Origin of the sequence: Leucobacter sp. OH1287, assembly GCF_003859945.1 — a bacterium.
Classification (GTDB): domain Bacteria; phylum Actinomycetota; class Actinomycetes; order Actinomycetales; family Microbacteriaceae; genus Canibacter.
The window spans coordinates 57672-115342 of record NZ_RQYM01000001.1; the positions used below are offsets into that span (position 1 = coordinate 57672).

Sequence of the window (57671 nt, forward strand, 5' to 3'; positions counted from 1 at the left end):
CCAGCTCGGTCAGGGCATGGAGAAGGCGCGCAACTTCCTGAAAACCAACGAGGCTGTTGCAACCGAGATTGAGCAGAAGATTCTGATCAAACTAGGAATCATCGCAGACCCAGACGCCTCCGCAGACGACACCGCTGCCGCCGACCAAGCTGCTGCGACAGACGCTCCAGCGGTTAAGGTTGCTGCATAGCGATGGCTGTGAGGTTCACACCGAGCGATCCGGTCAAAACAAGCGTGCCGGATCGCTCGAACCTCGCCGAGGTAATAGACCTGCGAAGCAGGCTACTAGACCAGGGTGAAACACAGCAGCCGGCCGTGACTAGACAGGCAAAAATCCTAGAGCTAAAAACAGCGCTTGAAACCCCAAAGTTGGGCGCTGATAAAACGGCAACCAATTCAGCCGGAGAAGATCCTGTGGACAGCGATGCCGCGCAACAAGAAGTGCTCAGCGCAGCAAAGAAAGCCCTCGCGAAAAAACAACTGTCGTCGGCAGAACTGGAAAAGACACTAACCGCAAAAGAGTTTGATCCGGATCTCATTGCAACGGTTATCGCAGAGTTTGAGACAAGAAACTACCTAAACGACGCCGACCTTGCGAAGCGGTTGAGTGAAAAGCTGCGGAGCCAAAAAGGGTACAGCAGAGCACAGATCAGCCAGAAACTGCGGGCTAGGCTGCTGCCCCCAGCGGTAATCGCCGAGGTGACAGAACAGCTTGACCAGCAGGACGAAACAGAGCTGCTGGTGAAAGCGGCCAGCGACCGTGCAGCGAAACTAAAACAGTTAGACTACCAGACAGCTGAACGACGACTGCTCTCATACCTCGCAAGACGAGGCTGGTCAGGCCAGCAGGTATACGAAACAGTAAAACAGGCGCTTGCAGAAGCAGGCATCACCACCAGCGGTGAAACGCGCGGCAGCTCGCGGGTAAAAACCACCGGCAGCTCGAGGGCAAAAGCCAACGGCAGAACCCCCAGGTTTCGTTAGGCGCAGCCATGACATCAGCAACCAACACAATAGCTGACACAGCATCTGCGTTGCGCGGCAGCAACAAAACACCCGGAGAGTTTCTCGCAGAGAAAGCAATCACCAGGGCAAAGGCGAGATTCGTTGAAAGCGCCCAGGCGCAGGCTAGCGTGCAGCAGCAGATAGCAAACAACAACCGGCTGATAGTGATAGTCGGAGCAACCGGAACCGGAAAAAGCGCCCTCGCAATAAACCTGGCAAAACTGCTTCGCGAGTACGGCAAGAACGCGGAGATAATCAGCTGCGACGCCTCACAGCTCTACCGCGGAATGGACATTGCAACAGCGAAACTGAGCAGCGAAGAACTCCGGGAGGTGCCCCACCACCTGATCGACGTGCTCGACGTCACAGCAGAAGCAAGCGTTGCCGCATATCAGCAACAGGCAAGAGAGATAATCCGAGAACTACAGGCAAACAACACCGTTCCCATCCTCGTCGGAGGCAGCGGACTATACGTAAACTCGACGGTGTTTGAGATGCAGCTCGGGCAGACGGATCCGCAGCTGAGAACAGAGCTGGAAAATCTGTTTAATAGCGGTGGAATTACCGCACTGTGTGAACGATTAAAGCGCACAGACCCAGCTGCCGAGGCTGCTATTGACACCCTCAATCCACGCCGAGTAATCAGAGCAATTGAGGTTAAAGAACTAACTGGCGAATCAATCACTGCGCAGCTGCCGAGCGCACCGAAACCGGTTTTTGACCAGGTTATTTTCGGGGTGCACGAGGAGCGTGAAACACTCGTTAAACGATTAGATGAGCGAGTTGAAGAGTTTTGGCGGCGAGGATTACTGACCGAGGCAGCGAAACTGCTTGAGCAGGGGATCCAGCAGTCAAAAACCGCGAGTCGTGCAATCGGGTACGCTCAGGCAGTCCGGCAGCTCGCCGGAGAAATAACAGAGCGGGAGGCGATCGCTGAAACACAACAGCTGACGCGCAGATACTCCCGAAAACAGGTGAGTTGGTTTAAGCGACTGCCCGCTGTAACATGGATAACTACCGCGCAAAGCCAGCAGCGTCAGACACAGTTGGCACTGCTAGACACCTGGTTGCGCCAAGGCGAATGAGAGCACAATGACCCAGCTAGACTTTAAAAAAGGACACGGCACCGGAAACGATTTTGTGCTGCTCACAGACCCCGAGAACAGCAACCCGCTGACCGCGAAACAGATCGCGTGGCTGTGTAACCGGCACACAGGAATCGGCGCAGACGGACTAATCAGAGCAGTCCGCACAAAACACCACCCCGACACCGCAGAGATCGCGGCAGAATATCCCGAAGCAGAGTGGTTCATGGACTACTACAACGCCGATGGATCCATCGCAGAAATGTGCGGAAACGGAGTGCGAGTTTACGTGCACTACCTGATAACCGAGGGACTCATCACGCCACAAGACAGACGAGAAACCCTTGCGATAGCAACCAGAGCTGGCGTAAAAGACGTGCTCGTCGGCGCAGCAGGCTACAGTGTTGACCTCGGCAGGTGGAAACTAGCGGGCGGCCGCAGCGTAGTCGCCCAGGGAATAGACGGCAGCGCAGAAACAGTTGAAATCGACCTCGGTAACCCGCACAGTGTCGCAAAACTCGACAATCCACAGCAGCTAGAGACACTAAACCTCAATGAAACACCGAAGCTAACACCTGAACCAGCAACGGGCAGTAACATCGAGTTCGTTGTCGCGGAGGATCCGCTCATCAACGACGGAGTCGGCCAGATCAGAATGCGTGTACATGAGCGCGGAGTAGGGGAAACCCTCTCCTGCGGAACCGGCGCGGTTGCGGCAGCCCTCGCATACCGTCACATCGGCGGCGCAGAAATGCCACACAACTGGCGAGTCACCGTCCCCGGCGGCACACTCGGCGTGCGCATGTTCCCAACCGAAGAGGGAGAACACGTCTCACTCAGCGGACCAGCCACAATCGTTTACAGCGGCACCGTCGAGGTACCCGCCGTGTAAAAGACAGAGCCCTCTCGGCTAAGCGGTTCTTAACACCCGGATAACGTGAAAGCCCTTATCCCGCGCGAAACGGCTGACCTGAAAACCGTCAGTGAACGACTCAGCAAGCCACCGCTCAAACGATTCAGCGCCAAGCTTCTTCGCGACAACCAAGAACGCTGAACCGCCAACCGAAAGCCTCGGCAGCCAGGTGAGCATCAGCTCGTGCAGCACCTTTTTGCCAACCCTGATCGGTGGATTAGAGCGGATCTCAGCAAAACTCAGATCGGTGGGAACCTGATCCGCGAAACAGGCAGTGACATTATTGAGTCCGAGCAGATCAGCGTTCTGGCGGGTTAGAGAAAGAGCCCGCTCATTCACGTCAACACCCCAAACACGCAAGTCCCGAGAACGGAGCGCAGCATCCAGTGAGATAGTGCCCCAGCCGCAGCCGATATCCAAAAGATCACCGGTCGCGGGGGGATCAGGCAGGTGTTTCAGAAGCACGGCGGTGCCGCGATCCACCCCGGAGCCGCTAAACACGCCACCAGCAACCAGCACCTCGGCCGCTTGGCCGCCGAGGGTAACGCTCAGACGCTTCGACTCAGACGGGGAAGAAGGCGAGGCAGAAAAATAATGATCACTCACCCCATAAGCCTACTAAAAACCGGCGGATGAGTTGAAAAACCAAGCACACTCACAAAAACGAAAATAGTAGAATTGGAGAACAGATGGAAGAATACACAAAAAACAGCGAAGCGGCCGACGAGACGGTAGACGAGACAGTAGACGAAACAACCGAACTTCTGCAGAAGATTAAGCAGCGGCAGGGCGGCGGAGCCCACGTGATCCGCGACGGGAAGGCGCAGGCGCTCGGCGACGAGGTCTATGACGAGCTCGGCGAGCAGGACGTTGATATTGCGCTGGAGCGTGAGGAGCGAGCCGGAATGCGGCGAGTTCCCGGCCTGTCAACCGAGCTTGAAGACATTAGCGAGGTTGAATACCGCCAGCTGCAGCTAGAAAATGTAGTGCTGATCGGAGTTTACACACAGGGGTCGCTGGTTGATGCGGAGAATTCGCTGCGGGAGCTCGCGGCGCTGGTTGAGACCGCCGGTGCGAAGGTGCTGGACGGTTTGCTGCAGCGGCGACCCCACCCGGATCCAGCAACCTACATCGGTCGGGGTAAAACCGCTGAGCTGCGAGACCTGGTTATGGCGCTCGGGGCTGACACGGTTGTTGCCGACTCGGAGCTTGCACCGAGCCAGCGACGAGCGCTGGAGGACGCGGTGAAGGTTAAAGTGATTGACCGGACGGCGGTGATCCTCGATATTTTCAGCCAGCACGCGAAAAGCCGCGAGGGTAAAGCCCAGGTTGAACTGGCGCAGCTCGAATACCTGCTGCCGCGTCTGCGCGGTTGGGGTCACTCAATGTCCCGGCAGGCGGGTGGTCAGGTTGGATCCGGCGGTGCCGGTATGGGATCGCGCGGCCCCGGTGAAACAAAGATCGAACTTGATCGCAGACGCATTAACAACCGCATGGCGAAGCTGCGGCGGGAGATTGCCGCGATGGCGCCCGCGCGTGAAACCAAGCGCGCAAACCGGAAACGCGGCGCTGTTCCGACGGTCGCGATTGTCGGATACACCAACGCCGGCAAATCGAGCCTGCTAAACCACCTAACCGGTGCGGGACTGCTCGTGCAAAACCAGCTGTTTGCGACCCTCGACACAACCGTTCGGGCGGCGCAGAGCGCTGACGGCAGACAGTTCACCTACGTTGACACGGTCGGGTTCGTGAGAAGCCTGCCGCACCAGCTCGTTGAGGCGTTTAGATCCACCTTCGAGGAGGCCGCTGCGAGCGATGTTATTTTGCACGTTGTTGACGGATCCCACCCCGACCCCGCATCGCAGTTGAAGGTTGTGCGCGAGGTGCTCGGTGAGGTTGAGGCGCAGCATATCCCCGAGATTGTTGTGTTTAATAAGGCGGATCTAATCACCGACAATCAACGCCTGGTACTGATGGGGCTTGCTCCGGGCTGCGTGTTCGTCTCCGCCAAAACGGGTGAGGGAATCAGCCAGTTGCGCGCCATCGTTGATGCTGCACTGCCGAGTCTGGGGGCGGAGGTGACCGCGGTTATCCCGTTTGATCGGGGAGATTTGGTTACTGAGCTGCACGAGCGCAACCGGGTGAAAACGGTTGAGTATCTGCCGGAGGGAACCCGGATTACGGCTGACGTGTGTGAGGCAACGCTCGCAAAACTCACCGACTATACAATCGAAACCAGTGAATAGTTTAAGGGTGATACGCCATGGCAGCACGGCAGCGGGTCTGCCTGCGCGGTGAGCTGCTGTGGCGGGCAAACCGGGCTGTTGCCGCGTAATAATCCGCAACAATGTGGCGCTGAAACACGAAACAATATATCTTCTTCTAGTAACCAATTTTGAGAGGACTTAAATGTCAGCACTAATTTCAGGAACAATTCTTGGATACCCGAGGCTTGGCCGTCGCCGTGAACTGAAGCGCGCGATCGAGGCTTTCTGGGCGGGCAAGATTGACGAGGCAGAGCTTCGTAACACCGCTAAAGAGCTGCGCGCCGCCACACGGGAGCACATTAAGGCTGAGGGCCTGACCGCTGACAGCAGCGTGCCCGAGAGCTTCAGCTGGTACGACCAGGTGCTTGACGCAGCCCTCCTGGTTGGCGCAACCTCTCCGCGCTTCGCTGACGTTTCCGGTACCTGGCTAGAGAAGTACTTCGCGCTGGCTCGCGGCACCGACAAGCTGCAGCCGCTCGAGATGACCAAGTGGTTTGACACCAACTACCACTACAGCGTGCCAGAGATCACCCTCGATACCCCGTTCAAGGCTGACTCCTCTGAGCTTGTGAAGCAGCTCGGCGAGGCGAAAGAGCAGGGCATTGTCACCCGTCCAGTAATCGTTGGACCGGTTACTTTCCTGGCGCTTGCAAAAGCCGCTGAGGGTGAAAAAGCCTGTTTCGAGCCGCTCAACAGGCTCGACGAACTTGTTGATGTTTACGCGCAGATCCTCGGCGAGCTGGCGGCAGCGGGTGCTCAGTGGGTGCAGCTCGATGAGCCGGCGCTGGTGAGTGATTCACTGCGCCTGCCAAAGAGCGAGCTGCTCGAGTTCGCGGCTAAGGCTTATGAGCGCCTCGGCGGTCTGACCGCTCGTCCACAGATCCTGCTGACAACCCCTTACGGCGACTCAAGCTACGCGCTGCCGAAGCTCGCAACCCTCCCGGTTGAGGCTGTGCAGGTGGATCTGGTGCGCGGCAAACTCCCTGAGCTTGACGCTGAGCTGGTTAAGAACTTCGAGGGCAAGCAGCTGCTCGCGGGTGTTGTTGACGGCCGTAACATCTGGCGCACCGACCTGCGTGCTGCGTTTGAGACTCTTGAGCGGATCCGTGAGGCGGGCATCAGCGTTGCTCCGGCGACCGGTGTTAGCCTGCAGCACGTTCCTCATGATGTGCGCGAGGAGACCAAGCTGGATGAGCGCCTGCGCTCATGGCTGGCGTTTGCGGACCAGAAGATTGCACAGATTGTTGTGCTGAGCCGTGGTCTTGCCGAGGGTGGTGAGGCTATTGAGGCTGAGCTCGCGGAGAATGACGCGATCCTCGCCGACCGCGCAGCAGCTCCGGGCGTGAAGGTTGACGCTGTCCGCCAGCGTGTAGCCGCTGTTACCGCAGCGGATCGCAACCGTTCCGCTGAGCAGCAGCGCCGTGACGCACAGGAAGCGCTCGGGATCCCGAACCTCGCAACCACCACAATTGGATCATTCCCGCAGACCGGCGAGATCCGCAAGGCGCGTGCCGCTTTCAACCGCGGTGAGATCGACCAGGCCGCATACGACGAGTTCCTGCGCGCCGAGATTAAGAGCGTTATCGACCTGCAGAACGAGATCGGCATTGACGTGCTCGTGCACGGTGAGGCCGAGCGTAACGACATGGTGCAGTACTTTGCCGAGAACCTTGACGGTTTCGCTGTCACCGAGCACGGCTGGGTGCAGTCATACGGCACCCGCGCAACCCGCCCATCAATCCTGTGGGGTGATGTTACCCGCCAGGCACCGATCACCGTTGAGTGGTCAAAGTACGCGCAGTCACTGACCGACAAGTTTGTGAAGGGTATGCTCACCGGCCCGGTAACCATTCTCGCCTGGTCATTCGTGCGTGACGATCAGCCGCTTGCCGATACCGCCGAGCAGGTTGCTTTGGCGCTGCGCGATGAGATTGCGGATCTCGCTGCCGCTGGTATTAAGATCATCCAGGTTGATGAGCCTGCGCTGCGTGAGCTGCTGCCGCTCGAAAAAGAGAAGCAGCCTAGCTACCTTGAGTGGTCAGTTGGTGCGTTCCGTCTCGCAACCGCTGGTGCGGCGGATGATGTGCAGATCCACACCCACCTGTGCTACAGCGAGTTCGGTGAGATCATTGACGCGGTTAACGGACTGGACGCTGACGTGACCAGCATCGAGGCCGCCCGAAGCCGCATGGACGTTGTTGAGCCACTCGGTGATGCCGGATACTCTCGCGGTATCGGCCCGGGTGTTTACGACATCCACACAACCCGCATCCCAAGCCAGGAAGAGATTGCTGAGCTGCTGCGGATCGCGGTTGCTAGGATCCCGGCAAAACAGCTGTGGGTAAACCCTGACTGTGGCCTCAAAACCCGTGGATACAACGAGACTATTGAGAGCCTCAAGAACCTGGTTGCCGCCGCTCAGGAAGTGCGGGCGGAAAACTAAATGTCAACCAGACTCGGTTGGTTTGAGTTAGAGTCTGGGCAGCTGCCAACAGAACCTGTTGGGTCGCTGCCCAGGCCGGCTCGGCTGCAGCACGCTGTGTTAGCGCAGCTCGCTGGCAGCATTGACGAGGCGGATCTGCAGCAGGAATACGACGCCGCTGTAAAAGACACCGTTGATCGTTTTGTTGCAACCGGGTCACCGATTATCACCGACGGCGAGCAGCGCCGCAACAGTTTTGCGAGCTACCCGGTTGCGCCGGGCACCGCAACCGCCAGTGAGGTGTTCGCGGTTTACGCTGACGGGCATCACAGGCTAGTTCCCAAGCTGACAACCAGTCAGCGGTTCAGTTACGCCAGTTATGCGGGCAGTGACGTTGAGTATGTGCGAAAACTCACCGACCTGCCAGTGAAAGAGGCGGTTGTCTCCCCGGCGATGCTGTCGCTGATGTATCCCGACAGCGGCCTTGACGGCTACTCTAAGGCCGAGTTTGAGGAGGATGTTATCGCCGGCAGTGCGGCGGACATTATCTCCTGTTTTGCGGCGGGAGCCAGCCGGGTACACGTTGACTTTACCGAGGGCAGGCTCGCGCTCAACCCTAACTCGCAGGTTGCCTGGGCTGGCACGGCCGCGCTGCACGGTTTTATTGAGCTGCTAAACAGGGTGCTGGACGCGATTCCTGAGCAGTATCGCCCGTTCGTTGGGGTGCACACCTGCCCTGGCAATGACCTCGACAGCTCCCACAGTCGCGACGTTGACTACGCGAAACTGCTGCCGGAACTCTTCCAGATTGAGGCGGGTTATTTCCTGGTGCAGGCTGCGGGGGAGGAGGACCCGGATCGGGTTGCGAACCTGGTCGGGCAGCAGCTGAAACAGCTTGGTGGGGCCAGGCAGCCGCGGATCCTGCTGGGCGTCACCAACCCCACCTCACCGCGTCTCGAAACCGCTGAGGAGATCGCAGACCAGCTCGTTAAGGCGTCACGCTTTATTCCCGCTGAGCTGCTCGGATCCACCGATGACTGTGGTTTTTCGCCCTACCTGGTGGACAGTAAACCGCGGCACGGATCCCCGGATTTTGCCCGGGATGTGGCGTTTGCGAAGATCGCGGCCCGGGTGCAGGGAACCGCAATCGCTTCCGAAACGCTGCTCGGTTAGTGTGTGCGAGGATAGCTTTCGCGAAGATAAATCTGCGAGGATAGTTTAGGATGTCAGCTTCAGATCTTTTAGTCGCTTCAGCACCCACCAAAACAAGGTTTAGTTTTGAGGTGTTTCCGCCGCGCTCCAATCAGGCGGCGCTCGCTCTCGGCGCTGTCATTCAGCACCTGGCTGCGACCCGGCCGGAGTTTATTTCGGTCACCTACGGCGCCAACGGCTCACACCGGGAGGCGACGCTTGACCTGCTGAAACACATCCGAAAACACACGGATGTGCTGCCGATGGCGCACCTGACAACCGTTGCAACCCCGCGGGAGCAACTTGAGGCGGTTATTCAGGGTTTGATGGACGCTGGGATCCACGACTTTTTGGCGTTGCGCGGTGACAATCCTCGGGGCATGGACGAGGCGGATCCGCTGCTGCAGGACTCGCTGAGCTCGCTCGAACTGATTAATCTGCTCAGCGCGGCGCGTGCTAGTCGGCCCGCTTTTACGAGTGTCGGCAGAACCGCGGTTGCGGTGTATCCAACCGGTCACCCGCAGAGTCGCTCCCTGGAGGCGGATATTGACTGGCTTTTGCAGAAGGAGCAGGCGGGTGCTTCGCTCGCGATAACCCAGCTGTTCTTCTATGCGGAGGAGTATCTGGAGTTTGTTGCGGCCGCTCGCGCAGGCGGTGTGAAACTGCCGATTCTGCCGGGTGTTATGCCGGTTTCTACCAGTCAGCAGCTGCGGAAGGTTGCTGAGCTTGCCGGCCAGCAGGCGCCCACCGAGCTGGAGCGCGCAATGGACAGCGCCGGCGGTTTCGCGCCGGAGCTCGGCGTTGAGTACGCGATTAAACTGTGCCGGGAGCTGCTGGCAGGCGGGGCTCCGTCACTGCACCTCTACACCTTTAACAAGCACGAGCAGGTTACCGCCGTGCTGCGTGAGCTAGAGCTGATCTAGCGCAGAGCTAAACGGACCTGAGGACCGCGATAACCTTGCCAACGATTGTTGCGTGGTTGCCCGGGATCGGCTCGTAGACCGGGTTTTGCGGTAGCAGCCACACCTGACCGCCGGTTTTCTTGAAGGTTTTAACGGTTGCCTCGTCGTCGATAATCGCGGCAACGATCTCGCCGTTCTCCGCGGTGTTTTGCTGTTTTACAACAACGTAGTCGCCGTCGCAGATGGCGGCATCAACCATCGAGTCGCCAACCACTCGGAGCATAAAGATTGCCCCCTCTCCAACCAGTGCACGGGGGAGCGGCATAACATCCTCCACGTGTTGCTCAGCGGTGATTGGCACACCCGCTGCGATCTGGCCGACGAGCGGCACAAGCGTCGCCGACTCGAACTGCGACTCGGGAGAAGCGCTCTGGTGGCTGTATTCCGGATCGATTTCGGTTCCCGCGAACTCGCTGGGGACGCGGAGCACGTCAATGTCGCGGCTCTTACCGGTTCCCTTGCGAATATAGCCCATTTTGTCTAAACGGGTGAGCTGGTAGTCAACGCTGGACAGTGAGGACAGGCCGCAGGCGTCACCGATTTCACGCAGTGTTGGTGGTTTACCGCGCATGCAGGACTCAGCAATGAACTTGATGACTTGCAGCTGTTTAGGTTTTAGTTCGTGCGCTGTCATTTAACGTGTTCCCTGCTGTTAAGGCCGGTTTGTGGGTTTTGCCGACTTGCGGACGGGTGGACGGTGTACAGGTGGTTTCTAGATCAGACGGGTGGGTTCTAGATCAGCGGTGAGCGGGTTTTGGTCGTGTGAAACCGCGTTGGTAACAAAACGTCCGTAGCTCACTGTTGAATTTGATTGTTAGTAAAAATCTACTAACTAACGCCCCGCAGGTAAAACAAGCGAGGGCGTGTCGGAAATTTATTTGGAAGATAGTTTCGATTTTTCCAGAAATGTGTGTATAGTAGAAGCTATCTTCGATAAAAATGTTCGATAGTTATCTTCGAGAGGTAGGAGTTGTTGTGGTTAAGACAAAGACTGACGTTTCAGTAAACACGGCTGATTACGCTGGCGCTGCAGCACCTTACGCAGCTGCCCCAGCTGTTGCGATAGCAGACGGCGCTACGCCGTCTATCCGGCTGACAGTGCGCGGCAGGGTTGTGCTGACCGCCCTGTTGGTTACACTGCTCGCCTCCGTTGGGTTCGGTGTTTCCAACGCCTTCGCCGGTTCAGCGCAGGCAGACACTGATCTTAAAGCAGGGGTTAATAACTTTGGGTACATTGTGCCGCTGGAGGGGGACAGCCTCTGGTCTGTTGCCCAGCTGCTTGACCCAAACGCTGACCCGCGCGATATTGTGCAGGAGATTGTGGAGCTCAACCAGCTCTCAGACTCAGCGCTCAAGCTTTATGAGCCAATCGCTGTTCCACTGCGTTACGCGGATCGTCCGGGTGTGCAGTCAGCCGCGGAGGTAGGCCTGTAGGGCATACGCCAAACACTCTGCCGCTGAAACACGCGGGTATTAAAAACCAGAGCAAGCGGGTAAAATTGTTTTATGGTTACCCTGAGTGATTTACCGCTGCGGCAGAGCCTTAAAGGCCAACAGCCCTACGGTGCCCCCCAACTTACTGTTCCGGTTGCGCTTAACGTCAATGAAAACACACACGGCATCCCGGACGAGGTTAAAACCGAGATAGTTGAATCCCTGTCGAAAGCGGTAGCCCAATCAAACCGCTACCCAGACAGAGAGTTTACGGAGCTGCGAGAGTCTCTCGCCTCCTACCTGAGTAACACAACCGGCGAATCGCTTAATCCTGAGCAGATCTGGGCGGCAAACGGCTCTAACGAGGTTCTGCAGCACATCCTGCAGGCGTTCGGCGGGCCAGGCAGATCACTCCTCAGCTTCACGCCAACCTATTCAATGTATCCGCTGCTGGCGGGAGGCACAGACACAGAGTGGGTGCCAATCCCGAGACTTGAAAACTACACACTAACACCAGAGTATGTCGCAGAGACGCTAAAGAAACACAACCCAGCGGTCGCTATTCTCTGCGCACCAAACAACCCAACCGGCACATCACAGTCACTCGACGTTGTAAAAGCAGCATACGACGCTTTTGACGGTATCTTAATCGTCGACGAAGCATACATAGAGTTTGAAGAGGAACCAGTAAGTGCCGTGTCACTGCTGGCTGGCAGACACCGGCTAGCTGTTTCACGCACCATGAGTAAGGCATTCGCTTTCGCCGGGGTGCGACTCGGGTACCTGGTAGCTGACCCAGCACTGATTGACGCGCTGCGGCTGGTTAGACTGCCATACCACCTGTCGCTGCTAACCCAGGTAGCTGCTGTTGCCGCGCTAAAGAACTACCCGTTGATGCTGCAGAGTGTTAAGTCTATTACCCAGCAGCGGATCAGGCTCGCCCAGGCGCTCACAGATCTCGGCTACACCGTTAACCAGAGCGGAGCAAACTTCCTGCTCGTTGGTGGCTTCGCTGACGCAGACAGCGTGTTCGACAGCCTGCTAGAACAGGGAATCCTGATCCGCAAATTTAATATCCCTGGTCACTTGCGTATTACCGCGGGAACCGAGACAGAAACAACCGCGGTAATAGAGGCAATAACCAACCTCACACCGAACCATAGCGGGCAGAGTAACTAGCCGGTGAAATCGGCAAAACAGGTTAGACAGTTAAACCGCTAAGAATTATTGGAGAGAAAATGAGCAACGCAAGAACCGCCAAAGCGGTCAGAGAAACAAGCGAATCCCGGATCGAGATTGAACTCAACCTCGACGGCACAGGCAAAGCCGACATCGACACGGGTGTGCCATTCTTCGACCATATGCTGAACGCCTTCGCAAAACACTCGCTCACCGACCTGACGCTGAAAGCGCGAGGTGACGTTCACATTGATGTGCACCACACCGTTGAAGACACCGGTATCCTGCTCGGGACGCTCGTGCTCGAAGCACTCGGAGACAAACGATCAATCGCGCGCTACGGCGATGCGGCAGTGCCGCTTGATGAGGCACTGGCCTCAGCGGTTGTTGACATTTCCGGGCGTCCATACCTTGTGCACAGCGGTGAACCAGCCGGGTTTGAATACCACCTAATCGGCGGCCACTTCACCGGTTCAATGGTGCGGCACTTCTTCGAGGCGTTCATCCTAAACGCTCGCCTCACCGCGCACATAACACTGCTTGCGGGGCGGGATCCACACCACATTGCTGAAGCAGAGTTTAAGGCACTGGCGCGCGCATTCCGCGCTGCGAAAGCCAAAGATGCCGCGGTAGACGGGGTTCCCTCAACGAAGGGAAAACTGTAAACGTGGCAGCAGACTTAGCAGCAGACACAGAACAGACAGCGCAGCAGGAAAACGCCGTGCAGGCGACAGCAGGCCAGCAACCGAGAGTTGTTGTGCTCGACTACGGTTCCGGAAACGTGCACAGCGTCTACAAGGCGCTGGCCGCAACCGGCGCAGAGGTGACGCTCACCGCTGACCGTGAGGAGGCACTTGTCGCTGACGGATTGGTTGTCCCGGGTGTTGGGGCATTTGACTCGGTTATGCGGCAGCTAGAGGCGGTGTCTGGCGCGGAGATTATTGCGGAGCGGTTAGCCGCAAACAAACCCGTTATCGGATTCTGTGTGGGGCTGCAGATCCTGTTCAGCAACGGCTACGAACGCGGTCACAAAACCCCCGGGCTTAACATTCTTGCCGGTGACGTCCGTGCGCTACCCGCCGAAAGGCTGCCGCACATGGGGTGGAACACCGTCACCGCACCCGTAAGCAGTAAGCTGTTTGCCGGTGTTGCTGACGAACGCTTCTACTTTGTGCACAGCAACGCCGTCACCACAGAACCGGCGGGCGCAAACGCTGAGGTGCTCACAACCTGGGCGGAATACGGCGGAGCTCGTTTCGTCGCCGCGGTTGAAGCGGGTCCGCTCGCGGCAACACAGTTCCACCCCGAAAAATCGGGGGAGGCGGGTCTGAAACTGCTCGCCAACTGGGTGCGAACGCTCAGGCCGCAAAACTAACTGCGCACCCGCGGAAGCAACGCGAGAAACCACCCGCAGCAACCAAAAGCTAAACAAATCAATTCGTTAAACCAAAACCGAAGGAACACCGTGACTCAACTGACAACCTCACCCAAGCTAGAGCTTCTGCCCGCGGTAGACATCGCTGACGGCCAGGCTGTGCGACTGGTTAACGGCGCGGCGGGCAGCGAAACCAGTTACGGCAGCCCGGTTGATGCGGCGCTCGACTGGATTCGGCAGGGTGCTGAGTGGATCCACCTGGTTGATCTCGATGCGGCGTTTGGGCGCGGTGACAACAAGCAGGTGCTGAAAGCGGTTATGAAAGAGACCGGTGGCATCAACATTGAGCTGTCTGGTGGAATCAGAGACACTGCTAGCCTAGAGGCGGCGCTGGAGCTCGGAGCAAAGCGCGTAAACCTGGGAACGGCGGCGCTTGAGGATCCAGACTGGACCGCCGAGGTGATTGCCGAATACGGCGATAAAATCGCGGTCGGGCTCGATGTGAAGGGCGAAACCCTCGCCGCGCGCGGCTGGACCAGCGAGGGCGGCAACCTCTGGGATGTGCTTGAGCGGCTTGAGGACGCTGGCTGCTCCCGGTATGTTGTCACCGATGTTGCCAAAGACGGCACGCTGAAGGGTCCAAACCTGGAACTGCTGCGCCGCGTTACAGAAAAAACCGCGAGGCCGGTTGTTGCCTCCGGCGGTGTTGCAACCCTCGACGATATTGCGGCGCTGCGTGACCTCGTCCCGCACGGGGTTGAGGGCGCGATCGTCGGCAAGGCGCTCTACAGCGGCAACTTTACGCTCAGTGAGGCACTCGATGTTGCGGGATACTAACCATCGCCTCGCCCGTTGCGGCACCGGAAAACAAGGCCCAATCCGTCTTCAGACCGCGCTCCACGGCGATCCACGAGGCAAGGGTTAGAGCGGCAGAGGGGGCATCTATGATTCGCAAACTTCCGTCAACAGGTGACCGTCCACAGCACTCAAAAACGCCCACGGGGTTACCCGAGGGGATTTTTGCGGGCGGATCCGCCGACTCAGCAGGCACACCCTGGGCGGGGCGCACCTTCAACCATCACGAAACCGCCTTCGCGGACGACGACGGCACAACCCCCGAAAGCTACCAGCTCGCTGTTACCGAGATGCGAGACATCGCCGAACAGTATCAGCGTGCGATCGCGGAGGGTGACGTCAACAGCGCCTATCAGCACCTGCGGCAGCTCGCCGAGGCACACAAACGCGCCGTTAGCGCATTCGCGGAGGTGCGGGTGCTGGTGCCGCTCGTCGCCGTCGGCGGTGACTTCGGAACCACCCCGACCGGGAAAATCGTTGAAAAAACACAGGAGCTGTCAATCGTCACGGTGAAAGCTCCCGACGGCAGAGAAATACTGCCGGTTTTCACCTCAACAACTGCGATGGCCGCGTGGGATCCAACCGCGAGGCCGATTCCAGTGCCGGCGCCGCAGGCGGTTATTGCCGCGGGGCAGGAGGGAACCGAGCTGATCGTTGTCGATCCGGGCACCGAAGAAACCGAGCTTGTGATCAGACGCAACCAGCTGGCACCGATTGCGATGCGCCAAATCCAATATCCGGCCTGGTACAGTGACGAGATTCAACAGCAACTGCGTGAGGCCTTTACCCAGGACAGCGCAATCACCGGCCTAGAACTGCTGCCGGGAGACCCACAACTGCGGATGCGATCCCCGGAGATTGAAGCGGTTGTGACAATCAAACGCGGCTACAGCAGCGAAGAGCTACAGCGGATCATCGCGGCAGCCCAGGAACGCTGGACAGCCGTGCCAGAACTGGTTGAGGCAATCGACTCAATGCGGATCCGGGTAATCGCCGCCGACTAGCCAGGTCTGCCGTCTAGCAGAATACAGCTGGCCGAGCTCGCCTAGTCAAGCCGGTCGAGCCAAGCTGAGCCTAGCCCGTCAAATCCGGCGGATTTGGCCAGGGGAATAAACCTAGATAACCGAGCCGGTCCACTTCTCGCCAGGGCCCGCGCCAGGAGCGTCAGGGAACTTAGAAGCCTCGCGGAAAGCCAGCTGCACACTGCGCAGGCCGTCACGCAGGGAGCGAGCGTGAACATCGCTGATCTCGGGAGCGCCGGCGGTGATCAGCCCGGCGAGAGCGTTAATCAGCTTCCGCGCCTCGTCAAGATCCGTCTCCTCCTCAGGATTATCGGCGAGGCCGCACTTAACAGCTGCTGCGCTGAGCAGGTGCACCGCCGCGGTGGTGATAATTTCAACGGCGGGAACATCCGCAATATCTCTTGTCGCCTCAGCAAGGGTTTCGTCAGTCATAGAGACAATTGTAGGCTAACCCGCCCGGGTTACTGGTCTTTTAGCAAGGTTTCATGATAGACTTTTTAGTGGCTCTCAGAAAACTGAGACAGAAGCGGATCATCTCCCACCCTGTATGCGAGCTTATCGCTGCCGGGTAGTTGGCACTCCGTCGCTTACGCGATAGCTTGAGGGTGCAGAGTTATTTTATTCTAAAATGCTCTAGTGTTCGTTTCTTGTGTTCACATACTGTGTGAGCTGCCATAACCCCTTAGAACAGAGGAGCATATAATCAGCGAACCACGCACGAACGAACGAATCCGCGTCCCTGAGGTGCGTCTGGTTGGTCCAGGCGGTGAACAGGTTGGTGTTGTGTCGGTTGCTACGGCACTGCGTCTTGCTCAGGAGGCAGATCTAGATCTCGTCGAGGTTGCTCCGAATTCGAAGCCACCGGTTGCCAAAATCATGGATTATGGCAAATACAAATACGAGGCTGCGCAAAAGGCTAAGGAGGCACGGCGTAATCAGGCAAACACCGTGCTGAAAGAGGTGCGTTTCCGTCTCAAGATTGATACCCACGATTACGAGACAAAAAAGAAGCGCGCTATCGGCTTTTTGTCTGCGGGTGACAAGGTTAAAGCAATGATCTTGTTCCGCGGCCGTGAGCAGTCACGTCCAGAAATGGGCGTGCAGCTGCTGCAGCAGTTCGCTCAAGACATTGCCGAGTACGGCACGATTGAGTCACGGCCACGTATTGACGGTCGCAATATGGTTATGGTTGTTGCACCGGTTAAAAACAAGTCAGAGGCCCGGGCTGCTCAGAACGCCCGTCGCGCTGAAGAAAAAGCTAATCGACGTGAGGCTCGCGCCAACAAAAACGCCGATAAGTCAGCCGAATAGGTCAAATGAACTGGGTTGGGCACAGCCCAACTAAAACTGAAACAAGGAGAATCATGCCAAAGCAGAAAACCCACTCGGGTGCCAAAAAACGCTTCCGCGTTACCGGCAGTGGCAAACTGATGAAGCAGCAAGCAGGTATGCGCCACAACCTCGAGGTTAAGGCTTCAAAGCGCAAGCGTCGTCTGAACGCAGACCAGGTACTTGCAAAGGGCGATATTAAACAAGCAAAGAAGATGCTGGGTCTGTAACCCGAGCTGGATTTTAGGCATAAGGATTAGAAAATGGCACGAGTAAAAAGGGCTGTTAACGCCCACAAGAAGCGTCGCGTTATTCTTGAGCGCGCATCCGGCTACCGCGGTCAGCGTTCACGCCTCTACCGCAAAGCTAAAGAGCAGCTGCTGCACTCACACGTGTACAGCTTCAACGACCGTCGCAAGAACAAGGGCAACTTCCGTCGCCTCTGGATTCAGCGTATCAACGCTGGTGCACGCGCAAACGGTCTGACCTACAACCGTTTCATCCAGGGTCTCGGCCTTGCAGGTGTTGAGGTTGACCGTCGCATGCTCTCAGAGCTGGCAACCAACGATCCACAGGCGTTTGCCGCTCTGGTTGAGGTTGCTAAGCAGGCACTGCCAGCTGACACCTCAGCTCCAAAAGCTGCCTAAGCTCACTAACTAGCGGCAGCGGCCAGACAACGGCCAGGCGACAGCTACAACAAAACCACCGGGGGACTCAAACAGTCCACCCGGTGGTTTTCGTTTACCCGACAACCAAGCCCTTAAACTCCCAGACTCACCGCCTGGGAGCGGGCCCAGCGGCAGGGTTTATTTTGGTTGGGTTGTGATCTCCTCGGTCCTCGTGAACTCTGCCTCGATCTCCTCATTGTGACTGTGCGTGAACATGCTCACAACAACCATCGTCAGCATTGAAACCAGGAACGCCGGCAGCAGCTCGTAGAGACCAGTGTTCATCGCCTTCCAAATAAACACGGTTGCGGATCCGGTCACCATACCAGCCAGGGCACCCCAGCGTGTTAGTCTCCGCCAGTAGAGGCTGAGCAGAACGAGCGGGCCAAAGGCGGCTCCGAATCCAGCCCAGGCAAAAGCAACAAGCTGCAGAATACTGTCGTTGCGCTGCAGCGCCAGAATCAGGGCGATAACAGACACAACAAGCACACCCAGTTTGCCAAACAGCAGCAGCACCTTATCGCTCGGCGGTGTTTTCTTCACAACCAGGAAGATATCCTCAACGATTGCCGAAGCACACACGATCAACTGACTGGACATGGTCGACATAACCGCAGCCAAAACCGCGGCCAGCACAAAACCAGCAATCAGCGGGTGGAAGAGGATCTGTGCAAGCTGCAGCACAACAACCTCGGGATTCTCCAGCGGCGACTGCTTGCTGGCATCAAAGTACGCGATCCCGACAAAGCCAGCAACAACCGCGAAGAACAGTGACAAACCGGTCCAGGTGACACCGATCCGCCTGGCCACCTTTGCATCGTGTGAGCTGCGCAGCGCCATATAGCGGACCAGGATGTGCGGCTGTCCAAAATAGCCAAGTCCCCAGGCGAGGGAGGAGACAATCACTAGCAGGGTGCCGCCAACACCGGCTCCCCAACCCGCAAACAGGTCGAAGCGTTCAGGTGCGATCTCGTTAATCCCGTTGAGCGTTTCCGCCGGTCCGCCCAAAACTCCGGCGGCGACAATGGGCACAAAGATGAGGCCTGCGAGCAGCATCAACCCCTGCACAACATCGGTGAAGGTGGCGCCGAGGAAGCCGCCAAAGAGGGTGTAGGTGATTGTGACACCAGAGACCAGCAGCGCGCCAACCGTGTAGTCGCCCTTGAACGAGTTCTCGAAGAAGACGCCGCCTGACACCATGGTTGAGGATACATAGAAGACAAAGAAGACCAGGATGACCAGGCTTGAAACGATTCGGATGATGTGAGATTTATCGCGCAGCCGGTTTTCAAAGAAGGTTGGCAGGGTGATCGAGTTGCGCGACACCTCTGTGTAGGCGCGCAGCTTTGGAGCGACGAGTTTCCAGCTGGCGAAGGTGCCGATTGTCAGACCGATCGCGATCCACGCCTCAATCAGACCGGCGGCGTAGATGGCTCCCGGCAGACCCATCATCAACCAGCCGGACATATCGGACGCGCCGGCGCTTAACGCGGCAACGCCCGGGTGGAGTTTACGGCCGCCGAGCATGTAATCCTCGTGGCCCTGATTCTTGCGCCAGGCAATAAACCCGATAAAGAGCATTGCTGCAAAATAAATACCCAGCGCAATATAAAGGAATATCTGGGGGGACATCACTGTGATCCTTTGTACTGAAGTGTGCGAAGTGCAACGGTGACACCTCGCAGAGAACCTTGTATTCTCTATGCTTACCCTAACATTGACGCCCAGCCTCGGCAAACATCCCGGCCGTAACCAGCAGGGGGCGGTGAGCTGTAATTCGCGGGTGATTTGGGTGGATCCCCAAACCGCGCTTGCAACACACCCACTGACCGCGGGTTTTAGGTTCCCGGGGTGGTTTAATCACTGCCGGGCTACTATCGGGCGGGTGGATCCGGGCTGCCCGCTGTGCCCAGGCAGTGTATGCAAACACCCAAACGGTGTATAGAAGCGGGGGAGCAGGCGCGACCGGCGGTTCTTCGCTAGACTTTAGGTGATGATTGAAAACCCTAAGAGCGGCAGCGTTAAGAAACTGACCGCGCTGCTGCGTAAAAAAGACCGGCTGCTCAACAAGAAGTTTGTTGCGGAGGGCCCGCAGGCTGTTATTGAGGCGCTGAAACACAGCCCCGACAGCATTATTTCGCTCTACACAACGGTTACCGGCAGAAGTAATTTCCCGGAGCTGGACAAGCTCGCCGACGCCGCTGATGTGCCCATTCAAATGGTCTCTGACGGGGTGTTTCAAGCTTTTACTGACACGGTGAAGCCGCAGGGTGTTGCCGCGCTGCTGAGGTTTGCGCCAGCTGATTTGGCGAGTGTGTTTCAGGGGGCGAAGCTGGTTGCGGTGCTCAGCGAGGTGCGCGACCCGGGTAACGCGGGCGCGGTTTTAAGGGCGGCTGATGCTGCCGGCGCTGACGCGGTTGTTTTCGCGGGCGACTCAATCGACCCGTGGCATCCGAAGGTTGTGCGGTCAACAACCGGCTCGCTGTTCCACCTGCCGGTTTGTTACGGGGTTAGCCTCGCAGACACCGTTACTGCGGCAAAAGCCGCTGGGCTGGTAACGGTTGCCGCCGACATCAGGGGTGAGACGCTTAGCCCGCAGGCAGCTGTTTTGCGGGATCCGCACGCCTGGGTGTTTGGGAACGAGGCGCGCGGTCTTACCGCCGCCGATCGGGAGCTGTGTGACAGCGTTTTGCGGCTGCCGATCTACGGCAGCGCTGAGTCGCTGAACCTGGCAACCGCCGCCGCGGTCTGCCTCTACAGCAGCGCCTTCGCGCAGCGCCAGCCGAGTTAGGGCAGCGCCAGCTTATCCAGACTCTTGGGGGAGCCGCTCCGGGGTGCGGCCCGGGGTGCCAGCTAAGCTAGCTCGCGAACAGCGTCTCGCCGAGCATCCCGCCTGGTTCCCAGCCTGGAGGGATAGCGAAAACCGCCGATCCGGTGTGGGTTATCCAGGTATTGAGCAGGTCAAGCTGGTCGAGGCGGCGTTGAATCGGCACGAACTGTTCAAGCGGGTTCCGCTGATAACAGATGAAAAGCAGGCCCTGATCGGTGCTGTCGTCGTAGTTGTAGACGCGGCGATAGATCCGCTCATTCGGGTCACTGCTGCGGGCACGCGCAATGTGTGAGGCCGCGTGGATAATCGGTAGCCCGAGCTCGTTCTTCGCCGTAAAATCTGGTTCATCAAACTCTTTAGTACCGGTCAGGGGAGCACCGACGGCGATATCGCGGCCGATCGAGTTTTCGCGGCCGGGTTTATCGACCTGATCCCAGGTGTCGAGCTCCATGCGGATCCGCCGAAAAACCATCGCGGAGCCACCGGCGAGCCAGCCCGCCGATTTTTGTAGCCACACCAGGTCCGAGTAGTCGTCGTCATTGGGTCGCGGGTTAACGGTGCCGTCAACCTGCCCCATCAGGTTGCGCATCGTTGCGCCGTCCGGTTCGCTGCCGTGAGCTCGCCTAAACCCGTCCTGCCGCCACACAAGCGAGGCAAAACTGCGCAGCGATTTTGACAGCATCCGGGCTGCGTGAGCGACAGTTAGCGGATCATCGGAGGCAATCGCGATTAGCAGGTCACCGTCGTCATATCCCGCGCCAAGCTGGTCGCGGTTAAAACGCGGGAGCGGGCCGAGCCAGTCGGGGCGCGCGGCGGGATTAACCCGGTTAACCAGCTCCGGGCCGAAGCCGACGGTGACGGTCAGCCTGGCGGGGTTTTCGGCAAGCTCCGGCTCGCTGTCCGCAATCGGGCCCTGGCCGCTTGTTAGCGACTCAATATCGGCGGTTAAAACGGTGAGCATGCGGCGGATCGCGTCCGCGTTGGTGGAGTCGCTTAGGTTAAACGCGAGATAGCGTGAGTGGGCGGTAACCGCGGTAGCAACCCCCGCCTGGTGTTTGCCGTGGCAGCTGATTGTTTCCTTGCCAAACGGCTGACCGGATCCGAAACCACTGCCGGAACCGGGTGCGGGGGATGCTGACCGGTTGTTTAAAACGGCGGCGGTGACTCCGGATCCAGCCGCCACACCAACAAGCCCAACCCCGGCTAGAGCGCCGCCAATCAGCCCGCGCCGAGAAACGCCGCGCTCCGCTGCGGGGGGTGTGGATCCGGAGCTGTGCAGGTCGCTGGGATTCTGCGCAGCATCGGCTCCCGCAGCATCGGCTCCGGCAGCTTCGGCTCCCGCAGCAACGGCGTGCGCGTCGTAGGAGACTGCGCTGCCGCTATTGCTGCTCTTGCCGCTTTCACCGCCGTCAGCGGTTGGCGCTTGGTTAACCGGGGTGGTCTTGTCGGTTTTAGACATTATTAGTGGTTGTGTCCGCTGTGGTCGTGATCGCTGTGATCGTGGCCACCCTCGTACTCTTCCTGAGCGCCTGCGTAGTCGCGAATCTCAACGTGCAGGGTCTCTTTTGAACCGTCAGAGAACTCGAGGGTGACGTGCACCTCGTCACCGGCGAGCAGGTCGGTTGTCAGCTCCATCAGCATGATGTGCAGTCCGCCCGGCTCCAGGGTGACGGTCTCACCGGCTGGAATCTTGATGCCGCCGTCGATCGCGCGCATCTTGCCGTCGCTAACCTCGTGCAGCTCAACCTTGCCTGCCACGTCGCTGGTTGCGGCAACCAGGGTCAGCTCCTCAGAACCGGTGTTCTTGATCTCAGCAAACATGCCGGTTAGGCCACCAACCTCAGCTGACTTAGCCCACGGAGCGGTAACCTCAATGTGCTCGCTGTCATCGTGTGTGTGGCCGTGATCGTGGTCGTGATCCTCGGTTGTTGCGGTCTCTGACTTGGTGCTCTCGCTGGCGGTGCTGTTGCTGCAGCCAACCAGCCACGGAGCGGTTACGAGCAGCGCAGCAGCTGCTGAAGCGGTAACGGTTTTTTTAAGTGATGCAATACGCATGGTTTTTCCTTCTTGTTAATAGTTTAGGAGTTAATTAGTTTGTTTAACCCGTAACACAGAAAGCCCGGGCAGCGCTCGCCGGTTTAGTTACGCTAGTAAGGAGCGAGACTGTTCGCTAAAGGATCCGGTCGGTGCCGAACACGACCAGTGCCGAACACGGCCGGTGCCGAACCCGATTACTGTCAAACTCGATCACTGTCGAGGCTGGTATCTGTTTCGGGCGTTAGTTTTTTGTGTCGTTAGAGCGGTTTTGGCGCATCCACCAGATCACGGTGACGGTGATAATCGCGGCGAGTGCCAGCACGCCAAACGACGCCAAAAGCACACCTCCCGCGTTAATCCCAGCGTCCTCGCCCTCGCCGATCGCATAAACATCCTGCGGCTTCGTCGAGTCGCTAGAGTCAGCGGAATCAGCAGAGTCACTGGCAGAGCTATCGGCGGAATCGCCCCCGCTAGCCTGGGAGTCAAGCGTTATCGCGTTGCTCGCGAGGTTCCTGCCCTTTGGCAGAGCGGTCAGGTCGCTCTCGCTAACCTTCCCAACCCCGAAGTTAAACGATCCCTCAATCGGGTGACCATCGCTTGAAACCACACGCCAAACAACCCGGTAAACCCCCTCAGCAAGGGGATCAGAGACTGCCTGTGTGAGGTCGGTTCCCGAAACCTTCGGCACCGCGTCGATCAGCACCTTATCCGCTGAATCGCGCAGCTCCAGGATGCTCGCCCCCTCAACATCAAGAATCTGATTGTTGAAGGTGAGCGTCAGCTGCTCGGGTGACTGGTCCACAACACTGTTGTGAGCCGGATCCGACACAACCAGCTGATCGTGGGCGTGAGCGGCCGTCGCCCCGGAACCAACCAGGGCAGCAGCGAGCAGCGCCACAACAGCGGTTAAAACTTTATTCTTACGCTTGGTAGGTTTTAACATCTTCCTGCTTCTTACAAAGTAACAGTCTTTAGCCACCGATTTTTGTGTGGATCGGTGAGTTCTTGTCTAAGCAGAAAGCAGCGGCGGGCCCCGCAGCGCAGGGAGAGTGAGCAGTTGAATCTTTTTAAAACCTGTAACCGCGGCCAAAACCGTGCGGGGAGCACGCGCGGGTGGCGTGACGGTGAGTCGCAACGGCAGCAAAATCGCCGCGAGGAACGAAACAACGCTCGACAGTGCCTCCAGCGCCGCATCAACATTGCGCAGCAAGAAAATCGTTAGGATCGCCGCAAAAACGTGTGCCGCGAGCATGGCGGCGTGAGATTCTGCGTGGCTGCTTGCGAGCGCGGTTGTGAGCGGATCCGCCCCCTGGCCGCTAAGCACGCCACCGTTTAACACCTCACCGCTGCCCGCGCCGGTGAGTGCGGCACCGTGATGCGGGCCAGATGCCAAAGAAACCGGCCCGACCGCGCTAAACACCCAGTGGAAAAGCCCCTGGGTTGCGCCAACCGCGATAGTGGTTGCGGCGAGAGAGCGACGCTTTCCCGCGAACACAACACAGATCGGCCAGGCAACCGCCGCGCACACCACAATCGCAAACAGCGACGGGGTAAAACCGTCTGCGCCGCTGTGTGAGTGAGCCGCAAGCAGAGTGGCTAACACAGACACAACAGCGCCACGCCCGAGCTGGGCTAATCGCGACGGCTGGTGTTGATTCACAGTAACTAGTATAGAGCGGATTTTTTAACGGCTGCTCAGGATAGTTATCCACAGGCGGGACAAGCCGCTTTTTGCGTTGTAAAATAGGTAACTATGTCAGAGACAAACCCGATCCAGCCAGACGCCGTCGACGCGGCGGTGACGGCAGCGCTTGCGGCGCTCGCCGAGGCAACAACAGTTGCCGAGTTAAAAGCCGTAAAGAGCGCCCACGCGGGGGAGAACTCCGCGATCGCCCAGCTCAACTCGCTGATGCGGCAGGTGCCGAAGGAGTTGAAAGCCGAAACCGGTAAACTGCTCGGTCAGGCGCGAGGCAAGATCGAGGGTGCCTACGCGGGCAGGGAGGCTGAGCTTGCCAAGGCTGAGGCGGCAGCAAAACTGATCGCTGAAACGGTTGATGTCACAGCTGCGCCGGTTAGACGCGCCAGCGGCAGCCGGCATCCGCTCGCCCAGCTGCAGGAGGAGATCGCCGACAATTTCGTTGCGATGGGCTGGGAGGTTGCCGAGGGGCCAGAGCTTGAGCACGAGTGGTTCAACTTCGACGCGCTCGGTTTCGACATTGATCACCCGGCACGCGCTGAGGCAGACACCTTCTATGTGGATCCGGTTGGTAGCCACCTAGTGATGCGCACCCACACCTCACCGGTGCAGATTCGCGCGCTGCTAAACCGGGAACTGCCGGTCTATGTTGTGGCCCCGGGAAGGGTTTACCGCAGCGATGAGCTGGATGCCACCCACACCCCGGTTTTCCACCAGGTTGAGGGCATCGCAATTGACAGGGGGCTGACAATGGCTCACCTGAAGGGAACGCTTGAGCATTTTGCGCGGCAGATGTTTGGCAGCGACGCAAAGATTCGGCTCCGCCCAAACTTCTTCCCGTTTACCGAGCCGAGCGCTGAGATGGACGTCTGGTTCCCAGGCGCCAGGGGAGGTGCCCGCTGGATTGAGTGGGGTGGCTGTGGCATGGTGGATCCGAACGTGCTTGCCGCCGCTGGGATCGACCCCGAGGAGTATCAGGGATTTGCATTCGGTGTCGGTGTTGAGCGCACCCTGCAGTTCCGCAACAACATCAACGACATGCGCGACATGGTTGAGGGCGATGCTCGTTTCAACGCACAGTTTGGAGGATTGGTTTAAATGCGCGTTCCACTCTCGTGGTTAAACGATTTAACGCCGCTTGCGCCGGAGACAACACCGGAGCAGGTGCATAACGCACTCGTGCGTGTCGGGTTTGAGGAGGAGGACCTGCACCGTTTCGAGGTGACCGGTCCTGTTGTGGTTGGCGAGGTGCTTTCTCGCGAGCCTGAGGAGCACTCAAACGGTAAAACCGTCAACTGGTGTCAGGTGCGGGTTGCGCCGGAGGGGCAGAAAGCTGCCGACGGTGGCGAGGATGTGCGCGGGGTTGTCTGCGGCGCACACAACTTTGAGGTTGGTGACCGGGTAATTGTCACCCTGCCGGGCGCTGTGTTGCCGGGCAACTTCGCGATTGCCGCGCGCAAAACCTACGGCCACGTCTCCGACGGCATGATCGCCTCAAAACGCGAACTCGGTTTGGGCGACGAACACAGCGGCATTATTGTGCTGAGCAACCTCGGCCTCAACCCGGAGGTTGGCACCCCGGCGGCTGAGGCGCTCGGCCTTAACGACACCGCCGTTGAGATTAACGTCACCCCCGACCGTGGCTATGCTTTCTCGGTGCGCGGCATCGCACGCGAGTACACCCACGCAACCGGCAGTGAGTTTGTGGATCCGGCACTCGACCTCGATCGCAGGGGAGAGGCCGCAGCCGCTCAGGCAACCGCAACCTTCCCCGTAGATTTTGCCGATCAGAGCCCGATCCGTGGTCGTGACGGGGTTAGCGGGTTTATTGTTCGCCGGGTAGACGGTGTGGATCAGAGCCGCCCAACACCGCAGTGGATGGTTACTAGACTGCTGCTCGCTGGGCAGCGCACAACCGGTCTTGCGAGCGACATCTCAAACTATGTGATGCTGGAGCTCGGCAACCCGCTGCACGCCTACGATGCCGAAAAGGTTAACGGCGGAATCACTGTGCGTCGCGCAAACAAGGGTGAAACCCTTGTCACACTCGACGGGCAGGAGCGACAGCTGCACCCCGAGGATCTGGTGATCGCGGACGACTCCGGCGCAATCGGCATCGCCGGTGTGATGGGTGGCGAGAGCACCAAAACCGATGACAAAACCACGAGCGTGCTGATTGAGGCAGCGACCTTTGATCCGGTCTCAATTGCGAGATCCGCCCGCCGCCACAAGCTGCCGAGCGAGGCTGCGAAACGCTTCGAGCGCGGTGTGGATCCGCTGGTTGCGCGTGCTGCTGCGCAGCGCATGGTTGATCTGCTTGTTGAATACGGCGGGGGAGTTGCGGCGCCGATTGTTGCAGACCGGCTCGCTGAGCCAGCACCGAAAACCGTTCAGCTGCCGTTTGACTACACGGCGAAACTGATCGGTGTTGACTACAGCCGTGATGAGGTTGTTGAAACCCTGCAGCTGATCGGGTGCGAGGTCGCCGAGGCCGAGAGCGGCTTTAGAGTGACCGTTCCGAGCTGGCGCAGTGACCTGTCGCGTCCGGCAGACCTCGCTGAGGAGATCGCGAGGCTGCTCGGTTACGACCGGATCCCGAGCCGTCTACCGGTTGCCCCGCCGGGGCGTGGACTGACCCGTGAGCAGCGGCTGCGCCGCCGGGCAGCAAACCACGTCACCGCAAACGGTTTAACCGAGGTGCAAAACTACCCGTTTGTTTCACAGGAGCAGCTTGACCTGTTTGCTGGCGCTAAAAAAGCGCCGGGTGTGAAGATCGCGAACCCGCTGGACGGCACCGTGCCGTTCCTGCGCACCTCGCTTCTGCCGGGGCTGCTCGCCTGTGCGCAGCGCAACTGGTCACGCGGCAACACAAACCTCGCGCTTGTTGAGTTCGGTGCGGTGTTTACGCCAGCCGAGCCGGGTAAAACCATCGGCACAGAGCTGCTGCCGCCGCTCGGTGTGAAACCCGCCGACGAGATTATTGCGGAGCTGAACGCTGCAATTCCTAAGCAGCCGTTGCACGCCGCAGCGCTGCTAATCGGTGATGCCCAGCAGAAACACCCGTTTGCCGCACAGCGCAGCTACGACTGGGCGGACGCGATTGCCGCAGCCGAGGATTTGGCCGCGAGCGTTTCCGCCGAGCTGAGTGTTCGTCAGGGCAGCCACCCGGCGTTCCACCCGGGCCGCTGCGCGGAACTGTTTATCGGCGATCAGACGGTTGGCTACGCGGGTGAGCTGCTGCCGGAGTACACTACTACGCTGCACCTGCCGGGTGTTGTTGCAGCCTACGAGGTGAACCTGGAGCTGGTGATTGAGCTGGCAAACCGCAGCGCAAAAACTGCGCAGCTGAGCACCTACCCGGCAGCAACACAGGACCTGACCCTGCTAGCAGAGGTTGAAACCCCGATCAGCGAGCTAACCGAGGCTGTTGCTGCGGGATCCGGCGAGCTGCTTGAGCGGATCACCCTGGTCGATGACTACCGTGGACAGGGCGTGCCAGAGGGTAAACGCGCGGTCACATTCTCGCTGCTGTTTAGGGCGCAGGATCGCACCCTGAAAGCGGAAGAGGCAACCGCGGCGAAACTCGCCGGTGCGGCGGTCGCAACCGAGCGCTTCGGCGCGACAGTGCGCGACTGAGTTAAAGCAACCAAACGAGAGTTAGCTAAGCGCAATAGGTGTAAGCAGGAATCGTCAAACAGGGTTAGTTAAACAAGACTGGCCAAACCTAAGATAAGGAGACAGTGTGTTTCGGGCAGCAGTTGCCGGTGCAAGCGGATATGCGGGCGGGGAACTGCTGCGCATTTTAGCCGACCACCCGCGGATTGAGATTGTGACCGTGACCGGGCACTCCAGCGCGGGCGATCCGCTAATAAAACACCAGCCACACCTCAGATCGCTTGCGCACCTTCAGATACAGGAGACAAGCGCGGAAGTGCTTGACGGCCACGACATTGTGTTCTTTGCGCTGCCACACGGTGCCTCCGCGAGACTCACCAAACAGCTGGTGAAAACACCGCTGGTTGTTGACTGCGGGGCAGACCACCGGCTGGTTAGCCCGGAAGCTTGGGAGCGATTCTATGGCAGCGAACACAGTGAACCGTGGACATACGGTGTGCCGGAGCTGCTCATCAAAACCGAAACCGGTGAAATAAAACAGCGGGAACGGCTGCGCGACACCAAACGCATCGCAGCACCCGGCTGCAATGCCAGCACCGTGGCGCTCGCAATAACCCCCGGTGTTGCGGCGGGGATTGTGGATCCAGACGACACCGTGGCAACGCTCGCCGTCGGGCCGTCCGGCGCCGGGAAATCAGCCAAGACGGAGCTTTTAGCGGCGGAGATTATGGGATCCGCACACCCCTATGCGGTTGGCGGTGTGCACCGGCACATTCCCGAGATTCAGCAGTCGCTTGAGTGGGCTGGGGCGAAACCGCAGCCGAGGCTCTGTTTTACGCCGGTGCTGGTGCCAATGTCTCGCGGGATTCTCGCGACCGTAACCGCGCCGCTAAAGCCCGGGGTTAGCCCTAAGAGGGTTAGAGAGGTGTGGGAGAGCGCCTACCGGGACGACAGTTTTGTGACGGTTTTGCCGGAGGGTGTGCAGCCGCGCACCGCGGACGTTGTCGGCTCAAACAGCTGCGTTATGAGCGTGCAGGTTGATCAGGCTGCTGGCCGCGTGGTTGTGGTTGCGGCGATTGACAACCTCGTGAAGGGAACCGCGGGAGCCGCCGTGCAGTCGGTTAATATTGCGCTCGGCATCCCAGAAACAACAGGTCTGCAACAGAACGGAGTAGCGCCATGACAGTCACCAAACCCCTCGGATTTCGGGCAGCGGGTATCGCGGTCGGTTTAAAAACCACCGGTAAACCGGATCTCGCCCTGATCGTTAACGACGGCCCCAAACCGGCCGCAGCAGCCGTTTACACGAGCAACCGAGCGAAAGCTAACCCGGTTCTGTGGTCGCAGGCGGCAAACACCGCCGAAACTGTCGCGGTTGTTTTAAACTCGGGAGGAGCCAACTGCTTCACCGGAGAGTTCGGCTATCAGACCAGCAAACTCAGTGCGGAAGCGGTTGCTGAGGCGCTGAGCATTGACCCGCTGCGAGTGCAGGTCTGTTCAACGGGCCTGATCGGTGCAGGCGGTCAAGATTTTCGAGACAGAATAGTAAACGGGATCCCTGAGCTGGTGAGCAGGCTCGGCGACAACTCTGCTGACGCGGCGGCTGCGATCCTGACAACCGACACGGTCACGAAAACAGCCAGCTACGAGAGTGAAGACGGCTGGCGGATCGGGGCTATCGCGAAGGGTGCGGGAATGCTCGCGCCGGGTCTTGCCACGATGCTCGTTGTGATCACAACCGACGCGGTAGTTGACGCGGCATCGCTTGACAGCGCGGTGCGGGAGGCAACCGAGAAAACACTTAACCGGCTTGACTCAGACGGCTGCATGTCAACCAACGATCAGGTGACGCTGCTTGCCAGCGGTGCCGCGGAGGTGACACCGGATCTGGCAGAGTTTAACGCCGCGCTTGTGACGGTCTGTGACTCGCTCGCAAAACAGCTGCAGGCGGACGCGGAGGGCGCAAGCCACCAGATCAATATCGAGGTGACCGGCGCAAAAAGCGAGGCTGACGCGGTAACCGTCGGTCGCACACTCGCCCGCAACAACCTGTTTAAAACAGCTATCTTCGGTAACGACCCGAACTGGGGCAGGGTGCTGGCGGCAATCGGCACAACCGACGCAGATTTTGATCCCTACGCTGTCGCCGTTAGCTTCAACGGGGTTCGACTGTGCAACCAGGGCGGACCAGACCGGCCAGTGACCGAGTGCGACCTCACCCCGGCAGTGACTGAGGTGCTGATCGAGCTGAACGCGGCGGATCCGGAAAACGCGCACAGCGCCGTGATCAGAACCAACGACCTAACCGTCGCCTACGTTCACGAAAACAGCGCGTACTCGAGCTAGCTAAGCAACCGGGGTGGTAAAGCATGACAGACATTAGAAGCAGGGATCCACAAACCGCAGCCGCGCACGCGCAGGTGCTCGTCGAGTCGCTGCCGTGGATTAAAAAGTTCCGCAACAAGATCATGGTGATTAAGTTCGGCGGTAACGCCATGGTTGACGAGTCGCTGTTTCAGGCGTTCGCGGAGGATATTATCTACCTGCGCTACGCCGGCATCTGCCCGATTATTGTGCACGGCGGCGGTCCGCAAATCTCGCGAATGCTTGGCCGGCTCGGGATTGAAAGCGAGTTCCGGGGCGGTTACCGGGTTACAACCCCGGAGACCATGGACGTGGTCAGAATGGTTTTAACCGGGCAGGTGAACCCGAAACTGGTTGACGAAATCAACCAGCATGAGCCGCTCGCCGTCGGTATGTCGGGGGAGGACGGTGGCCTTTTCACCGCGAAGCGTCGACCGCCCGTTGAGATTAACGGCGAGCGCGTGGATCTCGGGCTGGTCGGTGATATTACCGCGGTGCGGCCGGCGATTGTTGAGGCGGTTGTGGAGAAGCAGATGATTCCGGTTGTCAGCTCGATTGCGCCCGATATCGCCGAGCCCGGTCAGTCGCTCAATGTTAACGCCGATGCCGCGGCTGCCGCGCTCGCGAGTGCGCTCGGAGCTGAAAAACTGCTGATCCTAACCGACGTTGACGGGCTCTACGCCAACTGGCCAGACCCGGACTCACTGGTTAGCTCAATGAGCGTCGGCGAGTTGAAACAGCTGCTGCCGTCGCTTGAGAGCGGAATGATCCCGAAGGTGCGCGCGTGTGTTGACGCGGTTGATGCCGGGGTGAGAAAGGCCGCGATTATTGACGGCCGCAAACCCCACTCGGTGCTGCTTGAGATCCTCACCGACAGCGGTATCGGAACCGAGATCGTGCCGGACTCGCCGGTGCCGGTAAAAACCTCATCAATCCCGGTTATCGCGCGTTAGACGCAGCCCGGGATGTGTGGGATGGCTGAGCTGTTTGCGATCCTCAACATCGCCGTCTTCGTGCTCAGCGGTGTCGCGCTAACAATCGTCGACTGCTATTTTCTGCGCCTCCCAAACCGGCTGATAGCGGCGGGGCTGCTGCTGTGTGTGGCAACCGCGATCCCGCACGCGCTCGCCGCCGCCGAGCCAGAGCGGCTGTTTGCGGCGGTGGGTGGATCCGCCCTCGCCGCGCTGCAACTGTTACTGCTCAGGCTGCTCGCCGCTGCACAGCTGGGCATGGGAGACGTAAAACTCGGGTTTCTGCTCGGGTGGCAGGCTGGTTACTGGGCTGGCTGGTGGGGGAGCACAGTGGCGCTGCTGCTCGCCTCCCTGCTCCTGGGTTCTGCAGCGCTGGTGGTGGTGCTGCGCCGCGCCCGGGCGGGCCCCGCAGCACCAACCGAGTTCGCGGCTGGCCCGTGGCTGCTTGCCGCCACACTCCTAACTGCGCTCTGGGGCTTGGGACGGTAAACTAGCATTGACTAAAGGAAAGGCTAAATGACTTACGTTATTGCTCTGCCGTGTGTTGACGTGAAGGATCGAGCGTGCGTTGACGAGTGCCCGGTTGACTGCATCTACGAGGGTGAGCGTTCGCTCTATATTCACCCCGATGAGTGCGTAGACTGCGGCGCTTGCGAGCCGGTCTGCCCGGTTGAGGCGATCTACTATGAGGATGATCTGCCGGAGGAGTGGGAGCACTACTACACGGTTAACGTCGATTTCTTTGAGGAGATCGGATCCCCGGGCGGCGCCGCAAAGGTTGGCCCCTACGGTTTCGATCACCCGCTGGTTGCGCAGCTACCACCGCAGGCTTAGGAGGTTTTTAATGGTCAGACAGCTCCCCGACTACCCGTGGGACACACTCGCGCCCTACATCGCAAAGGCGAAGGCGCACCCCGAGGGTTTTGCTGACCTGTCGGTTGGTTCGCCGGTGGATCCCGCACCGGACTCCGCCCAGCGGGGTTTACTGAGCGGCGCAGCCGCGGGTTCATACCCGACAACCCAGGGCACTGAGCAGCTGCGGCGGGCGATCTGCGACTGGTATTTAGACAGCCGCGGAGTCACGATCACGCCGGACTGTGTGATCCCCACAATCGGTTCAAAGGAGCTGGTCGCGCTGCTGCCGTTCTTCCTCGGCCTCGGCAGCGGTGACACGATTGTGATCCCCGAGATCGCCTACCCGAGCTATGAGATGGGTGCGGCGTTTGTTGGCGCTGAGGTTGTGCGCGCCGACGATCCGGCTGACTGGCCTGAGTCAACACGCCTGATCTGGATTAACTCGCCAGCAAACCCGCACGGCAGGGTGCTCAACACCGCTGAATTAAAACAGCGGGTCGCCCGTGCAAAAGAGCTTGGCGCGGTGCTTGCCAGCGACGAGTGTTACGCCGAGTTCGGCTGGGACGAGCCGTGGCAGACCGAGCGCATCCCGAGCGTGCTCGACCCCGCCGTCACAGACAGTCACAGCGGGCTTTTAAGCGTCTACTCGCTCAGCAAACAGTCCAACCTAGCGGCCTACCGAGCAGCTTTTATCGCCGGTGACAGCGAACTTATCGCGGCTATTTTGCGGATCCGTAAACACGCCGGTCTGATGCTTCCGTACCCGGTGCAAACCGCGCTTGAGAGCGCGCTGCCAGACACGGAACACACCCGCGAGCAGCGACTTCGTTATCAGCGTCGCCGAGAAATCTTGTTACCGGCGGTTGTGAACGCTGGCTGGGAAGTTTCAGACAGTGAGGCGGGACTCTACCTGTGGGCGAGTAACGGCACAGACTGCTGGGAACAGATCGCCAAACTCGCCGACGCGGGAATTATCGCAGGGCCCGGTGCGTTCTACGGATACGCCGGTCAGCAGCATATTCGCCTCGCAATCACGGCAACCGACAGCGACATCGAGCTGGCCGCAAAACGCCTCGCCGCACTCTAATCAACCGTCCGTTGGCGCTCGCGTTAAAGGCTTTAGCCTACCCGCTTAGGCGCCAAAAGCAACCCGCAGCGGCGGTGATTTTCGCTGGTTTTGGGGCGCGGATCCGCTGAGTTTCTGCCCTGAAACTCATGCTTTAGGTTGATTTACGAGAATTCTGAATAGCTGTTTTGAGGATTATTCGGTAACCTATAGGGACGGTTTTGCGTTGAGCCGAAAACTTCAACGCACTCGGTCTTGTTCGCGCAATGATGGGAGAAGCGGTGACTACAAACACACCAGACAGTCAGTCACGTAATGTTGCAAAACTGAGCTATAACGGGGTTGAGGCAGAGCTTCCGGTGCTGCAGGCAACCTCTGGTAAAGCCGCGATTGACATCAGTACGCTAACCAAGCAAACCGGCCTCACCGGGCTGGATTACGGCTTTGTAAACACCGCCTCAACCCGCTCAGAGATCACCTACATTGACGGCGATGAGGGGATCCTGCGCTACCGGGGCTACTCGATTGAGGATCTGGCAGAGAACTCAACCTTCCTGGAGGTTGCCTACCTGCTGATCTACGGTGAGCTGCCAACACCCGAGCAGATGGCGAAGTTTGATAACGAGATCCGCCGCCACACGCTGCTGCACGAGGACATGAAATACTACTTCGAGGGGCTGCCGCACACCGCACACCCGATGGCGGTGCTCGCCGGCGGTATTCAGGCGCTCTCAACCTTCTACGAGGGATCGCTCAACACCAACTCGCCAGACCTGGTTGAGGTTAACACGATCCGGCTGCTCGCGAAACTGCCGGTGCTTGCCGCTTACTCACACAAGAAGTCGATCGGTCAGGCGTTCCTCTACCCAGACAACTCACAAAACTTTGTTGAGAACTTCCTGCGCCTAAACTTCGGCAACCTGGCTGAGCCATACGAGATGAACCCGGTGCTGGTGAAAGCGCTTGACAGGCTTTTGATTCTGCACGCGGATCACGAGCAGAACGCCTCAACCTCGACGGTGCGGCTTGTTGGATCCACCGGCGCAAACATGTTCTCCTCAATCTCCGCAGGCATTAACGCGCTCTCCGGCCCACTGCACGGCGGTGCCAACGAGGCGGTTTTGAAGATGCTCGGCGACATTAAAGAGTCGGGCATGGGGATGCGCCACTTCGTTGAGCGGGTGAAGAACAAAGAGGCGGGCGTGAAGCTGATGGGCTTCGGGCACCGCGTCTACAAGAACTACGATCCGCGCGCCCGCATCGTTAAGCAGAGCGCTGACCAGGTGCTCGCTGAGCTCGGCATCAACGATCCGCTGCTCGATCTCGCGAAAGAGCTTGAGCAGATCGCGCTGGAGGACGACTACTTCAAGGAGCGGAAACTCTACCCGAACGTGGACTTCTACACCGGCGTTATCTACAAGGCGATGGGTTTCCCAACCAGGATGTTCACGGTGCTGTTCGCGATCGGTCGCCTGCCCGGGTGGATCGCCCACTGGCGGGAGGCTCACGAGGATCGCTTCACCAAGATCGGCAGGCCGCAGCAGCTATACGTTGGTTCAGACCTGCGAAAGACCGCGCGCTAAGCAGGGCTCTGCGCTAGCGAAAGACAGGGCGGGCGTGCTCGCGTGCCGCGCAAATTCGCGTGCCACGCATGCACGCGCCGAGTAACCTGCACTAGCGAAACAAAACCGGCAGGAACCGTGTTCACAGTCCCCGCCGGTTCTTGCTTAGTCGCTAGAGGTGCAGATCCTCGTTGAGCGCGATCTTGGCACCGCTGCGCGGCAAAACCTCAACCGCGCCGGTCGCCGAGTTGCGCCTAAACAGCAGCGAGTCAGCCCCGGACAGAGCAGCCGCCTTCACAGTTGAACCGTCAGGCAGCAGCACCTTCGTGCCCGCAGTCACATACAGACCTGCCTCAACAACGCTGTCGTTCCCGATTGATATGCCGATACCGCTGTTTGCGCCGAGCAGTGCGCGCTCGCCGATTGTCACCCGGTGGGTGCCACCGCCCGACAGTGTGCCCATAATCGAGGCACCGCCGCCAATATCAGAGCCGTCACCGACGATAACGCCCTGAGAGATCCGTCCCTCAACCATAGAAGCGCCGAGTGTGCCAGCGTTAAAGTTAACAAATCCCTCGTGCATCACGGTTGTTCCCGGAGCGAGGTGGGCGCCGAGACGCACACGGGAGGAATCCGCTATCCGCACACCCCGCGGCGCAACATAGTCGGTTAGCCGCGGGAACTTATCGACCGCGAGCGCCGTTAAACCGCTCGCGCGCAGCGAAGCGAGGTTGTCGTTGTAGAACTCGGTTGCAACCGGGCCCGCAGCCGTCCAGACAACGTTCGGCAGCGCCGCAAACACACCATCCAGGTTGATGCTGCCCGGCTTCACCAGGCAGTGTGAGAGCAGCTGCAGACGCAGATAAGCGTCGGCTGTGTCCGCCACTTTCGCTGCCAGGTTGCTGGTTACGGCCCGCAACTCAATTGTCACACCGCGGCGCGGATCCGCCCCCACCGAGCTGCGAAGCCCAGCGGGCGCGTGCTCGGGCGTAAAGTTCTTAGGTGCCTCACCCAGCTGCGGGTGAGGGATCCACGCGTCAAGCACCTCCCCGGCAGCGGTAACAGTTGCGAGCGCGTAACCCCAAGCGGTTTCTGGTGTGATTTTAGTCATGAGTCAAGCATACAAAATTTGATTCAGCAACGCACCAGACAACTCTCCGGTCGAGTCAGTAAGATCATAGCTATGACAGAGCAACAATTAGACCTGACTGATCCTGTTAATCTGACAGAGCAGCTCTGCAATTTTGAGTCTGTTTCTGGGAACGAGGCTGCGCTGGCGGACGCCATTTTTGCGCGGGTTAGCAAGCTTCCGCACCTGACCTGTCACCGTGACGGTGACACAATCGTCTGCCGCACCTCCCTCGGCAGGTCGCAGCGGGTTGTAATTGCCGGGCACATTGACACCGTGCCGGTTAACAACAATCTGCCGGTGAAAACCATCGCCGAAACACCGGTTGAGGGTGACGCAACCCCGGACACTGTGCTGTGGGGGCGCGGCACCGTTGATATGAAGGCGGGTGTTGCGGTGCAGCTGGTGCTCGCCGCCGAACTCGATAACCCAGCCTACGACATCACCTGGGTTTGGTACGACAACGAGGAGGTGTCAAGCGACCTGAACGGTCTCGGGCGGACGCTAAGAAACAGCCCGGAGTTGTTCGCGGGCGATTTTGCGATCCTCGGGGAGCCGTCAAACGGCACGGTTGAGGGTGGCTGCAACGGCACACTGCGCTGTGTTGTTAGTTTCGCCGGGAAGCGGGCACACTCGGCTCGCAGCTGGACGGGGGTTAACGCGATCCAGCGCGCCGGTGAAACGCTTGTGCGGCTCAACAGCTATGCTGCCGAGACCGTGGTTGTTGACGGGCTGGAGTATCGCGAGGGTTTGAACGCGGTGCGGATCAGTGGCGGGGTCGCCGGCAATGTTATTCCCGACAGCTGCAAAATCGAGGTTAACTACCGTTTCTGTCCGGCAAAAAGCCCAGCTGAAGCAGAGGCGTTTGTGCGGGAGTTCTTTGCGGACGCTGACAGCGTCGAGATTGTTGATCTCGCGCCGGGAGCAAGGCCGGGGCTGGATGCGCCGCTCGCCAAACAGCTGGTTGAGGCTGTGGGGCAGCCACCGCGCGCAAAGGTTGGTTGGACGGATGTTGCCCGCTTTAGCGAGCTTAATATTCCGGCGGTTAATTACGGGCCGGGGGATCCGCTGCTCGCGCACGCTGATGATGAGCGGGTGAGTGCGAACCAGATTCGCGCAAACTATTTAGCCCTGTATCAGTGGCTTACGCAAAATCAGTGACAGCAGTAGACTGGTTATGGAGACTGAGTAAACAGCGTTTACCGCGGGGTGAGAAAACTTAAGCGCCGCATCGCAGTGTTTGATTCACCGTGTTTGGTTTGCGCTGGTGAGGAGCAAAAATGGCTGCAATGAAGCCGAGAACCGGGGACGGCCCGGTTGAGGCGGTAAAAGAGGGGCAGGTTATTGTGATTCGCGTTCCCCTGGAGGGCGGGGGAAGGCTCGCGGTTGCGCTGAACCGTGCTGAGGCGGCTGAGCTGCACAGTGCGCTCGCGTACGCTGTTGGGGCCGAGTCAGCATAGCGCCCGGGTAGAGCCGGGTTAGCGCCTGGTACTAAGCAGGTTTTCAGACGCTGCGCCTAAGAGGAGATAGCGCCCGGCGCTAGTTTGCGGTGCGGGTGAGTGTCAGCACACCGCCGCCAACCGAGGAGAGCGTTGCAACAACCGCGTTAGACTCCGCCATAATCTGCAGCAGGTCACGGAACTGGGCTGTTGTGTTGTCGCGTGCGGCCGGATCCGCCACCTGACCGTGCCAGAGCGCGTTCGGGATGACGATTGTTCCACCCTCGCGCACCAGCTGCAGCCCGAACTCAACGTAGCTGAGCAGCTGGTCGGGGTTTGCGTCGATCAGCAGCAGATCGTAGCTGCCGGGGTTGAGGCGCGGCATAATATCAACCGCTGCCGCCTCAATAAGGCGCACCCGTGACTGTGGAATCTGTGCCTCGGTGAAAACCTGGCGGGCGACACGCAGGTGTTCAGGATCAACGTCAATCGAGGTGAGGTAGGCGTTGTCGCTGTAGCGCAGCAGCGCCAAACCGCTGACACCCGCGCCAGTGCCAACCTCGCAAATATTCTTGGCGCCGGTCAGCACGACAAGTGAGCTGAGGTAGGCGGCAACCGCGGGGGAAACCGGTTCGATTCCGAGCTCCAGTGAGTGTCTGCGTGCTCTAACAATGCTGACCGGCTCGTCTGGATACTGTTCAACAAACTGCCAGTTGCTCTCGATCTTGCTCACGATACTCCCTCCCACGTTATGCCCATTCTACCGGGCATTGTTAATAAGCATATTGCAGTATTCACCGACTGCACAGCAGAAACACAGTAATCTAGATGTGTGGCTAATGCAAGAGTTTTTGTGGGACGACTGGCGGGCAGAGGGATTTTTGACCCCTCCGGAGACAAAATCGGCAAGGTGCGAGACTTTGTCGCCGTTGAACGCGCAGCCTCCGCCCCGCGAGTGGTTGGTTTGGTCGCTGAAATCCCCGGTCGAAAGCGTGTTTTTATTCCGATCGACCAGGTTGTTTCGGTTACCAGCGGCCAGGTGATTAGCAACGGCGTGGTAAACATGCGCCGTTTTGAACAGCGCGGCGGTGAACAGCGTGTGCTCGCCGAGATCATCGGCAGAGAAAAACCGCTGCTTGACGGATCCGGCAAGGTGAAAATCGAGGACGCCGCGATTGAGCAGACCCGCGGTGGTGAGTGGGTTGTTTCTGAGGTGTTTGTGAAGCTGCCAAAAACCAGCGGGCCGCTCGGCAGAAGCCGCAGCAAGGTGCTCAGCTGGGAGGAGCTCGGTAAAACCGCCGCGGGCGCTGACAGCGGATCCGCGGAGCTGCTGATTCAGACGCTTGTGGATCTGAAACCCGCCGATCTTGCCGAGGCGCTGCTTGAGCTGCCCGCTGTGAGACGCGGTGAGGTGGTTACTGAGCTGCCCGACGACATGGTTGCTGACGCGCTTGAGGAGATGGACGAGAGCGACCAGATTGCGACGCTGCAGTACCTGAACTCGGATCGCGCGGCGGATGTGCTCGACCAGATGGAGCCGGATGACGCGGCGGACCTGATCCACGCGCTGCCTGACCAGCATGGCCAGGAGCTGCTTGATTTGATGGAGCCCGAGGAGGCGGAGGATGTGCGACGCCTGCTCGAGTACGAGCAGGACACGGCGGGTGGTTTGATGAACCCCGCGCCGATTGTTTTGCCAGCCGAATCCTCCGTGGCGGAGGCGTTGGCGATGATCCGCAAAGCCGAGATTGCGCCCGCGATGGCGTCGGCCGTGTATGTCACCCTGCCGCCCTATGAGACCCCGACCGGTGAGTATCAGGGGATGGTGCATTTTCAGCGGATGCTTAGATTCCCGCCGCACGAGCGGCTCTCGGCGCTGCTGGACAGCGAACTGGAGCCGATCCCGGTGAACGCGAGCGCCGCCGAGGTTGCCAGGCGCCTGGCGAGCTACGACCTGGTTGCGATCCCGGTGGTTGATGAGTCAAACAACATGCTCGGCGTGATTACAATTGATGACGTGCTTGATCATCTGCTGCCGGATGACTGGCGGCACGCGGATGATGAGGGAGGTAGCTAGTGACACAGCCACAGGATCAGCAGCTAACCCCCGAAAAGCGGCAGGCCGCCAGTGAGCGTTTCGGTCGCTGGTCAGAGAGTATCGCCAGGGCGATGGGAACCCCAACCTTCCTGGTGATTTTAACGCTCTTCTGTATTATCTGGATCACCTGGAACACTGTCGCGCCAGAGGCATGGCGTTTCGACTCGGCAGCAATCGGTTTCACCGCGCTAACCCTGATCCTCTCCCTGCAGGCGTCATATGCTGCGCCGATGATTCTGCTCGCCCAAAACCGGCAGGACGACAGGGACAGGGTGCAGATTGAGCAGGATCGGCAGCGCGCCGAACGCAACCTCGCCGACACCGAGTTTATGGTGCGCGAGGTGGTTGCGCTGAGGCTCGCGATCTCGGAACTGCCCGACCGCGACTGGGTGAAGCAGGAGCTGCGCACACTGCTCGCCGAGATTGAAAGCGAGCGGGAGCGCACAAACGACGCCGAGGACGCCGAGGACGCCGAGGACACCGACAACCTAGACAGCACCGCGGATGGCCGAGCAGATAACAGCTGACAGCGTCCTGCGGGCGCTTGGCCGCGTCCACGACCCCGAGATTCGCAAACCAATCACCGACCTCGGGATGATCGAGGATCTCACCGTCACCGCCGGGCGGGTAACCCTAACCCTGAAACTCACCATCGCGGGATGCCCAGCAGCGAAACAGATAACCGCCGAAACCGAGCAGGCGATCCGTGCGATCCCCGGGGTCACCGATGTTGATTTGACGGTGAGCGTTATGACACCCGCCGAGCGCCAGGCCTTCGCCGAGCGGGTGCGCGGCAGCAAAACCCGTGAAATCCCGTTCACCGCAAAAAGCCTAACCCGCGTGATCTGCGTCACCAGCGGCAAAGGCGGAGTCGGCAAATCCTCTGTCACGGCGGGGCTTGCGGCCGCGCTCGCCGCGCGGGGCAGACGGGTCGGCGTTGTTGACGCGGACGTTTTCGGTTTCTCCATCCCGGCGCTTTTTGGCCTGACAAAAGACGGTAAAACCGAGTGGCCAACGCGGGTTGCCGACATGATAATTCCACCGGTCGCGCACGGTGTCAGCGTTATCTCAATCGGCATGTTTTTGGGCGGCGAGGATCCGCGCACAACCGCTGTTTCGTGGCGCGGCCCGATGCTGCACCGCACCGTTGAACAGTTCCTGCGCGATGTCTACTTCGGTGAGCTAGACTATCTGCTGCTTGATTTACCACCCGGCACGGGCGACATCGCAATCAGTGTCGGGCAGCTGTTGCCGCACGCCGAGGTGATTGTTGTCACAACCCCGCAGGCGGCCGCCGCAGACGTTGCGGTGCGCTCGGCGCTGCTCGCACACCAGAGCGGTCAGCGGGTTATCGGCGTTATCGAAAACATGAGCGGCGATATTTTCGGCAGCGGCGGCGGGCAGGTTGCCGCCGATCGTTTAACCGACGCTTTTAACAGCGCTGAGTCGGTTCCGGTGCTCGGATCACTGCCGCTCAGCGCGGCGTTTCGCGAGGCGGGGGACACCGGCCTCGCCGAGGCGATTGCGGCGGCGGTTGCGGATCCACAAGCCACCGAGGCTGCGGAGCTTGACGGCCCAGCGGCTGGGGAGTCTGACCCCGCGGCTGGGGAGTCTGACCCCGCGATTGCGGAGCTTAACCGTGTCGCCGCGAGGATCGAGTCACTGGGCCGCGGACTTGCCCGCCGCAAACTACCCCTTGTCTAGGTTGCCTCGCTGTCAAAGTTGAGCTTCTCGCCGTTTTCGCGGGCCTGACTGAGCGCGGTCGCGGCGGCGGCTGTAACGCTCGGTGCCATGCTGACGGCGCCGTCCGGCCCGAGCTGCCCGGTGTTTGGGGTTGCCTCGGCGCGGCTCTTGCGCTCAGCAGCCTCTGCCTCACGCTTGTCCTCAAGCAGGGCGTCGCGAATAATTTTGCGCGGGTCGTACTGGCGCGGATCCAGCTGCTTCCAGTCGATGTTGTCGTATTCCTCACCCATCTCATCGCGCAGCCGATCCTTGGCGGACATCGACATGCGCCTCACCGACTTCACGAAGTTGCTGAGTTTTTGGGTGTAGAGGGGGAGCTTATCTGGGCCGAGAATAACGAAGGCAATGACAAGGATGATTAGCAGCTTGTCAAGTGTGATACCCATGCATTAAATCTTAGCGGTTTTTGCTGGCAGAAGAGGCCGCTGTTAGTGTTTTTGAAGGCAGTGTTTGCTTAAATGGATGTATGAGTTTTATGACACCGGGAGCGCGGCCCCAACGCGACGCTTTAACCGAGAAACCAGCCGGGCAGGTGGTTTCAACCTACAGCACACACGCTGAGGCGCGCCACGCGATCGACGTGCTCGCGGAGGAGAACTTCCCGGTCAGGTCGATCTCGCTGATTGGCAACGGGCTTAGCAGTGTGGAGCGCGTCACCGGCCGTGTCGGCTGGGGCAGGGTTGCTTTCTCCGGCGCGTCAGGCGGTGCGTACCTCGGTATCTTTATCGGCTTCATCCAGGTGCTGTTGATGCCGAAGCTGGCGGCGGATATCGCGGTGACGTTCGGATCCGCAATTATTATCTGTATGGGGCTTGGGATGCTGTTCGCAATTATTATGCACGGCCGTAACCCGCAGCGCAGAACCTTCACCTCGGTGACGCAGGTTATTGCCTCGCGCTATGACCTGGTTGTGCCCGATGAGCTGCTGTCGCAGGCGCGCAGCATCCTCACCGCGCACGCCGCGGGCCACGGAAACGGTCACGCCGCCGCAGGTCGCAGCACCGAGCAGGCTGCCACCGGTCACAACACCGAGCAGGCTGCCACCGGTCACGGTACAGAGCAGCAAGAAAACGGCGCTGCTCAGCAGGAAGCTGAACAGCGCCGCGAAGGCTAAACAACCGCTACTGGTTGCGGCCCTTCTTAATCCACTCCTCAACCGCGTCTACGGTTCTTGGAATGTCAGCTGACAGGTTAACGCAGCCATCAGCGGTTACCACGATGTCGTCCTCGATCCGCACGCCGATGCCCCAGAACTCCTCTGGCACGGTTTTATCGCCCGGGTGGAAGTAGAGGCCTGGCTCAACGGTAAACACCATACCCTCTTTCACCTCGCCGCCGATGTAGAGTTCACGTTTCGCGGCAGCACAGTCGTGCACGTCAATGCCGAGGTGGTGGGAGGTGCCGTGCACCATATAGCGCTTGTGGTAGGCGATGTCTGGATCCGCATCAGCCGGCCAGATGCCCCACTCTTTGATCTTCTTCTCGATCACCGCGAGCGCTGCCTCGTGCACGTCAGCGAAGATAATGCCCGGTTTAATAACCGCGATTGCGGCGTCAGCTGCCTCAAGCACAGCCTCGTAAACCTTGCGCTGCACATCACTGAAGCTACCGGAAATTGGCAGGGTTCGGGTGATATCTGCTGTGTAGAGGCTGTCCACCTCAACGCCCGCGTCAAGTAGCAGCAGGTCGCCCGGTTTTACCACGCCGTCGTTGTCCTCCCAGTGGAGGGTGCAGGCGTTTGCGCCGGCAGCGGCGATGGTGTTGTAGCCCTCCCAGTTGCCGTCGAGGCGTGCACGCTTGTGGAACACACCCTCAACAACGCGCTCACCGCGTTTTTCTGCGATCGCCTCGGGCAGTGCAGCAACAACCTCGTTGAAGCCGCGCTGGGTTGCGTCAACGGCGAGCTGCATCTGCTTGATCTCGTAGCTGTCCTTCACAAACCTCAGCTCGCTCAGCGCGGTCGCAAGGTCAGCGTCCTGCAGCGTCAGATCGGCATCGTCTGCCTGGAACTCCTCAATCGGGTGGGTAGGGATCCCGAGAATCGTTGCGATGTTGTCGAGTGACGGCCGAGCACCAACCCAGAACTCACCAACCTCGTGGTTGTTGAAGAACTCCTCGCTGTCTCGCCCTGCGGGAGCGGGGAAGAACAGGTGAGCCTCGTGGGTTTCACCCTTTGGCTCCAGCACCAGTACCGAGCCCGGAACGGTTTTTGCGCCCCAACCGGTCAGGTGTGTGAAACCGGTGTCTGGGCGGAACAGGTAGAAGGTGTCGTTAGCGCGCTGCTTCAGTGCACCAGCGGCTACAACAATGCGTTTACCGGGGAAAAGCTTGCTTAAAGCCGCGCGGCGCTGGGCTGCAAACGCTGCGCCCTCAGACTCGCTTACCGGAGCAGACTCAAGCGTCTGCCAGTCGGATCCCATGTATTTCAAAAATTTATCGGTGACCACCATTGAGTCACGAGCCTCGTTGCTGATCTCAGCCTCGTGTGTTGTCGTTGCGTTGTTATCAGAAGTCATGGCTATATTCTCTCATGGATTTACGGGTTATTATTGAGAATATGCCAAGCCCGCAAGACCGCTATGATTTGCACACCCACTCCCGTCACTCTGACGGCACAACCACCCCCGCCGAGATCGCTAAGCTCGCTGCCGGCCTGGGGCTTGCCGGTTTTGCGCTGACCGATCACGACACCGCCAACGGCTGGGATGAGGCGCGCGAAGCGGCAGCCGAGCACGGGCTCGATTTCCTGCCCGGGTTTGAGATGACGACGATGCACCGGGGCCGCAACACCCACCTGCTTGCCTACGGGGCGGATCCGCAAGATGACGAGATGGCGGCGTTACTGAACCTGCTGGGCGGCGCTAGACAGCGGCGGGCTGAGCGCATGGTGGAAAAGCTCGCGCAAGACTTCGATATCACCTGGGAGGATGTTGCAGCCGTGGGGATTCGCGCCATCGGCAGACCCCACATCGCCGACGCGCTGGTCCGCAAGGGCATTGTGGCGGATCGCGACACCGCCTTTGCGACGCTGCTATCGTCTAAATCACCCTACTATGCGTACGCCGAATCGGTGAAAACCGTTGACGCGATCAGGATCGTCTGCGCGGCCGGCGGTGTGCCGGTGCTCGCGCACCCGGCGGCGAAGCGGAACCGCTCGGTGATAACCCCCGCGGAGCTGGAGCAGCTGATCGCGGCCGGCCTGCTCGGGGTTGAGATGGATCACCCCGAAAACAGCCCGGAGCTGCTCACCGAGCTGCAGCGAACGGTCGCCGACTTCCCGCTGCTGATTACCGGGTCGAGCGATTTCCACGGCGCAGGTAAGATCAACCGGGTCGGCGAGGAGACCACCGCGGCAGAGACGGTTTTGCGGATCCGCGAGCTCGCCCGCATCAAGCACTAGCGGCCGCGGCTGGTCGCCGCCTTACTGCTGCACGGGTTTTTCCCGCACTGTGGGCAGTGTGGGCGCTGACTGCCGTCTTACTGCTGCGCTGGTTTTGCTCCGCTGCGCCGGCGCACGCGCTTCCTGGTGCGGCTGCGCTTCGGAGCACCGCTGGTCGCCGCTGAGGCGGTTGCTGTTGCTGACGCGGCTGTTGCCTTCTTCACCCGCGGCAGCCTGCCCTTCGTACCGGAGGGGATGTTCAGATCCGCAAACAAATGCGGGGATGATGAGTAGGTCTCTGGCGGTTCAGGCAGATTGAAACCGAGCGCGCGATCAATCAGACCCCACTTGTGGATGTCCTCCCAGTCGACGAGGGTGACGGCGGTGCCGGTTGTGCCTGCGCGGCCGGTGCGACCAACCCGGTGGAGGTAGGTTTTCTCGTCCTCTGGAACCGTGTAGTTAATCACGTGGGTAACATCGGTTACGTCAATGCCGCGGGCAGCAACATCGGTGGCAATCAGAATGTCTTTTTTGCCGGACCTGAACTGCTGCATGTGCTTCTCGCGCTTCTCCTGCGGCAGATCACCGTGCACCGCAACAGCACCAAAACCGCGCTCTTTCAGCTCGGTGTGAAGCTTATCCGCCTGCCGCTTAGTGCGGGTGAAGATAACGGTCTTTCCCCGGTTTTCAGCCTGCAGGATCCGCCCGATCATCTCGTCTTTGTCGAGCGAGTGCGCGCGGTAAATAATGTGCTCAATGTTTGCCTGGGTCTCGCCCTCACCCGGATCCGTCGCCCGAATATGCACCGGTCGGTTCATAAAACGGCGAGCAAGCGCGATAATGCTGTCCGGCATCGTCGCCGAGAAAAGCATGGTGTGACGGTTTGCTGGCAGCGCGTTAAACAGCTTCTCAATATCGGCGAGGAAGCCGAGATCGAGCATCTTATCTGCCTCATCCAGAACCACCTCGGTAACACCCGCGAGGTTCAGTTTGCGCTTACCGATCAGGTCAAGCAGCCTGCCCGGTGTGCCAACAACCACGTTCGCGCCGGCAGCAAGCTGTGCGGTCTGCTCATCGTAGCCTTTGCCGCCGTAGATAGCGGCGATTTTGGTGACGCGGTTAGCGCTCGCGAGCACCAGGTCGTCATAGACCTGGGTTGCCAGCTCACGGGTTGGCACAACCACAAGCGCCGAAACGCCCGGGGCTGGTTCGGTGCCAAGCCGCTGCAAGAGTGGCAGGCCGAAACCAAAGGTTTTACCGGTTCCGGTTTTTGCCTGCCCAATTACGTCCTGACCGGTGATCGCGATCGGAATCGTCTGTTCCTGGATCGGGAAGGCGGTCTCAATATTCTTCTCGGCAAGCGCGGCTGCCAGGTCGGAGTCTATTCCAAGCTCAACAAATGTTGTCAAAGGGTTTTCCTATTCAGGTTGTAAGCGGCTCTGGCCACTTTTAAGATCTGTCGGACGGGCAATTTTTGCCACCATGCAGGCTATTTTACGCCTTCATGCTGCGCAGCGACTGGTAGACAGGGTACGCTTAATAACGTGTTTGCATGGTTTCGTCGTCTCAACAAGTCTACTGCAACAGTGCGCCGTTTGCGCGGAAAAGACCCGCGCGACACTGTTCAGGTCGAGGTTGCAGAGTTCGCACCCGATATTCTGTCGTTCCTAGCGCTCGCCGCCTCAACCGAGCTGTTTCTCTACGAGGCAGCAACCCAGGCGGTGCTCGGCGCGCCAAACCTGGAGGCAAAAACCGCGATGGCAGACATCGCCGCCGACGCACTCCACAAACACCAGGTGTTTGCCGCCGAGCTTGAAAAGCGCGGCAAGAACCCGGCAACCGAGATGGAGCGTTTCGTCACCCGCGTTAACCAGTTCACCGAGCGGATCACAACCCCCGACTGGCATCAGCACGTTCTGTCTGTCTGGCTGGTTGGCGGGATTTTCGACGGCTTCTTCGCGTCCCTCGCGCTGGGTCTGAAAGACAGCTACAGCAAAGAAGCGATCGCGGTGCTGCGTTCCGAGAGCGGCAGAACCAAACTCGAGCAGCTGCTTGTTTCCGAGGTGGCGGCGGATCCAAAACTCGCCGACCGACTCGCCCTCTGGGGTCGCAGGCTGGTTGGTGACTCGCTGCTGTTCGCGAGAGATGTTCTGCAGTACAGCGACAACCGCGAGTTCATCGTTGACGAAACCAACCCAGTATTTACCGGGCTGACCGCCGACCACATGCGCCGAATGGACACGCTCGGCCTCACCGCGTAACCGATGCCGGCGATTGACTGTGCTCACTTTCAGGCAAACCGCTGCGGTTCGTGCACGCTGCTAAACATCGCCTACCCGCAGCAGGTTGAGCAGAAAAGCGAGCTCTGCCGCGAGCTGCTTGAGCCGTTTCTGGGTGGATCCGCAAGCACCGTCTGGCTTCCTCCGGCGCTCAGCAAAACCACCGGGTTTAGGAACCGTGCAAAGTTCGTGGTCGCCGGATCCCGCAAACAGGTCACCCTCGGGATCGTCAACAGCAGCGGCCTCGCCGTTGACCTGACCGACTGCCCGATCCAGTCTGACACGATTAACAACGCCGGAATAAAGCTGCGCGATTTTCTCAACAAGACCGGGCTTGCGCCGTACAGTGTCGCGAAGAAACAGGGCGAACTAAAGTTTGTGCACGTTACGGAGGCAACAACGGGGAAGCTGCTTGTCAGGTTTGTTGTGAGATCCGCTAAAGCAGGTCAGCAGCTTGCCGCGCAAACCAGACTGTTGCAGAGGGAACTGCCGCAGATTGAAACCTGCACGGTTAATATTTTGCCGGAACACAAGGCGGTGCTTGAGGGGGAAACCGAGTATGTGCTGTGGGGATCCGGGCTGACAATGCCGCTTGCGAGGGTGACGTTGAACCTGCTGCCGCAGAGTTTCTTTCAAACCAACACGGTAATCGCCCAGCAGCTCTATCAGCAGGTTGCCGACTGGGTTGCTGAGCGTTCCCCGGCGTCGGTTTGGGATCTCTACTGCGGTGTTGGTGGGTTTGCGCTGCACTGCGCCGCACCTGGAAGGAGAGTGCTCGGCGTTGAACTGAGTGAGGCGGCGATTTACGCGGCGAAAAAGAGCGCCAGGGCGGCAAAGGCGCGGGTTGGGTTTGTTGCCGCCGACGCAACCGCTTTCGCGCTAAACGCACCGGTGGCAGAGCACCCGGAGCTGTTGATCGTTAACCCGCCAAGGCGTGGGATCGGGGAGGAGCTGTGCGACTGGATTGCAGGGTCGAATATTCAGCAGCTGGTTTATTCCAGCTGTAACCCGAAAAGCCTCGCCACCGATCTTGCCCGGATGGGGTGTTTCCGGGTTGTCAGGGCGAGGCTGTTCGATATGTTTGCCCACACCAAACACGTTGAGTGTGCGGTGCTGCTGGAGCGCGTAGGTTAGTTGCTTGCGTAGCCTAATTGATTGCGCAGGCTAGTTGATGAAGCCGACTTTGCGCTGTTTCTCGGCGCCGATTGTGACGCTCGCGAGGTTGCTGCGGTCGATAATGAAGGTCTGGCCGTCTTTGTCCTCGAAGATTAGGGTTTTGCTGTCGTTCTCGATAGCCTCGATAACAAGCTGCTTGAGCTCTTCAGCGCTTTTTGCGCTCTCGAAACTGAGCTGGCTGTGCTGCAGGTTAACGCGTACTTCCATCGGGAATCTCTCCTTTTATACTGCAATTGTGAGTCGACACAATAATATAGGTAACAAAATGTCCGTGGGTCAGAATACGCTTAGAGCATGAACAGAAGCACCGATATCTCAAACAGTGGCATCCCAGATCGGAGTGATCTGCCTGCCGCTTTCAACACCCCCCGGTTTGATGCTGTGCAAGAGCTTGTGCTCGCAGCCGCCGCTGATGGGCAGAACCTCGCGGTTATCGGTGCTCCCGGCAGCGGTAAAACAGCGCTTATAACCGAGATATTTTGCCGCTCGGTGGATCCTGTTAAACAGCCCGCTGCGCCGTTTACGCTCTCCCAAAAGACGCTGATCCTCTCGCCAAACCGGCGCACTGCGACCTCGCTGCGAGACGCTGTAAACGCAAAACTCGTCTCTCCTCGCGCCGGTGTTTTCTCACAAACCTTTGTCGCTTTTGCGTTCAGTGTACTGCAGTCCGCAGCTGCCCACCGCGGCGAGTTAGCCCCAACTTTGCTCACCGGAGCTGTGCAGGATGAGCTGCTGGTTGAGAGCCTGCAACACGATATGACGATGCTGCCTGCGGCCAGCCGTGATTCCCTGCAACTGCGTAATGAGGTGCGCGACCTGTGGCGGGTGTTAGACGCTTTTGCTCTCCCGGCTGCGGAGCTTGCGAGCAGAGTGTCTGACAGCCCCGCGGTTGACTCTGAAACAGTCGCGAAGTGGATTGCTGCGGCAAACAGTATCGCCGCCGCACAGCGTATCGCCGAGCAGGCAAACCGGCTAACCGCAGGCGGGATTCTCGCCAGAGCGACCGAGCTGCTCCTGAGCGAGAACGATGTTGAGTTTGAACTGCCGCAGCGGCTGCTGATCGACGACGCTGCCGACGTTACCGAGGGTCAGCTGGCGCTCCTAGCCGCGTGCGCGAAACGCGGCATCCAGTTCTGCCTGTTTGGTGACCCTGACCTTGCCGCGGTCTCATTCCAGGGTGAAAAAACCCGGCTGCTGACTGCGCCCGAGCAGGAGCTGCAGCGGAAAACTCCTGGCCTGCGGGTTGAGTTTCAACGGTTTGTGCTGCCCCGCGTCTACCGCCACGGTGAAGCGATTAGAAACACCCTCAACCGGATCGCAGAGGGTATCGGCGTCAGCGGCACAGCCGACCAGCGACAGCCCCGTGTTGTAGACCGTGCGGCAGGCAGTGTTGTCGCTGACACCGCCAGCAGCTTCAGCGGCGAAATCAACAAAATCGCCCACCAGCTGCGCAAACACCGGCTCGGCATAAACGGTGTTAAACCCGTCGCCTGGTCGGAGATGGCGATTATCTGCCGTACCCGCTCACAGGCAGCCGCGATTGTTCGCGAGCTTGACTTCCAAGACATCCCCGCGGTTATGCTCGGCGGCGGGGTTGTGCTCAGCGAAAACCAGGCGGTTACAGACCTGCTCAAACAGCTGCTCGCGATTATCACTGGTCAACCACTCCGAGCAGACTTTATTGCCGAGCTCGCAACCGGTCCACTCGGGCGGATCGCGAAGGTAGACTACAGCAGACTGCGCGCCGCAATCCTGATCACCGAGCGGCGAAATAGCACGCCGGGGCAGCCGGTGCGCCAAGTAGACAGTGTGCTTGAGGAGCTTTTTGCAAACCCCAACAGCTTCGCACCAGACTATGTTGACACTCCGGCGTTTAGATCTATTCTGCGGCTGGCAAAACTGTGGCAGCGGGCAAACAGTCAGCGGGAGGATAAAACCGTAAGAGAGCTGCTCTGGACGCTGTGGGACGGCGCCGAGGTGGCAACGGCACTGCAGCAGACATCGCTTAACGAGCGGGGTGCCGCAAAACGCTACGCGGACGAACAGCTTGACGCGGTGCTCGCTCTCTTCTTTGCGATAGAGCGAGAGGAACAGGCGGAACGCGAAATAGGTGAGGAGTTTATTACCGAGCTGCTCAGCGGGGCACTCCCACAAGACACCCTCGCCAAAGCCTCACAGCAAGACACCGTGCACGTCACAACCCCGCACGGCGTAATCGGCGAAAGCTACGAGCTAGTCTGCATCGCCCACCTCGCTGACGGAGTCTGGCCAAACCTGAAAAGCCGCGGCAGTCTTATCTCTGTCCCAACACTCGAGAGTCTGCTGCGCGGCGAAAACCTATCCCAAAACACCCGCCGCGACACCGCACACGATGAGCTGCGGCTGCTCTATCTCGCCGCTTCAAGAGCAAAAACAACGCTCTGCTTCTTCGCAGAACAGAGCGAAAACAGTCGCCCCGGAATATTCTGGCGACTCGTGCAACAAAACCAGGTGACACTGCCAGAAACCGCGCTAACCCTGCGCGAGACTGTTGCGCTGCTGCGCAGAAAGCTGGAGGCGAACCCCGGCGATCAAGAAACAGCTAAACAGCTGCGCGTGCTCGCAGACGCGGGCATCCCGGGGGCGGATCCAGAAAGCTGGTACGGTATGCGAGATCCCGGCCCAGCAGCAACTCGATCGGTTAGGCTCAGCCCGTCAGCGTTGAAAAACGCGCAGGACTGCCCGCTGTCCTGGTTTATTTCCCGGTTTAGATCACCGGGAGCAACGGGCAGTGCGCTCGCGGTCGGTAACCTGATCCACAAACTGTTTGAAGAGCTGCCAGAGACTGGGCTCAGCAAAGCATATGAGAACCTACGGGAACACTGGGAAGAGATGCCGTTTGAGAGCGAGTGGCAGTCAGCGGCGGAGCTGAAAAACGCGCAGCTGATGCTTGAAAACCTGCGACTCTACAGCAGCACCGCAACCGCGGAGGGCTGGGAGTTCTTGGCGGCCGAGGTGCCCTTCGAGTTCACTGTCGAGGGAGTGACAGTCCGCGGCAAAATCGACCGGGTAGAGTCAAAACCCAATCCGGACGGCAGCCTCAGCCTGCGAGTTATCGACCTGAAAACCGGAAAATCAAAAGTCAGCAAAGAAGACGCAAAAAGCAACCTGCAGCTGCTCAGCTACCAGACCGCGATAGCGCACGGCGAGGTTACTGAGGGGCAAAACACCCCAGCGGGAGCGAGCCTCCTCTATCCGCGCGGCAACAAAAGTGACACGCGAGATCAAGAAGCGCTAACCCCAGAAAAACAGCAGGAGTTTACCGAAACACTTCAGCAGATAGCAGAGAGCATCAGCGGAACCAGCTTCACCGCCAGAATAAAACACCACTGTGGGCAGCACGGAGGCAGCGAGTGTGAGATACACCTGCGGCAGGCAGTTAGCTACGAGTAGGAAACCATCATGATTTTTAGCGCAAACCAAATAGCAGAACTGCTCACCCAAGCGGGCGAAACACCTCGCTACCCAACACCTGAACAGGTGAGGATTATTGAGGCAGAGCTTAACACCCAGACACTCGTGATCGCGGGAGCTGGCAGCGGAAAAACCGAAACCATCTCACAGCGAGTAGTGTGGTTAATCGCAAACAATAAAGCCCTGCCAGAAGAAATACTCGGCCTAACCTTCACGGTGAAAGCGGCAGGGGAGCTCGCAGAGCGCGTAACAGGCAGAATCGAACTGTTTCTCGCAAACGCGCAGCGAAAATATCAGACACTCCAGCCAGAACAGCAGCAGCGGGTTGCAGAACTTATTGAGACACTAAAAGACGGCTTCGCAACCCCCGCGATCAGCACCTACAACTCATTCGGTGCCGCCGTCATCGCAGAATACGGTGCGGCAATCGGGGTTGGGCAAAACACCAAACTAATAGACGACGCAGAAGCGAAACTAATCGCCAGGGAGATCGTGCGCGGCAGCGACAGCGAAATAATCGCGGCAGCAGACAAGTCCGTGAGCACACTCGCAGACTATGTTGTGCAACTAGACGCGGCACTCTCAGAGCACCTGCGAGAGCCAGCAGAGATAGAACCATACCTTGCCGAGGTCATTCAGACACAGGAACTCGTTAAAAACCCGGCAGCGCAGAAACGAATTAGCGAGGGAAAACCCCTCACCGAAACACAAAAAACACCCCTTTCAGACATCAAAAACATGGCTGCCGATCTGCAGCTGACCGGCGCAATAATTGAGCTGGTAAACAGCTACCGCGCACACAAAAAAGCACACAACCTGGTGCAGTTCTCAGACCAGATCGCCTACGCCGTGCAGATTATTGAACAGCTGCCAATAGCGAAACAAACCATTAGGAAACGCTACCCGGTTGTGCTGTTAGACGAGGTGCAAGACACCTCCGTCAGCCAAACCCGACTGCTTTCTGCGATTTTCGCGGGCAGCTCAGTAATGGGTGTTGGGGATCCACACCAGTCAATCTACGCGTGGCGAGGCGCAGCAGCAGACAGTCTCGGAGTGTTTCTTAAACGATTCAGAGGGGCAGAGACAGCAACCGGTCAAACCATGTCACTGTCTATCAGCTGGCGAAACCCGAAAGCAGTGCTCGACGCTGCAAACACAATAGCGCAACCGCTAGGCGAAAAAAGCACTGTTGCGGTTACAAAGCTCAGACCCAAAACCGTGCTGGAGACAGTCCCGGAAGCAGCTCAAACAGGCGAGCAACAGTCAGGGGAACAGCCGACGGCTGAGCATCAGGCGGCTGAGCAGGTTAGCGCTGCATACTTCGAAACACTGCGTGAAGAAGCAGCCGCGGTGGCTGACTGGTTTAAAACACAGCGTGAAAATCACCGGCGGGCACAGGGAGAATACCCAACCGCCGCGATCGTGCTGCGCAACCGCGCAAATATGCAGCTGGTCGCTCAAGCGCTGCACGAGCGAGAGATTCCCGCCGAGATTGTCGGCGTCGGCGGTCTTTTGCAGACCAGCGAGGTGACCGAAATAGCGGCTCTGCTGCGATGCGTCTCCGGTGTTGACAGCGACAATGCCCTGTTGCGAGTGCTGGCATCGCCGCGTTTCGCGGTGCCCGTCACAGACCTGCTGAAACTGCAACAGCTAGCCAGGTGGTTTATGCAGCGCGACCACAGACAGCGGGTGCTAACAGACAGTGACACACACGCCGACCGTTTCGCGGTAAACCGAGACATTGCGGTGAGCCTGGTAGACGCGATTGTGCTCGCGCTGAAACTAAAAGCCGATCATGCTGCCTGGGGAGACATATCCGAAACCGGTAAAACCCGGATACTTGAAGCCGCGGCGGTTATCGCAAACCTGCGCAGTATGCAGCGGGTGAAACTCACCGAGCTAATTCGCATGGCAGAAACCGCGCTCAACATCGACATAGAACTGCAGGCACACCCGCGCAGCAACACAGAGCAGGCGCTCGCGCCAAGAGCAAACGTTGCCGCCTTTATCGACGCAGCCGCAGCCTACCAGGATGCCGCGCAGGACGTGAACCTGGAACGCTTCATCGCTTGGCTCGACAACGCAGAAACCGACAACAACCTCGCCGAGGTCACAGTTGAGCCGTCGCAGCACGCGGTGCAGATCATCACCGGCCACGGCTCAAAAGGCCTAGAGTGGGATCTGGTCGCGATCCCGCAGCTGCTCACCGATGTGTTCCCCGCAAGAGACAAAGACGGCAAGGGGTGGATCCGCCCGGGCAAGCTCCCAGACCAGCTGCGCGGCGATAAAGAAAGCCTGCCAGAGTTTAACTTCGCAGACTGTGAACTACAGTCAGAGGTTGTGCAGCGCTTCAAAGAGTACCAGGAAGCAAACAAACAAAAACACCTCGACGACGAGCGCAGGCTCGCCTATGTTGCGGTCACCAGATCACGAGACAAACTGTTCCTAACCGGAAGCTACTGGGGAGACAACAAAACACCGCGGGAAGTATCAACGTACATTGAAGAACTGCAGGCTAACGGGATTCTGCCGCCAGCAGACTACCGCACAGAGCACGAAGAAAACCCGGCAATCGGTGACGAGACACAGGTGCAGTGGCCACTCGATCCGCTCGGGCTAAGAGCCGATAACCTCCGCCGGGCGGCAGAAACCTACCGGTCAGTGACTGTTGCAGAAGGCTATCAGCTGCCCGAAACAATAGAAATACTGCTCCGCGAATATCAGCAGCAGGCGCAGGCAACCCCTGCAGACGGGCTAAAAACCGGGCGAATCAACGCCTCAGCGCTCGCAGAAATCCTGGCGGATCCAAAAACAGCCGCCGAAAACCAGCTGCGGCCAATGCCGAAACAGCCGTTTAAAGCAACCGACCTCGGCAACAAGTTCCACAGATGGGTAGAACTGCGCAGCACAACCCACCGCGGCAAATACGTTGAACTGACGGGACTGTTAAAGAGCGTCGCACGCTGGGAAGAAAGCATAGACCAAAACAGCAAACCAGCCACCAAAAATTCAGTCGACGGGAAATCGGCTCGCGATAAAGCAGCTCGGGGTGCAGCAAAACAGCAGCTGCTGGGCGCGGTTGTGCCAGACCAGGATCTACAAGACCTCATCACAACCTTTGAGGGTTCAAGGTTTGCGCAACTAAAACCGGCGTTCGTTGAGACAGAAATAACCGTCCCCTTCGCGGGCAGCACCCTGCAGTGCAAACCCGACGCGGTCTACCGGCACGAGAGCGCAGACGGTGAGATTACCTGGGAGGTTGTTGACTGGAAAACCGGTCGGGCGCCGGCGCTAGAGACAGACGCTGGCGGATCCGGCCACAACGCACTCGAAAAACGGTTACTGCAGCCGCTGCTCTACAAACACGCCTTCGCGAAATGGTTGGGGGTGCCAACCGAGCAGGTGACAGCAACCCTCTACTATGTTGCGAGCGATCAAGAAATAAAACTCAGCGACTATCCCGAACAGCAGAACAAAACACTCGCGGAAATCGAGGCGGAATACCAGCGACTCATAACAGAAACAGCAGAAAACCCGAATAGCTAATCCGCCAGATAGCCAATCAACGAGATAGCTAATCAGCGAGAGGCAGTCGTGTCGCCGCTGTTATCAAGCTCAGCGGCGGTCGCGCCTGCGGCGCTCTCTGCTTTCGCGCCCACGGTATCGGCATCAGTGTCTGCGCCGGTGTCGGTAGGGACGGCGGCGGTGGCGTTGGCATCAGCAGCTGCGTCTGCGTCGGCATCTGCGTTGGCTTCAGCAGCGGCCGCCGCGACCGCGTCAATATCGGCTGCGGTCAGCGGGGAAGAGGTTTCGGCGTTAGCCAAGAATGTGCGGCCCTCGTCCAAAACCTCGTACGACTCGGTGTCAAAGTGCGGCAGACTATCAAGATCAACGTCGGGAGTCTGGTCCAGCAGCTCACTAACCTCGTGCTCAGACAGCGGAACAGATGCGGCGTTAGCGCTCGGGCGAGGAGCATCAACCAGGCCATCCAGAAGATTAACCGCGTCGTCGATAATCTCCTGATTCTTCGTGTCAACCCCGTGCAGCAGCCACTTAGCGAGCTCCAGCTCGTGCAAGAACCAGGTGCGGCGCAGCAGCAGCTCCTTCGCGATATCCGTGCGCTCAGAATAGCGCGCAACAACCGCCTCCAGAACCCCCTCGGGGGCGGCGCACAACCAGACAAAGTCAGCAGCCGGATCCGCAACCGCCAAAGCCCCGAAATTAAGCACCCCAGACACAGAATCGTCGACGATTAACAGCGCGTCAGTGTCGAGCGAATTATGGGTGACAGCGGGAACAAAATCCCACAGATACTTATCCTGCAGAGACTTCAGCCAGCGGTTATGGACGAGGCCGGGCAGCAAACCGGTCTTGTTGGCGCGATCCACCAACCGAGCACAGCTCACCCGGCACGCCTCAGCGGACGAAACCGGCAGCCCTGCGTCGGAGACGAGTTTAGCGGGCAGCGCATGCAGCGACTCAAGCACCCCGGCGATGGAGGCGAGCAGAATCGACTCGCTGTTAAGATCCGCAATATCGAAGTGGGATCCGTGCAAATAGGTTGAAACAAACGCCCGCGAGTCACCAAACCGGGTAACGCCGAGGGTTTCAGCAACCTCAAAGTGCAGTTTGTTTCGCACACCCGCGGTGAGCGCGGTCCGGCCAAGCACATCGGCGGCGAGTTTCGAGTCCGCAACATCATCCTTCGGCAGCTGCACTAACACGTCCGCGCCATCGGTTTGCACAACCACCGACTCGCACTCACCGGCACCGCCCAGGCTGTGTTTCCGCACCCCCAAAGCCACCAGGTTTGGAACCGCGCTGGTCGCAAGAGCCGCTAAAGTAAGAGATGATGTAGCCATGACCACTAGGCTAGTAAAGTTAAAACAATACTTGCTGAATGGCACACCAAAAGCAGCAAACAAAAGCTGAAATATAGGCGTTGAGAGGGAGGGCTGTGACCAAAATACTCGAGCAGTTAGACAGCTCACAGCGCGCCGCCGCCGAGTGTTTACGAGGGCCAGTGCTGATTTTAGCGGGAGCCGGAACCGGTAAAACCCGCACCGTCACACACCGGATCGCGCACGGCATCGAAACGGGTGTTTATCGGCCAGACCAGGTGCTCGCGATCAGCTTCACCAACCGTGCTGCCGGGGAGCTGCAGGAGCGGCTCAGCAGGCTGGTTGCGGCGGAGATCACAACAAAAACCTTCCACAGCGCCGCGCTCAGTCAGTTAAACGAAATGTGGGGCATGGTGTTTGGGGGACAGGCGCCGAAACTGTTGCAGCAAAAACGCACACTGCTCGCGCAGCTCTGCGAAACCCACCGGGTTGCGGTCACCCCCGAAACACTGCGCGATATCTCCTCAGAGATTGAGTGGCGGAAAAGCAACCTGCTCACCCTCGACAGCTATCAGCAAAATATTTCGCAGCGGATCACGCCGCAGGGGGTCGGAAGAGAGCAACTGCTTGAGATCCTCGACGGCTACGAGAAACTGAAACTGCAGCGCCACGTAATCGACTATGAAGACTCGCTTGCCCTGCTCGCGGGAATTATCGAAAACGAGAAACGGGTTGCGGCGATTTTGCGAGACCGTTTCCGCTACCTGACAGTTGACGAGTATCAGGACGTGTCACCGCTGCAGCACACCCTGTTAAAAGCGTGGCTTGGAGACCGCAACGATATTTGCGCGGTTGGGGACGCCAGCCAAACCATCTTCTCCTTCGCAGCCGCAACCCAAAAATATCTGCTCGAGTTCGACAGAGAATACCCGGACGCGCGCGTTTTCAAACTCGAAAACAACTACCGCAGCACCCCCGCAATAATCACCCACGCAAACAACCTGATGCGCTCGCAACCGGCAGCGTTGGAGCTGCGAGCAAGCGGACTGGGTGGATCCGCCAGCCACCAAGAATCGCCCTCCTGCGTCTGGTTCGACAGCGAATCAACGGAAACCGCCGCGGTTGCGCACGCTATTAAACAGCAGCTGACTGGCGGCACCGCCGCAAAAGACATCGCCGTTTTGGCGCGCACAACCGCGCAGCTTGGCAGGGTTGAAGCGTCACTGAAGGCGCAGGGGATCGCGTGCAAAACCCAGCAGGGTATGAATTTTTTTGAGCGCGCCGAGATTATCACCGTGATCGCGGGACTCAGGGCCAGGGTGATCAGCCCGGAGCGGGGAAAACTCGACTTCCAGGTTGTTAGCGACGTGCTGCGAGAAGCAGGCTACCGCGGTCAGGCGCCGCAGACACCGGCAGAGCACGAGAAATGGC

General features: G+C 59.1%; 54 protein-coding genes (2 of these 54 cut by a window edge). 39 read left to right on the plus strand and 15 right to left on the minus strand.

The window, feature by feature from the left end; genetic code table 11:
• The 4 genes in view from recA to dapF are tightly spaced (at most 8 nt apart) and all read left to right on the plus strand, a layout consistent with a single transcriptional unit that may run on beyond the window.
• On the plus strand, nt 1-190 hold the final stretch of the coding sequence (recA, locus tag EII30_RS00235; protein ID WP_124885470.1) for a recombinase RecA. It extends 890 nt beyond the left edge of the window; the window shows 190 of its 1080 coding nt (coding positions 891-1080); its start codon lies beyond the left edge, outside the window; it ends in the stop codon at nt 188-190.
• Nucleotides 191-192: 2 nt separating this feature from the next.
• Complete coding sequence (locus tag EII30_RS00240; protein WP_124885328.1) at nt 193-984, plus strand: regulatory protein RecX; 792 nt, start codon at nt 193-195, stop codon at nt 982-984.
• 8 nt (nt 985-992) lie between these two features.
• Nucleotides 993-2090, plus strand: coding sequence for a tRNA (adenosine(37)-N6)-dimethylallyltransferase MiaA (gene miaA / locus EII30_RS00245; protein WP_124885329.1), 1098 nt, complete (start codon nt 993-995; stop codon nt 2088-2090).
• A 7-nt stretch (nt 2091-2097) separates the two neighbouring features.
• Entirely contained in the window at nt 2098-2982 is an 885-nt protein-coding gene (gene dapF, locus EII30_RS00250) for a diaminopimelate epimerase (RefSeq protein WP_124885330.1), read from the plus strand.
• Between the two features lie 18 nt (nt 2983-3000).
• On the opposite strand, the gene EII30_RS00255 is transcribed toward dapF, so the two are convergent.
• Nucleotides 3001-3609, minus strand: coding sequence for a class I SAM-dependent methyltransferase (locus EII30_RS00255; protein WP_124885331.1), 609 nt, complete (start codon nt 3607-3609; stop codon nt 3001-3003).
• An 83-nt stretch (nt 3610-3692) separates the two neighbouring features.
• On the opposite strand from EII30_RS00255, the gene hflX reads away from it, so the two are divergent.
• From hflX to EII30_RS00275, 4 genes are all read left to right on the plus strand, one after another.
• Nucleotides 3693-5249 (plus strand): GTPase HflX, encoded by a 1557-nt coding sequence (hflX, locus tag EII30_RS00260; protein WP_124885332.1) that lies wholly within the window; start codon nt 3693-3695, stop codon nt 5247-5249.
• Nucleotides 5250-5412: 163 nt separating this feature from the next.
• The gene (gene metE / locus EII30_RS00265; RefSeq protein ID WP_124885333.1) at nt 5413-7713 is read left to right on the plus strand and encodes a 5-methyltetrahydropteroyltriglutamate--homocysteine S-methyltransferase; all 2301 of its coding nucleotides are present in this window, start codon (nt 5413-5415) and stop codon (nt 7711-7713) included.
• The gene (locus EII30_RS00270) at nt 7714-8865 is read left to right on the plus strand and encodes a hypothetical protein (protein ID WP_124885334.1); all 1152 of its coding nucleotides are present in this window, start codon (nt 7714-7716) and stop codon (nt 8863-8865) included.
• A gap of 50 nt (nt 8866-8915) precedes the next feature.
• A complete protein-coding gene (locus tag EII30_RS00275; protein WP_124885335.1) occupies nt 8916-9806 on the plus strand; it encodes a methylenetetrahydrofolate reductase in 891 nt (296 codons plus the stop codon).
• Between the two features lie 7 nt (nt 9807-9813).
• Here EII30_RS00275 and lexA read toward each other — a convergent pair whose 3' ends face one another.
• Nucleotides 9814-10479 carry a transcriptional repressor LexA gene (gene lexA, locus EII30_RS00280; RefSeq protein ID WP_124885336.1) on the minus strand — a complete coding sequence of 222 codons (666 nt, stop codon included), beginning with the start codon at nt 10477-10479 and terminating at the stop codon, nt 9814-9816.
• A gap of 341 nt (nt 10480-10820) precedes the next feature.
• Between lexA and EII30_RS00285 the strand changes: the two genes are divergently transcribed.
• The 6 genes from EII30_RS00285 to EII30_RS00310 all read left to right on the plus strand — a co-directional run bounded on the left by EII30_RS00285 (nt 10821) and on the right by EII30_RS00310 (nt 15692).
• Nucleotides 10821-11279, plus strand: a complete 459-nt coding sequence (locus EII30_RS00285) for a hypothetical protein (protein WP_124885337.1) — start codon at nt 10821-10823, stop codon at nt 11277-11279.
• A gap of 72 nt (nt 11280-11351) precedes the next feature.
• Nucleotides 11352-12458 carry a histidinol-phosphate transaminase gene (locus tag EII30_RS00290; RefSeq protein ID WP_124885338.1) on the plus strand — a complete coding sequence of 369 codons (1107 nt, stop codon included), beginning with the start codon at nt 11352-11354 and terminating at the stop codon, nt 12456-12458.
• A gap of 59 nt (nt 12459-12517) precedes the next feature.
• Nucleotides 12518-13123, plus strand: coding sequence for an imidazoleglycerol-phosphate dehydratase HisB (gene hisB / locus EII30_RS00295; protein ID WP_124885339.1), 606 nt, complete (start codon nt 12518-12520; stop codon nt 13121-13123).
• A 56-nt stretch (nt 13124-13179) separates the two neighbouring features.
• Nucleotides 13180-13833 carry an imidazole glycerol phosphate synthase subunit HisH gene (gene hisH, locus EII30_RS00300; protein WP_124885471.1) on the plus strand — a complete coding sequence of 218 codons (654 nt, stop codon included), beginning with the start codon at nt 13180-13182 and terminating at the stop codon, nt 13831-13833.
• Nucleotides 13834-13932: 99 nt separating this feature from the next.
• Complete coding sequence (gene priA / locus EII30_RS00305) at nt 13933-14670, plus strand: bifunctional 1-(5-phosphoribosyl)-5-((5-phosphoribosylamino)methylideneamino)imidazole-4-carboxamide isomerase/phosphoribosylanthranilate isomerase PriA (protein WP_370266799.1); 738 nt, start codon at nt 13933-13935, stop codon at nt 14668-14670.
• Nucleotides 14671-14777: 107 nt separating this feature from the next.
• On the plus strand, nt 14778-15692 hold the full coding sequence (locus EII30_RS00310; protein WP_124885341.1) for an SseB family protein: 915 nt from the start codon (nt 14778-14780) through the stop codon (nt 15690-15692).
• A 111-nt stretch (nt 15693-15803) separates the two neighbouring features.
• On the opposite strand, the gene EII30_RS00315 is transcribed toward EII30_RS00310, so the two are convergent.
• A complete protein-coding gene (locus EII30_RS00315) occupies nt 15804-16142 on the minus strand; it encodes a DUF1844 domain-containing protein (RefSeq protein ID WP_124885342.1) in 339 nt (112 codons plus the stop codon).
• A gap of 312 nt (nt 16143-16454) precedes the next feature.
• Between EII30_RS00315 and infC the strand changes: the two genes are divergently transcribed.
• Genes infC through rplT form a run of 3 tightly spaced genes read left to right on the plus strand, consistent with a single transcriptional unit; the run spans nt 16455 to nt 17686 of the window.
• Nucleotides 16455-17021, plus strand: coding sequence for a translation initiation factor IF-3 (infC, locus tag EII30_RS00320; RefSeq protein WP_370266762.1), 567 nt, complete (start codon nt 16455-16457; stop codon nt 17019-17021).
• A 53-nt stretch (nt 17022-17074) separates the two neighbouring features.
• Nucleotides 17075-17269 (plus strand): 50S ribosomal protein L35, encoded by a 195-nt coding sequence (gene rpmI, locus EII30_RS00325; RefSeq protein ID WP_124885344.1) that lies wholly within the window; start codon nt 17075-17077, stop codon nt 17267-17269.
• A 33-nt stretch (nt 17270-17302) separates the two neighbouring features.
• Nucleotides 17303-17686 carry a 50S ribosomal protein L20 gene (rplT, locus tag EII30_RS00330; RefSeq protein WP_124885345.1) on the plus strand — a complete coding sequence of 128 codons (384 nt, stop codon included), beginning with the start codon at nt 17303-17305 and terminating at the stop codon, nt 17684-17686.
• Nucleotides 17687-17845: 159 nt separating this feature from the next.
• Here rplT and putP read toward each other — a convergent pair whose 3' ends face one another.
• On the minus strand, nt 17846-19339 hold the full coding sequence (gene putP / locus EII30_RS00335) for a sodium/proline symporter PutP (protein ID WP_124885346.1): 1494 nt from the start codon (nt 19337-19339) through the stop codon (nt 17846-17848).
• Between the two features lie 361 nt (nt 19340-19700).
• Between putP and EII30_RS00340 the strand changes: the two genes are divergently transcribed.
• Nucleotides 19701-20498, plus strand: a complete 798-nt coding sequence (locus EII30_RS00340; RefSeq protein WP_124885347.1) for an RNA methyltransferase — start codon at nt 19701-19703, stop codon at nt 20496-20498.
• Between the two features lie 67 nt (nt 20499-20565).
• Here the strand turns inward: EII30_RS00340 and EII30_RS00345 are convergent, their stop codons facing one another.
• The 4 genes from EII30_RS00345 to EII30_RS00360 form a co-directional block, all read right to left on the minus strand.
• Nucleotides 20566-21996 carry a Dyp-type peroxidase gene (locus EII30_RS00345; protein ID WP_124885348.1) on the minus strand — a complete coding sequence of 477 codons (1431 nt, stop codon included), beginning with the start codon at nt 21994-21996 and terminating at the stop codon, nt 20566-20568.
• Between the two features lie 2 nt (nt 21997-21998).
• Nucleotides 21999-22592, minus strand: a complete 594-nt coding sequence (locus tag EII30_RS00350) for a copper chaperone PCu(A)C (protein ID WP_124885349.1) — start codon at nt 22590-22592, stop codon at nt 21999-22001.
• A 223-nt stretch (nt 22593-22815) separates the two neighbouring features.
• Nucleotides 22816-23517 (minus strand): copper resistance CopC family protein, encoded by a 702-nt coding sequence (locus tag EII30_RS00355; RefSeq protein WP_124885350.1) that lies wholly within the window; start codon nt 23515-23517, stop codon nt 22816-22818.
• A 66-nt stretch (nt 23518-23583) separates the two neighbouring features.
• A complete protein-coding gene (locus EII30_RS00360; RefSeq protein WP_124885351.1) occupies nt 23584-24234 on the minus strand; it encodes a hypothetical protein in 651 nt (216 codons plus the stop codon).
• Nucleotides 24235-24327: 93 nt separating this feature from the next.
• Here EII30_RS00360 and pheS point away from each other — a divergent pair, with 93 nt between their 5' ends.
• The 9 genes from pheS to EII30_RS00405 all read left to right on the plus strand — a co-directional run bounded on the left by pheS (nt 24328) and on the right by EII30_RS00405 (nt 34724).
• Nucleotides 24328-25368 carry a phenylalanine--tRNA ligase subunit alpha gene (gene pheS, locus EII30_RS00365; protein WP_124885352.1) on the plus strand — a complete coding sequence of 347 codons (1041 nt, stop codon included), beginning with the start codon at nt 24328-24330 and terminating at the stop codon, nt 25366-25368.
• Nucleotides 25369-27906 carry a phenylalanine--tRNA ligase subunit beta gene (pheT, locus tag EII30_RS00370; protein WP_124885353.1) on the plus strand — a complete coding sequence of 846 codons (2538 nt, stop codon included), beginning with the start codon at nt 25369-25371 and terminating at the stop codon, nt 27904-27906.
• 106 nt (nt 27907-28012) lie between these two features.
• Nucleotides 28013-29068, plus strand: coding sequence for an N-acetyl-gamma-glutamyl-phosphate reductase (argC, locus tag EII30_RS00375; protein WP_124885354.1), 1056 nt, complete (start codon nt 28013-28015; stop codon nt 29066-29068).
• Complete coding sequence (gene argJ, locus EII30_RS00380; protein ID WP_124885355.1) at nt 29065-30231, plus strand: bifunctional glutamate N-acetyltransferase/amino-acid acetyltransferase ArgJ; 1167 nt, start codon at nt 29065-29067, stop codon at nt 30229-30231. Before argC ends, argJ begins: the two co-directional genes overlap by 4 nt.
• Before the next feature lie 23 nt (nt 30232-30254).
• Entirely contained in the window at nt 30255-31202 is a 948-nt protein-coding gene (argB, locus tag EII30_RS00385; RefSeq protein WP_124885356.1) for an acetylglutamate kinase, read from the plus strand.
• Nucleotides 31203-31223: 21 nt separating this feature from the next.
• Nucleotides 31224-31709 carry a prepilin peptidase gene (locus EII30_RS00390; protein WP_158608620.1) on the plus strand — a complete coding sequence of 162 codons (486 nt, stop codon included), beginning with the start codon at nt 31224-31226 and terminating at the stop codon, nt 31707-31709.
• A 27-nt stretch (nt 31710-31736) separates the two neighbouring features.
• Nucleotides 31737-32054 carry a ferredoxin gene (fdxA, locus tag EII30_RS00395; protein ID WP_124885358.1) on the plus strand — a complete coding sequence of 106 codons (318 nt, stop codon included), beginning with the start codon at nt 31737-31739 and terminating at the stop codon, nt 32052-32054.
• A 10-nt stretch (nt 32055-32064) separates the two neighbouring features.
• A complete protein-coding gene (dapC, locus tag EII30_RS00400; protein ID WP_124885359.1) occupies nt 32065-33162 on the plus strand; it encodes a succinyldiaminopimelate transaminase in 1098 nt (365 codons plus the stop codon).
• Between the two features lie 248 nt (nt 33163-33410).
• On the plus strand, nt 33411-34724 hold the full coding sequence (locus EII30_RS00405) for a citrate synthase (RefSeq protein ID WP_124885472.1): 1314 nt from the start codon (nt 33411-33413) through the stop codon (nt 34722-34724).
• A gap of 151 nt (nt 34725-34875) precedes the next feature.
• Here EII30_RS00405 and dapD read toward each other — a convergent pair whose 3' ends face one another.
• Nucleotides 34876-35814 carry a 2,3,4,5-tetrahydropyridine-2,6-dicarboxylate N-succinyltransferase gene (gene dapD, locus EII30_RS00410; protein ID WP_199731525.1) on the minus strand — a complete coding sequence of 313 codons (939 nt, stop codon included), beginning with the start codon at nt 35812-35814 and terminating at the stop codon, nt 34876-34878.
• A gap of 72 nt (nt 35815-35886) precedes the next feature.
• Between dapD and dapE the strand changes: the two genes are divergently transcribed.
• Both dapE and EII30_RS00420 read left to right on the plus strand, forming a co-directional pair.
• Nucleotides 35887-36993 carry a succinyl-diaminopimelate desuccinylase gene (gene dapE, locus EII30_RS00415; RefSeq protein ID WP_124885360.1) on the plus strand — a complete coding sequence of 369 codons (1107 nt, stop codon included), beginning with the start codon at nt 35887-35889 and terminating at the stop codon, nt 36991-36993.
• Between the two features lie 119 nt (nt 36994-37112).
• Nucleotides 37113-37292 (plus strand): DUF3117 domain-containing protein, encoded by a 180-nt coding sequence (locus EII30_RS00420; RefSeq protein WP_124885361.1) that lies wholly within the window; start codon nt 37113-37115, stop codon nt 37290-37292.
• A 79-nt stretch (nt 37293-37371) separates the two neighbouring features.
• Here EII30_RS00420 and EII30_RS00425 read toward each other — a convergent pair whose 3' ends face one another.
• Nucleotides 37372-38004 (minus strand): O-methyltransferase, encoded by a 633-nt coding sequence (locus tag EII30_RS00425; protein ID WP_124885362.1) that lies wholly within the window; start codon nt 38002-38004, stop codon nt 37372-37374.
• A 99-nt stretch (nt 38005-38103) separates the two neighbouring features.
• On the opposite strand from EII30_RS00425, the gene EII30_RS00430 reads away from it, so the two are divergent.
• From EII30_RS00430 to EII30_RS00440, 3 genes are read left to right on the plus strand one after another with little or no spacing between them, the layout of a single operon-like run.
• The gene (locus EII30_RS00430) at nt 38104-39348 is read left to right on the plus strand and encodes a magnesium transporter MgtE N-terminal domain-containing protein (protein WP_124885363.1); all 1245 of its coding nucleotides are present in this window, start codon (nt 38104-38106) and stop codon (nt 39346-39348) included.
• Entirely contained in the window at nt 39348-39896 is a 549-nt protein-coding gene (locus EII30_RS00435; protein ID WP_233569214.1) for a DUF1003 domain-containing protein, read from the plus strand. Before EII30_RS00430 ends, EII30_RS00435 begins: the two co-directional genes overlap by 1 nt.
• Nucleotides 39874-41073 carry a P-loop NTPase gene (locus tag EII30_RS00440; RefSeq protein ID WP_124885364.1) on the plus strand — a complete coding sequence of 400 codons (1200 nt, stop codon included), beginning with the start codon at nt 39874-39876 and terminating at the stop codon, nt 41071-41073. Before EII30_RS00435 ends, EII30_RS00440 begins: the two co-directional genes overlap by 23 nt.
• On the opposite strand, the gene EII30_RS00445 is transcribed toward EII30_RS00440, so the two are convergent.
• The gene (locus tag EII30_RS00445) at nt 41070-41498 is read right to left on the minus strand and encodes a translocase (protein WP_199731526.1); all 429 of its coding nucleotides are present in this window, start codon (nt 41496-41498) and stop codon (nt 41070-41072) included. The two genes, EII30_RS00440 and EII30_RS00445, sit on opposite strands and share 4 nt — an antisense overlap.
• Before the next feature lie 80 nt (nt 41499-41578).
• Here EII30_RS00445 and EII30_RS00450 point away from each other — a divergent pair, with 80 nt between their 5' ends.
• Nucleotides 41579-42226: a general stress protein gene (locus EII30_RS00450; protein WP_199731527.1), complete on the plus strand. Its 648-nt coding sequence runs from the start codon at nt 41579-41581 to the stop codon at nt 42224-42226.
• Between the two features lie 7 nt (nt 42227-42233).
• Here the strand turns inward: EII30_RS00450 and EII30_RS00455 are convergent, their stop codons facing one another.
• Nucleotides 42234-43628 (minus strand): aminopeptidase P family protein, encoded by a 1395-nt coding sequence (locus EII30_RS00455; protein WP_124885365.1) that lies wholly within the window; start codon nt 43626-43628, stop codon nt 42234-42236.
• 14 nt (nt 43629-43642) lie between these two features.
• Between EII30_RS00455 and EII30_RS00460 the strand changes: the two genes are divergently transcribed.
• Complete coding sequence (locus EII30_RS00460) at nt 43643-44512, plus strand: PHP domain-containing protein (RefSeq protein WP_233569215.1); 870 nt, start codon at nt 43643-43645, stop codon at nt 44510-44512.
• A 77-nt stretch (nt 44513-44589) separates the two neighbouring features.
• Here the strand turns inward: EII30_RS00460 and EII30_RS00465 are convergent, their stop codons facing one another.
• Nucleotides 44590-45900 (minus strand): DEAD/DEAH box helicase, encoded by a 1311-nt coding sequence (locus EII30_RS00465; protein WP_124885366.1) that lies wholly within the window; start codon nt 45898-45900, stop codon nt 44590-44592.
• Nucleotides 45901-46035: 135 nt separating this feature from the next.
• Here EII30_RS00465 and EII30_RS00470 point away from each other — a divergent pair, with 135 nt between their 5' ends.
• Together EII30_RS00470 and rlmD are read left to right on the plus strand one after the other, a co-directional pair.
• Complete coding sequence (locus EII30_RS00470) at nt 46036-46752, plus strand: ferritin-like fold-containing protein (protein ID WP_124885367.1); 717 nt, start codon at nt 46036-46038, stop codon at nt 46750-46752.
• Between the two features lie 3 nt (nt 46753-46755).
• The gene (rlmD, locus tag EII30_RS00475; RefSeq protein ID WP_199731528.1) at nt 46756-47904 is read left to right on the plus strand and encodes a 23S rRNA (uracil(1939)-C(5))-methyltransferase RlmD; all 1149 of its coding nucleotides are present in this window, start codon (nt 46756-46758) and stop codon (nt 47902-47904) included.
• 30 nt (nt 47905-47934) lie between these two features.
• Here the strand turns inward: rlmD and EII30_RS00480 are convergent, their stop codons facing one another.
• Nucleotides 47935-48153 carry a DUF3107 domain-containing protein gene (locus EII30_RS00480; protein ID WP_124885368.1) on the minus strand — a complete coding sequence of 73 codons (219 nt, stop codon included), beginning with the start codon at nt 48151-48153 and terminating at the stop codon, nt 47935-47937.
• 87 nt (nt 48154-48240) lie between these two features.
• Between EII30_RS00480 and EII30_RS00485 the strand changes: the two genes are divergently transcribed.
• Complete coding sequence (locus EII30_RS00485; protein WP_124885369.1) at nt 48241-51378, plus strand: PD-(D/E)XK nuclease family protein; 3138 nt, start codon at nt 48241-48243, stop codon at nt 51376-51378.
• Nucleotides 51379-51387: 9 nt separating this feature from the next.
• The gene (locus tag EII30_RS00490) at nt 51388-54945 is read left to right on the plus strand and encodes an ATP-dependent DNA helicase (RefSeq protein WP_124885370.1); all 3558 of its coding nucleotides are present in this window, start codon (nt 51388-51390) and stop codon (nt 54943-54945) included.
• Between the two features lie 32 nt (nt 54946-54977).
• Here the strand turns inward: EII30_RS00490 and EII30_RS00495 are convergent, their stop codons facing one another.
• Nucleotides 54978-56261 carry a phosphotransferase gene (locus tag EII30_RS00495; RefSeq protein ID WP_124885371.1) on the minus strand — a complete coding sequence of 428 codons (1284 nt, stop codon included), beginning with the start codon at nt 56259-56261 and terminating at the stop codon, nt 54978-54980.
• Nucleotides 56262-56356: 95 nt separating this feature from the next.
• Here EII30_RS00495 and EII30_RS00500 point away from each other — a divergent pair, with 95 nt between their 5' ends.
• Nucleotides 56357-57671: the 5' portion of an ATP-dependent helicase gene (locus tag EII30_RS00500; protein ID WP_158608621.1), read on the plus strand. It continues 365 nt past the right edge of the window; the window shows 1315 of its 1680 coding nt (coding positions 1-1315); its start codon is at nt 56357-56359; its stop codon lies beyond the right edge, outside the window.

Coding starts and splice junctions, on each gene's coding strand:
- pheS (WP_124885352.1), top strand. CDS start 24,328: ATGTCAGAGACAAACCCGATCCAGCCAGACGCCGTCGACGCGGCGGTG.
- EII30_RS00290 (WP_124885338.1), top strand. CDS start 11,352: ATGGTTACCCTGAGTGATTTACCGCTGCGGCAGAGCCTTAAAGGCCAA.
- EII30_RS00460 (WP_233569215.1), top strand. CDS start 43,643: ATGGATTTACGGGTTATTATTGAGAATATGCCAAGCCCGCAAGACCGC.
- EII30_RS00440 (WP_124885364.1), top strand. CDS start 39,874: ATGGCCGAGCAGATAACAGCTGACAGCGTCCTGCGGGCGCTTGGCCGC.
- EII30_RS00240 (WP_124885328.1), top strand. CDS start 193: ATGGCTGTGAGGTTCACACCGAGCGATCCGGTCAAAACAAGCGTGCCG.
- EII30_RS00315 (WP_124885342.1), bottom strand. CDS start 16,142: ATGACTGACGAAACCCTTGCTGAGGCGACAAGAGATATTGCGGATGTT.
- EII30_RS00270 (WP_124885334.1), top strand. CDS start 7,714: ATGTCAACCAGACTCGGTTGGTTTGAGTTAGAGTCTGGGCAGCTGCCA.
- dapD (WP_199731525.1), bottom strand. CDS start 35,814: ATGACTAAAATCACACCAGAAACCGCTTGGGGTTACGCGCTCGCAACT.
- EII30_RS00350 (WP_124885349.1), bottom strand. CDS start 22,592: ATGCGTATTGCATCACTTAAAAAAACCGTTACCGCTTCAGCAGCTGCT.
- EII30_RS00345 (WP_124885348.1), bottom strand. CDS start 21,996: ATGTCTAAAACCGACAAGACCACCCCGGTTAACCAAGCGCCAACCGCT.
- EII30_RS00275 (WP_124885335.1), top strand. CDS start 8,916: ATGTCAGCTTCAGATCTTTTAGTCGCTTCAGCACCCACCAAAACAAGG.
- EII30_RS00405 (WP_124885472.1), top strand. CDS start 33,411: ATGGGAGAAGCGGTGACTACAAACACACCAGACAGTCAGTCACGTAAT.
- EII30_RS00485 (WP_124885369.1), top strand. CDS start 48,241: ATGAACAGAAGCACCGATATCTCAAACAGTGGCATCCCAGATCGGAGT.
- pheT (WP_124885353.1), top strand. CDS start 25,369: ATGCGCGTTCCACTCTCGTGGTTAAACGATTTAACGCCGCTTGCGCCG.
- EII30_RS00420 (WP_124885361.1), top strand. CDS start 37,113: ATGGCTGCAATGAAGCCGAGAACCGGGGACGGCCCGGTTGAGGCGGTA.
- miaA (WP_124885329.1), top strand. CDS start 993: ATGACATCAGCAACCAACACAATAGCTGACACAGCATCTGCGTTGCGC.
- hflX (WP_124885332.1), top strand. CDS start 3,693: ATGGAAGAATACACAAAAAACAGCGAAGCGGCCGACGAGACGGTAGAC.
- rplT (WP_124885345.1), top strand. CDS start 17,303: ATGGCACGAGTAAAAAGGGCTGTTAACGCCCACAAGAAGCGTCGCGTT.
- dapE (WP_124885360.1), top strand. CDS start 35,887: ATGACAGAGCAACAATTAGACCTGACTGATCCTGTTAATCTGACAGAG.
- metE (WP_124885333.1), top strand. CDS start 5,413: ATGTCAGCACTAATTTCAGGAACAATTCTTGGATACCCGAGGCTTGGC.
- argB (WP_124885356.1), top strand. CDS start 30,255: ATGACAGACATTAGAAGCAGGGATCCACAAACCGCAGCCGCGCACGCG.
- fdxA (WP_124885358.1), top strand. CDS start 31,737: ATGACTTACGTTATTGCTCTGCCGTGTGTTGACGTGAAGGATCGAGCG.
- dapF (WP_124885330.1), top strand. CDS start 2,098: ATGACCCAGCTAGACTTTAAAAAAGGACACGGCACCGGAAACGATTTT.
- EII30_RS00310 (WP_124885341.1), top strand. CDS start 14,778: ATGATTCGCAAACTTCCGTCAACAGGTGACCGTCCACAGCACTCAAAA.
- rlmD (WP_199731528.1), top strand. CDS start 46,756: ATGCCGGCGATTGACTGTGCTCACTTTCAGGCAAACCGCTGCGGTTCG.
- lexA (WP_124885336.1), bottom strand. CDS start 10,479: ATGACAGCGCACGAACTAAAACCTAAACAGCTGCAAGTCATCAAGTTC.
- rpmI (WP_124885344.1), top strand. CDS start 17,075: ATGCCAAAGCAGAAAACCCACTCGGGTGCCAAAAAACGCTTCCGCGTT.
- hisB (WP_124885339.1), top strand. CDS start 12,518: ATGAGCAACGCAAGAACCGCCAAAGCGGTCAGAGAAACAAGCGAATCC.
- putP (WP_124885346.1), bottom strand. CDS start 19,339: ATGTCCCCCCAGATATTCCTTTATATTGCGCTGGGTATTTATTTTGCA.
- EII30_RS00455 (WP_124885365.1), bottom strand. CDS start 43,628: ATGACTTCTGATAACAACGCAACGACAACACACGAGGCTGAGATCAGC.
- EII30_RS00340 (WP_124885347.1), top strand. CDS start 19,701: ATGATTGAAAACCCTAAGAGCGGCAGCGTTAAGAAACTGACCGCGCTG.
- EII30_RS00495 (WP_124885371.1), bottom strand. CDS start 56,261: ATGGCTACATCATCTCTTACTTTAGCGGCTCTTGCGACCAGCGCGGTT.
- EII30_RS00355 (WP_124885350.1), bottom strand. CDS start 23,517: ATGTTAAAACCTACCAAGCGTAAGAATAAAGTTTTAACCGCTGTTGTG.
- dapC (WP_124885359.1), top strand. CDS start 32,065: ATGGTCAGACAGCTCCCCGACTACCCGTGGGACACACTCGCGCCCTAC.
- argJ (WP_124885355.1), top strand. CDS start 29,065: ATGACAGTCACCAAACCCCTCGGATTTCGGGCAGCGGGTATCGCGGTC.
- EII30_RS00490 (WP_124885370.1), top strand. CDS start 51,388: ATGATTTTTAGCGCAAACCAAATAGCAGAACTGCTCACCCAAGCGGGC.
- EII30_RS00390 (WP_158608620.1), top strand. CDS start 31,224: ATGGCTGAGCTGTTTGCGATCCTCAACATCGCCGTCTTCGTGCTCAGC.
- EII30_RS00450 (WP_199731527.1), top strand. CDS start 41,579: ATGAGTTTTATGACACCGGGAGCGCGGCCCCAACGCGACGCTTTAACC.
- EII30_RS00480 (WP_124885368.1), bottom strand. CDS start 48,153: ATGGAAGTACGCGTTAACCTGCAGCACAGCCAGCTCAGTTTCGAGAGC.
- EII30_RS00445 (WP_199731526.1), bottom strand. CDS start 41,498: ATGGGTATCACACTTGACAAGCTGCTAATCATCCTTGTCATTGCCTTC.